The sequence below is a fragment of the Chitinophaga qingshengii genome, from assembly GCF_014529935.1.
Taxonomy (GTDB): domain Bacteria; phylum Bacteroidota; class Bacteroidia; order Chitinophagales; family Chitinophagaceae; genus Chitinophaga; species Chitinophaga qingshengii.
Window position 1 is genome coordinate 230,686 of the sequence record NZ_JACVFC010000001.1, and the last position, 57,671, is coordinate 288,356.

General features: G+C 49.3%; 50 protein-coding genes (2 of these 50 only partly in view). 18 read left to right on the forward strand and 32 right to left on the reverse strand.

Annotation, left to right across the window (positions count from 1 at the left end):
* Nucleotides 1–576 carry the 5' portion of a DUF5996 family protein gene (locus ICL07_RS00850; protein WP_188086059.1) on the reverse strand. 390 nt of this gene lie to the left of the window's left edge, so only the first 576 of its 966 coding nucleotides appear in the window; its start codon is at nt 574–576; the stop codon falls past the left edge of the window.
* Nucleotides 577–608: 32 nt separating this feature from the next.
* Complete coding sequence (locus ICL07_RS00855; RefSeq protein ID WP_188086060.1) at nt 609–1,790, reverse strand: acyltransferase family protein; 1,182 nt, start codon at nt 1,788–1,790, stop codon at nt 609–611.
* A gap of 131 nt (nt 1,791–1,921) precedes the next feature.
* Here ICL07_RS00855 and ICL07_RS00860 point away from each other — a divergent pair, with 131 nt between their 5' ends.
* A complete protein-coding gene (locus ICL07_RS00860; protein WP_223151716.1) occupies nt 1,922–2,800 on the forward strand; it encodes an alpha/beta fold hydrolase in 879 nt (292 codons plus the stop codon).
* Nucleotides 2,801–2,839: 39 nt separating this feature from the next.
* On the opposite strand, the gene ICL07_RS00865 is transcribed toward ICL07_RS00860, so the two are convergent.
* The 5 genes from ICL07_RS00865 to ICL07_RS00885 all read right to left on the reverse strand — a co-directional run bounded on the left by ICL07_RS00865 (nt 2,840) and on the right by ICL07_RS00885 (nt 6,600).
* Nucleotides 2,840–3,124, reverse strand: coding sequence for a hypothetical protein (locus ICL07_RS00865; RefSeq protein WP_188086061.1), 285 nt, complete (start codon nt 3,122–3,124; stop codon nt 2,840–2,842).
* Nucleotides 3,125–3,139: 15 nt separating this feature from the next.
* On the reverse strand, nt 3,140–4,141 hold the full coding sequence (locus ICL07_RS00870) for a phosphotransferase enzyme family protein (protein ID WP_188086062.1): 1,002 nt from the start codon (nt 4,139–4,141) through the stop codon (nt 3,140–3,142).
* Nucleotides 4,142–4,211: 70 nt separating this feature from the next.
* Nucleotides 4,212–4,718, reverse strand: coding sequence for a hypothetical protein (locus tag ICL07_RS00875; RefSeq protein ID WP_223151717.1), 507 nt, complete (start codon nt 4,716–4,718; stop codon nt 4,212–4,214).
* Between the two features lie 55 nt (nt 4,719–4,773).
* A complete protein-coding gene (locus tag ICL07_RS00880; protein WP_188086063.1) occupies nt 4,774–5,697 on the reverse strand; it encodes a helix-turn-helix domain-containing protein in 924 nt (307 codons plus the stop codon).
* Nucleotides 5,698–5,706: 9 nt separating this feature from the next.
* Complete coding sequence (locus ICL07_RS00885) at nt 5,707–6,600, reverse strand: NmrA family NAD(P)-binding protein (RefSeq protein WP_188086064.1); 894 nt, start codon at nt 6,598–6,600, stop codon at nt 5,707–5,709.
* Nucleotides 6,601–6,899: 299 nt separating this feature from the next.
* Here ICL07_RS00885 and ICL07_RS00890 point away from each other — a divergent pair, with 299 nt between their 5' ends.
* Genes ICL07_RS00890 through ICL07_RS00900 form a run of 3 tightly spaced genes read left to right on the forward strand, consistent with a single transcriptional unit; the run spans nt 6,900 to nt 10,478 of the window.
* The gene (locus tag ICL07_RS00890) at nt 6,900–8,306 is read left to right on the forward strand and encodes a TolC family protein (RefSeq protein ID WP_188086065.1); all 1,407 of its coding nucleotides are present in this window, start codon (nt 6,900–6,902) and stop codon (nt 8,304–8,306) included.
* Nucleotides 8,307–8,339: 33 nt separating this feature from the next.
* Nucleotides 8,340–9,296, forward strand: coding sequence for an HlyD family secretion protein (locus ICL07_RS00895; RefSeq protein WP_188086066.1), 957 nt, complete (start codon nt 8,340–8,342; stop codon nt 9,294–9,296).
* 6 nt (nt 9,297–9,302) lie between these two features.
* Entirely contained in the window at nt 9,303–10,478 is a 1,176-nt protein-coding gene (locus ICL07_RS00900; RefSeq protein WP_188086067.1) for an ABC transporter permease, read from the forward strand.
* A gap of 17 nt (nt 10,479–10,495) precedes the next feature.
* Here the strand turns inward: ICL07_RS00900 and ICL07_RS00905 are convergent, their stop codons facing one another.
* From ICL07_RS00905 to pdxR, 5 genes are all read right to left on the reverse strand, one after another.
* Nucleotides 10,496–11,029, reverse strand: coding sequence for a hypothetical protein (locus ICL07_RS00905; protein WP_188086068.1), 534 nt, complete (start codon nt 11,027–11,029; stop codon nt 10,496–10,498).
* A gap of 44 nt (nt 11,030–11,073) precedes the next feature.
* Nucleotides 11,074–11,778, reverse strand: a complete 705-nt coding sequence (locus ICL07_RS00910; RefSeq protein ID WP_188086069.1) for a peptidase associated/transthyretin-like domain-containing protein — start codon at nt 11,776–11,778, stop codon at nt 11,074–11,076.
* A gap of 87 nt (nt 11,779–11,865) precedes the next feature.
* The gene (locus ICL07_RS00915; RefSeq protein ID WP_188086070.1) at nt 11,866–12,567 is read right to left on the reverse strand and encodes a LytR/AlgR family response regulator transcription factor; all 702 of its coding nucleotides are present in this window, start codon (nt 12,565–12,567) and stop codon (nt 11,866–11,868) included.
* A 33-nt stretch (nt 12,568–12,600) separates the two neighbouring features.
* A complete protein-coding gene (locus ICL07_RS00920) occupies nt 12,601–13,659 on the reverse strand; it encodes a sensor histidine kinase (RefSeq protein WP_188086071.1) in 1,059 nt (352 codons plus the stop codon).
* 39 nt (nt 13,660–13,698) lie between these two features.
* Nucleotides 13,699–15,132: a MocR-like pyridoxine biosynthesis transcription factor PdxR gene (pdxR, locus tag ICL07_RS00925; RefSeq protein ID WP_188086072.1), complete on the reverse strand. Its 1,434-nt coding sequence runs from the start codon at nt 15,130–15,132 to the stop codon at nt 13,699–13,701.
* 89 nt (nt 15,133–15,221) lie between these two features.
* On the opposite strand from pdxR, the gene ICL07_RS00930 reads away from it, so the two are divergent.
* The 3 genes from ICL07_RS00930 (at nt 15,222) to ICL07_RS00940 (ending at nt 17,623) form a co-directional block, all read left to right on the forward strand.
* Nucleotides 15,222–16,061 carry a PfkB family carbohydrate kinase gene (locus ICL07_RS00930; RefSeq protein WP_188086073.1) on the forward strand — a complete coding sequence of 280 codons (840 nt, stop codon included), beginning with the start codon at nt 15,222–15,224 and terminating at the stop codon, nt 16,059–16,061.
* 114 nt (nt 16,062–16,175) lie between these two features.
* Nucleotides 16,176–16,676: a cupin domain-containing protein gene (locus ICL07_RS00935; RefSeq protein ID WP_188086074.1), complete on the forward strand. Its 501-nt coding sequence runs from the start codon at nt 16,176–16,178 to the stop codon at nt 16,674–16,676.
* 50 nt (nt 16,677–16,726) lie between these two features.
* Nucleotides 16,727–17,623, forward strand: a complete 897-nt coding sequence (locus tag ICL07_RS00940; protein ID WP_188086075.1) for a dihydrodipicolinate synthase family protein — start codon at nt 16,727–16,729, stop codon at nt 17,621–17,623.
* A 44-nt stretch (nt 17,624–17,667) separates the two neighbouring features.
* On the opposite strand, the gene ICL07_RS00945 is transcribed toward ICL07_RS00940, so the two are convergent.
* Nucleotides 17,668–18,018: a VOC family protein gene (locus tag ICL07_RS00945; protein WP_188086076.1), complete on the reverse strand. Its 351-nt coding sequence runs from the start codon at nt 18,016–18,018 to the stop codon at nt 17,668–17,670.
* Nucleotides 18,019–18,149: 131 nt separating this feature from the next.
* On the opposite strand from ICL07_RS00945, the gene ICL07_RS00950 reads away from it, so the two are divergent.
* Both ICL07_RS00950 and ICL07_RS00955 read left to right on the forward strand, forming a co-directional pair.
* The gene (locus ICL07_RS00950) at nt 18,150–19,397 is read left to right on the forward strand and encodes an MFS transporter (RefSeq protein ID WP_188086077.1); all 1,248 of its coding nucleotides are present in this window, start codon (nt 18,150–18,152) and stop codon (nt 19,395–19,397) included.
* Nucleotides 19,398–19,530: 133 nt separating this feature from the next.
* Nucleotides 19,531–20,253 (forward strand): DUF2625 domain-containing protein, encoded by a 723-nt coding sequence (locus tag ICL07_RS00955; RefSeq protein ID WP_188086078.1) that lies wholly within the window; start codon nt 19,531–19,533, stop codon nt 20,251–20,253.
* A gap of 117 nt (nt 20,254–20,370) precedes the next feature.
* Here ICL07_RS00955 and ICL07_RS00960 read toward each other — a convergent pair whose 3' ends face one another.
* From ICL07_RS00960 to ICL07_RS00995, 8 genes are all read right to left on the reverse strand, one after another.
* Entirely contained in the window at nt 20,371–21,873 is a 1,503-nt protein-coding gene (locus ICL07_RS00960) for a RagB/SusD family nutrient uptake outer membrane protein (RefSeq protein ID WP_188086079.1), read from the reverse strand.
* 27 nt (nt 21,874–21,900) lie between these two features.
* Complete coding sequence (locus ICL07_RS00965; protein WP_223151718.1) at nt 21,901–25,017, reverse strand: SusC/RagA family TonB-linked outer membrane protein; 3,117 nt, start codon at nt 25,015–25,017, stop codon at nt 21,901–21,903.
* Nucleotides 25,018–25,234: 217 nt separating this feature from the next.
* Nucleotides 25,235–28,423: a PVC-type heme-binding CxxCH protein gene (locus ICL07_RS00970; protein ID WP_188086080.1), complete on the reverse strand. Its 3,189-nt coding sequence runs from the start codon at nt 28,421–28,423 to the stop codon at nt 25,235–25,237.
* 43 nt (nt 28,424–28,466) lie between these two features.
* Nucleotides 28,467–29,327, reverse strand: a complete 861-nt coding sequence (locus ICL07_RS00975; protein WP_188086081.1) for a ThuA domain-containing protein — start codon at nt 29,325–29,327, stop codon at nt 28,467–28,469.
* A gap of 23 nt (nt 29,328–29,350) precedes the next feature.
* Nucleotides 29,351–30,301: a 2-hydroxyacid dehydrogenase gene (locus ICL07_RS00980; protein WP_188086082.1), complete on the reverse strand. Its 951-nt coding sequence runs from the start codon at nt 30,299–30,301 to the stop codon at nt 29,351–29,353.
* Nucleotides 30,298–30,789 (reverse strand): VOC family protein, encoded by a 492-nt coding sequence (locus tag ICL07_RS00985; protein WP_188086083.1) that lies wholly within the window; start codon nt 30,787–30,789, stop codon nt 30,298–30,300. The genes ICL07_RS00980 and ICL07_RS00985 overlap by 4 nt, the downstream gene beginning before the upstream one ends.
* A 3-nt stretch (nt 30,790–30,792) precedes the next feature.
* Nucleotides 30,793–31,959 (reverse strand): mandelate racemase/muconate lactonizing enzyme family protein, encoded by a 1,167-nt coding sequence (locus ICL07_RS00990; protein ID WP_188086084.1) that lies wholly within the window; start codon nt 31,957–31,959, stop codon nt 30,793–30,795.
* Between the two features lie 7 nt (nt 31,960–31,966).
* Nucleotides 31,967–32,851 carry a sugar phosphate isomerase/epimerase family protein gene (locus tag ICL07_RS00995; protein ID WP_188086085.1) on the reverse strand — a complete coding sequence of 295 codons (885 nt, stop codon included), beginning with the start codon at nt 32,849–32,851 and terminating at the stop codon, nt 31,967–31,969.
* A 226-nt stretch (nt 32,852–33,077) separates the two neighbouring features.
* On the opposite strand from ICL07_RS00995, the gene ICL07_RS01000 reads away from it, so the two are divergent.
* Genes ICL07_RS01000 through ICL07_RS01010 form a run of 3 tightly spaced genes read left to right on the forward strand, consistent with a single transcriptional unit; the run spans nt 33,078 to nt 35,095 of the window.
* Nucleotides 33,078–33,983 (forward strand): AraC family transcriptional regulator, encoded by a 906-nt coding sequence (locus ICL07_RS01000; protein WP_188086086.1) that lies wholly within the window; start codon nt 33,078–33,080, stop codon nt 33,981–33,983.
* A 41-nt stretch (nt 33,984–34,024) separates the two neighbouring features.
* The gene (locus tag ICL07_RS01005; RefSeq protein ID WP_188086087.1) at nt 34,025–34,246 is read left to right on the forward strand and encodes a hypothetical protein; all 222 of its coding nucleotides are present in this window, start codon (nt 34,025–34,027) and stop codon (nt 34,244–34,246) included.
* A 21-nt stretch (nt 34,247–34,267) separates the two neighbouring features.
* A complete protein-coding gene (locus tag ICL07_RS01010; RefSeq protein ID WP_188086088.1) occupies nt 34,268–35,095 on the forward strand; it encodes a helix-turn-helix domain-containing protein in 828 nt (275 codons plus the stop codon).
* Here ICL07_RS01010 and ICL07_RS01015 read toward each other — a convergent pair.
* Nucleotides 35,059–35,361, reverse strand: coding sequence for a putative quinol monooxygenase (locus ICL07_RS01015; RefSeq protein WP_188086089.1), 303 nt, complete (start codon nt 35,359–35,361; stop codon nt 35,059–35,061). The two genes, ICL07_RS01010 and ICL07_RS01015, sit on opposite strands and share 37 nt — an antisense overlap.
* A gap of 260 nt (nt 35,362–35,621) precedes the next feature.
* On the opposite strand from ICL07_RS01015, the gene ICL07_RS01020 reads away from it, so the two are divergent.
* Nucleotides 35,622–36,401, forward strand: a complete 780-nt coding sequence (locus ICL07_RS01020) for a DUF4846 domain-containing protein (protein WP_188086090.1) — start codon at nt 35,622–35,624, stop codon at nt 36,399–36,401.
* 12 nt (nt 36,402–36,413) lie between these two features.
* On the opposite strand, the gene ICL07_RS01025 is transcribed toward ICL07_RS01020, so the two are convergent.
* From ICL07_RS01025 to ICL07_RS01050, 6 genes are all read right to left on the reverse strand, one after another.
* The gene (locus tag ICL07_RS01025; RefSeq protein WP_188086091.1) at nt 36,414–38,570 is read right to left on the reverse strand and encodes an outer membrane protein assembly factor BamB family protein; all 2,157 of its coding nucleotides are present in this window, start codon (nt 38,568–38,570) and stop codon (nt 36,414–36,416) included.
* A 216-nt stretch (nt 38,571–38,786) separates the two neighbouring features.
* Nucleotides 38,787–39,950 carry an AraC family transcriptional regulator gene (locus tag ICL07_RS01030; protein WP_188086092.1) on the reverse strand — a complete coding sequence of 388 codons (1,164 nt, stop codon included), beginning with the start codon at nt 39,948–39,950 and terminating at the stop codon, nt 38,787–38,789.
* A 65-nt stretch (nt 39,951–40,015) separates the two neighbouring features.
* The gene (locus tag ICL07_RS01035) at nt 40,016–40,582 is read right to left on the reverse strand and encodes a hypothetical protein (RefSeq protein ID WP_188086093.1); all 567 of its coding nucleotides are present in this window, start codon (nt 40,580–40,582) and stop codon (nt 40,016–40,018) included.
* A gap of 8 nt (nt 40,583–40,590) precedes the next feature.
* Nucleotides 40,591–41,391: an alpha/beta hydrolase gene (locus ICL07_RS01040; protein WP_188086094.1), complete on the reverse strand. Its 801-nt coding sequence runs from the start codon at nt 41,389–41,391 to the stop codon at nt 40,591–40,593.
* A 202-nt stretch (nt 41,392–41,593) separates the two neighbouring features.
* Entirely contained in the window at nt 41,594–42,955 is a 1,362-nt protein-coding gene (locus ICL07_RS01045) for a DNA/RNA non-specific endonuclease (protein WP_188086095.1), read from the reverse strand.
* A 43-nt stretch (nt 42,956–42,998) separates the two neighbouring features.
* Nucleotides 42,999–43,400, reverse strand: a complete 402-nt coding sequence (locus ICL07_RS01050) for a nuclease A inhibitor family protein (protein ID WP_188086096.1) — start codon at nt 43,398–43,400, stop codon at nt 42,999–43,001.
* 189 nt (nt 43,401–43,589) lie between these two features.
* Here ICL07_RS01050 and ICL07_RS01055 point away from each other — a divergent pair, with 189 nt between their 5' ends.
* From ICL07_RS01055 to ICL07_RS01075, 5 genes are read left to right on the forward strand one after another with little or no spacing between them, the layout of a single operon-like run.
* Complete coding sequence (locus ICL07_RS01055) at nt 43,590–45,392, forward strand: type VI secretion system Vgr family protein (RefSeq protein ID WP_188086097.1); 1,803 nt, start codon at nt 43,590–43,592, stop codon at nt 45,390–45,392.
* Complete coding sequence (locus ICL07_RS01060) at nt 45,392–46,258, forward strand: hypothetical protein (protein WP_188086098.1); 867 nt, start codon at nt 45,392–45,394, stop codon at nt 46,256–46,258. The genes ICL07_RS01055 and ICL07_RS01060 overlap by 1 nt, the downstream gene beginning before the upstream one ends.
* 4 nt (nt 46,259–46,262) lie before the next feature.
* On the forward strand, nt 46,263–48,683 hold the full coding sequence (locus tag ICL07_RS01065; RefSeq protein WP_188086099.1) for a DUF4280 domain-containing protein: 2,421 nt from the start codon (nt 46,263–46,265) through the stop codon (nt 48,681–48,683).
* A gap of 7 nt (nt 48,684–48,690) precedes the next feature.
* Nucleotides 48,691–50,133 (forward strand): glycoside hydrolase family 19 protein, encoded by a 1,443-nt coding sequence (locus ICL07_RS01070; RefSeq protein ID WP_188086100.1) that lies wholly within the window; start codon nt 48,691–48,693, stop codon nt 50,131–50,133.
* Nucleotides 50,130–51,230, forward strand: coding sequence for a leucine-rich repeat domain-containing protein (locus ICL07_RS01075; protein WP_188086101.1), 1,101 nt, complete (start codon nt 50,130–50,132; stop codon nt 51,228–51,230). Before ICL07_RS01070 ends, ICL07_RS01075 begins: the two co-directional genes overlap by 4 nt.
* Before the next feature lie 56 nt (nt 51,231–51,286).
* On the opposite strand, the gene ICL07_RS01080 is transcribed toward ICL07_RS01075, so the two are convergent.
* The 4 genes in view from ICL07_RS01080 to ICL07_RS01095 are tightly spaced (at most 28 nt apart) and all read right to left on the reverse strand, a layout consistent with a single transcriptional unit that may run on beyond the window.
* On the reverse strand, nt 51,287–54,004 hold the full coding sequence (locus ICL07_RS01080; RefSeq protein WP_188086102.1) for a glycoside hydrolase family 2 TIM barrel-domain containing protein: 2,718 nt from the start codon (nt 54,002–54,004) through the stop codon (nt 51,287–51,289).
* A gap of 19 nt (nt 54,005–54,023) precedes the next feature.
* Entirely contained in the window at nt 54,024–55,610 is a 1,587-nt protein-coding gene (locus tag ICL07_RS01085) for a glycoside hydrolase (protein ID WP_188086103.1), read from the reverse strand.
* 22 nt (nt 55,611–55,632) lie between these two features.
* Nucleotides 55,633–57,195: a RagB/SusD family nutrient uptake outer membrane protein gene (locus ICL07_RS01090; RefSeq protein ID WP_188086104.1), complete on the reverse strand. Its 1,563-nt coding sequence runs from the start codon at nt 57,193–57,195 to the stop codon at nt 55,633–55,635.
* Nucleotides 57,196–57,223: 28 nt separating this feature from the next.
* Nucleotides 57,224–57,671, reverse strand: the 3' portion of a protein-coding gene (locus tag ICL07_RS01095; RefSeq protein ID WP_188086105.1) for a SusC/RagA family TonB-linked outer membrane protein. The gene runs 2,669 nt beyond the window's last position; the window shows 448 of its 3,117 coding nt (coding positions 2,670–3,117); its start codon lies beyond the right edge, outside the window — the gene reads right to left on this strand; its stop codon occupies nt 57,224–57,226.

Consider the following 57,671-nt stretch of genomic DNA (forward strand, 5'->3'; position numbering starts at 1 on the left):
GCCGGAGAAGCGGGTCACCGCCAGATCGAAGGCGCCCCAGAAAAAGTGTACAGGGCTGCATTTGCCGGTGAAACCGGCGCGGAAGCGGGTCATGACATTATGAATACGTACCAGGGCCTGCCAGAAATTCTCCATCTGGTGTTGGTCGTAGGATTGATGCAGATGATCTTTTGTAAACGGGATGGCATCCGGTAACTCGCTCGGAACAGGATAGATGGTGACATCGATTTGCAGGGATCGCAGTTTATCGAACAGGGAGGTATAAAAATCCGCCACGGTGCGGGGACGCAGGCCTAATGCCTCTTTTTCTCCACTGCTGGTAGTAATGACCAGCTGATGATGAATAAAGTCAAAATCAATCTGAAAGATACCGTGGCGATAAGGCATACTCCCTGTGCTGAGTCCATAAGGATTGACGTACAAGGTTACATGCCAGGAGTGGTTGAGCCAGGGCATCTGACGTAAGCGTATTTTACCGACGATCTGCGTCCACAGGTGAACGGTAGCGAGGGTGTCTTTCCAATCATCGTAGCGGATGACCGGCCATTGGCCGGAGGATAAAGTAGTCTGCTGCATACGGTTATAACAACAGAAACCGGCCAAGGGTTTTAGAGATATTTGCGGATGATATGATTTTTTCTGACGATGGCCGTCAAGCCCCAACTCAGCATCCAACTGACGATGAATGTAATGAGAAATTTGGGCCAGGCCGGCAAAGGCAGATCCAGCAAGGCATACTGGCACCACAATACAAAAACGTAATGTACCAGGTAAATGCCATAGGCGTTGGCGGAGAGCGACTGCCACCAGCTACCGGTATAGTTCAACAGCCTTTTAAACGTTGTCAGGAAGGCGATGCCGCTCAGGGTACAGGATAATACCCAGATGGAACGGTATATCAAATTAGCCTGTATATCGCTCAGTTCGTGTTTGGCCATCATGGCTACCAATGGCGCCTCGCTGCATTTCAGGGCGGCATAAACGCCCAGGGCGGCCAATAACCAGCACCACCAATATTGTACAAAAGCCGAAGTATCGGCAAACAGGCTGTTGCTCAGACCACGCACGCCTATCAGCATGCCCAGGAGAAAATAACCGAAGTATAACAACACCCGGCTAACCTGGAAGTCGAAAGGTCCGATGCCGGTCCATTTCCCGGCGTCGGTCATCAATACCATGGGGACGTATAATATCCAGGTAAACAGCCACCAGCAAAGCACCACCCCGCCCGGATGTTGCTGCTGACCGGTGAGCCAGCTATTGCCGCGTTCCATCATGGGACGTAGCAAAGGAAAAATACCGGCTGCTACCAGGTTAAACGCAAATAGTACCCAGATAAACCAGGGCGGTCCTACCGGCCATGCCTCTACGGTAAAAAAATCAGCCACATACGCGGGGATATCGTGCTTTCCATGCGCGATGTAATAAGCTGGGTAATAAGCAGCCAGCATCAGCACCGTCACCCCTATAGCAAAAGGAATAAACAGCCGGTAGAAACGATCGCGCACAAATTTACCGGCGCCTTTCTGTTGCAGGCTGCGAAATACAAAAATGCCGCTGATCAAAAACATCAGTGACATAAAAAACACGTCGTTAAAATCTTCAAAGATATCCAGTCCCCTGCTACGGGCAGTGTCCACTACCGGATGCGTGGAACGGATATACGCTACCTTATCAAACCAGGCAAAGGTGGTATAGGCAAGAGAAGAATGGTGTGCTACCACTAATACGGTAACGAATGAACGCAGATTATCTATCCAGCTGGTACGATTATCCATACTATTGTTCATGATCGGTTCACAATTTATATTTTTTTTGATGATTGTGCATTCACCCCCTTTTTTGTCGTGCTTACCCCTCTTCTCTTTCTTTTGGCCGATATAATTTTGTGGCTGTTACTTCACCTGAAAAACACACTAAAATGAACCATTTAACCAAAGTATTACTGACTGTACTGATTGTATGCATGGGCGTGATGCCGGCTATGGCTCAACAACCAGCTGCCAAGGGTTATGCTGCCGTAAACGGACTCAAAATTTATTATGAAACACAGGGCAACGGCGCTCCCATTCTTTTGTTGCACGGCGCCTACATGAGTATTGAAGGGCCTTTCCGGGAACTGATGAACACCCTCTCCCGCAACCGGAAAGTGATTATACTGGAATCACAGGGGCATGGCAGAACCGCCGATATTAACCGGCCCATCACCTGCGAAAACATGGCCGACGATGCTGCAGCGTTACTGAAATACCTGAAAATAGACAGTGCCGATGTATTTGGCTACAGCATGGGCGGTGGTACCGCTTTACAGTTGGCTATCCGTCACCCAAAGATGGTAAAAAAACTGATCGTTGCTTCGGCCTCCTTTAAACATTCCGGTATGCAACCAGAGCTGATACAGATGATGCCCGGCTTCAAAGCCGAATACCTGGAAGGTACGCCGATGAAAATGGTGTACGACAGCCTGGCCCCTAATCCAAAAAACTTCCCGGTACTGGTAGAGAAACTGAAACAACTGGATACCAACCCGCAGGACTGGCCGGCATCCGACATTAGCGGCATCCGCTCTCAAACGCTGCTGATATTTGGTGATGCAGACGCGATTACGCCTGAACACGCGGTAGAGATGTTCAGATTATTGGGCGGAGGTAAAATGGGTGATATGGCACCGCTGCCCAACAAACGGTTGGCTATTCTTCCCGGCACTTCGCACATGGGCGTTATGATGCAGCCGCAACGACTGGTTCCTACCCTGGAAACGTTCCTGACACAGGATAACATTCCGGTTGGATTTATGTAATCATATTGAGCAGACAGCCGCGTTTTCAATGCGGCTGTCTTATATCGCCCAGGTGCCAAAATCGTACTCCAACTGGCAGAGGATTTCGCCAAAATCCCCATCCCCCGGTTCATCAAACAGATGTTGCATCGCAGTTAACCGTTGACAGATAACCTCCTCTTTTTTGGCAAACTTTGTTTGGGCCAATGTTTTCAGTGCAGCTATCTCGGTTTGCCATACCTCTTCCCTTACGGTGGTACGATGTTGCCAATATAACTGTAGTTTATCAAGATGCGCGGCAGCCTGGAAGATAAAGGGTGTATCCGGATGATTCAGGTCTAACATAAGATCAAAATTAAATTAAAAACCTTCCTTCTGCCAATACGTATCCGCAATATGTTTCAGAAACCCGGTGATCACCTTTAAATGCGCAGTCTCGAGCTGGGCATAAAATTGATCATGGGTAGTATGAAAACCCATATAAAAAAGCCAGAACCCCAGGGCCAGATATGGCACGGCGGCCAGCTCATCAGCACTCAGGGAACGATGTTCCCGGTACCCTCCCAGCAACGTGGCAAAGGCTTCTTTCGCAGCTTTTTCATCCATACGGCGGGTGAACACTTCTATGGCCAAATGTTGCCAGAAAACAGCAAGATCGTTGACCACCCAACCGTAACCGGTAAAGTCAAAATCGAACAGGGTGACAGCATCACCATCGAAGTGGATATTTTTGGGCAGAAAATCAAAATGACAATATCCTGTGGGGCAGTTGGACGCATCCAATTGTGACAACCGGTGATTAGCCCGACGAGCCAACTCCTGCAGACAGGCATAACTTTCCGGATCACCGGAGAAGAAAGGCGCCAGCAGCTGCAGCGGCTTAAAGAGTGTGGTATCCGTATCGAAATGCCAACGGCTATTCCCCCACGCTATCGTAGCGGATACGTTGTGAAAACGCGCCATCTCCCGGCCCAGGCTCTTCAGCTGGTTGCCGTTCAATGGTTTAACGCTCCGGCCGGGGGCATAGCTGAACAGCACCATGCCTCTGATACCTTCTGCTGCGGGTAGTTGCTGGATCGTTTCACCCGCAGTATCTGTGATAGGGTAAGAAACGGCGACATTAGCGGCTTTCAGCGCCAGCAATAAAGTTACCTCCTCCTGTATCTGCGGAAGGCTTCGGTGCGAGGAACGATAAATACGGCAAACAAAGCGGTCACCGGATGTTTCTACCAGGTAGGTATCGCCCACCCCACGTAAAAGAAAGGTACAACGGACAGCCGTCAGGTGGTATTTTTCAGCGATCAGGGAAGCAAGAGCAAGGGGACAAAGCGTAGAGTAAGTCGTCGGGAAAACAGTTTTCATTCAATAAAGATATAAACAACCCATAAAAAAAGGTTGCAGGAAAATGCTGCAACCTTTTTTAAGCTCCTCTTCAATCATCATCGCCGTGATCATGATGGTGGCCATGGCCGTGGCCCCGCCAGTGACGATCCCCCTGGTCGTCATCATCGTCGTCGTGATCGCGGTGAGGGCGGTAGCGGTTATCATGACAGTCGCGGATCAGGTCCTGACGATCGTACCAGCCACGATACCTGCCATACCGGCTACGGTAATAACCTGCATTCAGGTAAGGCCTTGGGTCATTGATCACGACCTTATAACCCCGGTACAGGTCATAATGATAATAACGCGGTAAGGCGTTGGCAAATATCCAATCACCTTCATCACGATCGAAATAAATAAACTGACGGCGGGGAATGTAGTAGTAGGCATCAATATCAGGCAGGTAGTAATATTCAGCATAGTCGTAGCCGACAGGCCCCCAAAGCGGCTGGCTTCCTACGTTTAAGTTGACATTAACACGAACCTGGGCTTGTGTGGTGGATGCATAGCAAAGGCCTGCGGCCCACAGGAGGGCCATAGCGGCAAGCTTCTTCATAAAAAGTATGGTTTATACGGCTGTCATTGCTAATTTGATGCCAGATTATACCGGGCTAACAGACCGGCTTAAACGACTGCCGGAAGGCCTGCGGAGAAAGATGGGTTTTGGTTTTAAATAATTTACTGAATGACTGCGGATGCTCAAATCCCAGCTCATAGGCTATTTCACTTACCGACAACGTAGTGGTGGACAGCTTCTCCTTCGCTTTCGCCATGAGTTTATCGTGGATATGTTGCTGGGTACTTTTACCGGTCAGTACTTTTAGTAAGCCGCTGAGGTAATTGGGCGACATATTCAGCTGATCTGCAAAAGACTGTACGGTAGGCAATCCGTTTTTCACCAGTTCATCGCTATCGAAATATTTATCCAACAGGGATTCCAGGCGATCCAACACATGGTGGCCGCTAATTTTCCGGGTCAGAAACTGCCGATGATAAAACCTTTCTGAATAAGTCAGCAGCAACTCCAGCTGGGCAATCATCACGTCGTGGCTGAACTGGTCCATGTTGGCATGGTACTCCTGTTCGATGTTGTTCATGATGCCGGCGATAACGCCTTCTTCTTTGTCCGACAGATACAGGGCTTCATGTACCATATAACTGAAATATTCATATTGCCTGATTTTCCTGGCCAGTGGGGTATTCCAGAGGAAATCGGGATGGATCAGTAAGAGCCATCCCGTATGTTTGAATTCTCTATCTGTTTCAATGGAAAACACCTGGTTGGGTCCTACAAAAAAAAGGGTGCCTCCGTCGAAGTCATATTCCTGCTGGCCGTATTTCATTTTCCCTGCGAAGTTGCGTTTCAGCGCTACCGAATAAAACTCCTGTATCAGGTACTTCGGTTCGTCGGCATTCAGCCATTTGATGTCTTCAAAATTGATGACACTGATCAATGGGTGTTCCGGACCGGGCAGATGCCGGAGCTGATGCAGCGCGCTGATCGTCTTCATGTGATAAGGTTGTATGTCGGCCATGCTATTAAATTAGTTACTTTTTGCGAAAACGGCAGCGAACTCGCGCGCAAAAACTTCCATCTTTACTTTCCCCATGGAAGCCGGCGGGTGCTGACGATAGTCTTCCAGCAGTACCCCGGAATGAATGCTGTCGTATAGTTCCACCAGTGCCGCTGCTGTGACGGCCGGTACCCCCCTGGCGTCCAGCTGTTCCCGTACTGCCGTTGCCGGTATAACCTGCCATTGCAGGCCAGGCCGACCGATAGCTTTTCCCAGCACGGCGGCCACCTCGTTGCAGGTACGTTCATCGCTGGAGACATAACGTGTTTTCGGCGCTTCCCCGGTACGGACCAGCTCTTCGGCCACCGCCCCGGCGATATCCTGCGCAGATACCCAGGGCACCAGGTCGTCTCCCCCGTAGTTGAGCGCTATCTTGCCCGTATGACGGATCATGTCTGTAAAGTGATATAAATTAGTATAAAAGCTGCCGGGACGTATATGCGTCAACGTCAGTCCGGGTATGGCGTCCAGGATAGCTTCTCCATGGTGGGAGCCCAGGATAATGCCCGTACCGCTGGTGAGCGGCGCGCCGAAGCTGCTGAGATAAACCACCCGTTGTACGCCGGCATGGCGGATGGCCTGCGCGTAGGTATCGGCAATCCGGCTGTAGTATTGTACCGGTGTTTCCGCCGTGACATAATTGGGAGGTGTCATACAATACACCGCATCTGCGCCGGTGAATGTTTTTTCAATAAAAGCCGTATCTTCCAAAGAGCCAATGGCTGCAGTTGCGCCCAGGGCTTCCACATCGGATTGTTTTTCGGGATTGCTGCTAATGACGGTCACCTGGTGACCGGCACCTGTCAACTGCTGGGTCAGTGGCCTGCTGATGTTCCCCAGGGAACCTGTTACAATGATCTTCATATGGAGCATTTTTTAGTACATCAAAGGTCCGTTGCCCCGGAAATACCGTCGAAGCCTAATCTACTTTTGTTGTAGCCAAATCCTGTTATTTTCTCCCGGAAGATCTGTTTTTAACTAATTAATAAAAAAACAATATCAGTTTATCATCTCCTGCTCAATCATCCCCCGCAGGGGGAAAACCAACACAGTAAAAATATTATATATATAAAAGAAGAAATCAAACATTAGTTTATTTTATGTGTTAATTCAGAGTAATGAACTATGTTGCAACTATCTGTAGATTAAAAACGTGTTTATCAATGAAAAGTAAGCTGTCATTCCTGCTCCTGTCCCTTTTGTTTTACCACTATGCCGAGGCCCAAACAGCGCCCGGTTTCAAAGAGCTTCTTGACAGTGCCATGGTTCGGGATGCCGATCTCAGAGGCCAGCTTACCAAAAACAAACTGACGACGCTGGACCAGCACAAGCTGAAGGATGTATACCTCCCCACCCTGGAGGTAAGCGGCAAGGCGGGTTATCTGAATGCCACCGCCCGTATTATTTCCCCGGAGCTAAACCTGCAACCGTTTCTGACCATCCCCGAAGGCAAGTACAACAACAACATCAATGTATCCGGATTTTCAGGACTGGCCAAAGCTGAGGCCAAGATGCTGCTGTATTCCGGCGGTAAGGTGAAACAACTCAGCAAAGCACTGGAAGAAAAACGGCAATCGGAAACGGTGCTGCTGGAAAAAACATCCGACGAGGTGGCCGCTGTTGTTGCCAGAGCGTATGACCAGTTAGCACTGGTACACCAGTCGAAGAAAGTGCTGGATGAAGCCAAAAGAAGGCTGGATGCCAACCGCGTTACCGCCGATAAAGCGCTGGGTTATGGGTTGATCACACCCTATGACCATAAAAAAATAGAGCTGGCACAGGCCACCCTTAACTCCAAAGTGGCCGAGTATGAAGGCAAAAAAGAACTGCTGCTCACTCAACTGGAAGTGCTGACCGGCATTGGACAGGAAAGGCTACGGCTCATTGAACCTGTGCTGGTACCCGCCGTACTCGCCGCTCCGCAAAAAACAATTGAACAACGAGCCGAAATACGGGCGCTGGACCATGGTATCAGCGCTTCCGGCTACAAAATAAAAGCGGAACAAACCTGGTGGATCCCTAAAGTACAACTGATGGCTTCCGGTTATTATATTGGACTTTATGGCTCCCATGTGAAATCTTCCGAAAATATTATTCCGGCTATACCCGCCATCAACTACCCCGGCCACAAGCTGGACTGGCGGCCGACCAACTTCAATATTTTCCCTATGCTGAGTGCCGGCGTCGGATTTAAATGGGAGATCTTCGACGGCAGGGAGGGAAAACATGCCATCGAAACAGCGCGTATTGACCGGGAACTGTTACAAAACCAACGTTACGACGCCATGCGCAAATTAACGCTCAACCAGGCGAATAATCAATCCAATTATAATATCGCCAATTCCCAGATCGCGCTGAAGAAAAAAGAGAAAGAGATGGCCAACGATGCGCTGGTACAGGCGGAGAAAGAATTCCGGTATGGCATGTCCAAGTCCACCCAGCTGATAGAAGCCGAAAACGACCTGGAAGCCGCAGAACTGGAATACCAGAACGCTATCTTCAATCAACGCAGGGCAGCAATAGAACTGATGCGCTCCACGCAGGAACTGGACATCACCCGATTCTATTGATTGACCACTATTATCCAAACTAATTAGCATACGATGAAAATAACTACACCCATATTATTGATTGGCTCCCTGGTACTGGCAAGCTGCGGTTCCAAAAAACCAGTTACCAACCGTGTAGAGGGAAAAGCGAAAAAAGATGTGATCTCCTTTGCTCCCAAGGTGACCGGCAGAATATTGAATATTTATGTAAAGGAAGGACAGACCGTTAAAAGAGGCGATACCCTCGCCCTTCTGGACGTGCCTGAAGTATCCGCTAAAATAGCGCAGGCACAAGGCGCTGTCAATGCCGCCACCGCGCAGGAACAGATGGCACGCAACGGCGCTACCCCTGACCAGCTGAAACAGTTACAGGCCAAATACAAAGGCCTGAAAGAGCAGTATGAGTTTGCCCGCAAATCATACGAAAGAGCCACCAATATGTTCAACGACAGCCTCATGTCGCCCCAGGCCTACGACGAAATATACGCCAGGTTCCAGGGCGCCAAAGCCCAGTACGATGCCGTGATCGCAGAACTGGACGACGTTAAAAGAGGTACCCGCGTGGAGAAAGTCAATATGGCGGCAGGCCAGGCATCACAGGCCAAAGGCGCCCTGCAGGAAGCCAACGTAGCCTACTCCGAACGGTATGTGATTGCCACCAACGATATGGAGATAGAAACCATCAGCCTCAACCCCGGAGAACTGGCCACCGCCGGTTTTGCGCTGTTCAACGGCTACATCCCCGGCAGTACCTGGTTCCGCTTTACCGTACCGGAAAGTAAAATCTCGCAGTATAAGAAAGGTCAGGATGTGAAAATGCAGGTATTGTATAATAACGAAGAGCTGAATGGCACCATTGCCTATATCAAACAGCTGACCCGTTATGCAGACATTACCACTGCCTTCCCCGACTATCAGCCACAGGATGCGATTTATGAAATCAAAGTGCAGCCGGCTGATCCCGGCAAGAGCAAAGACCTACTGGTAAATGCAAGTGTTTTACTGAAATAATCAGGCATGAAAGAATTTTTCCGATTGTTGAAACGAGAGTTCAAGCTATTCCTGGGTAATGCTACCCTGCGCTCCGTGTTTTTCCTGGCGCCGGTGTTGTATGCCACCCTGATCGGCTTCGTATATAGAAGCGGGAAAGTGGAAAATATACCCGTGATCGTTATTGACAAAGACAATACTCCCCTTTCTAATCAGCTGATGGAGATGCTGAGTGATAACAAAAGCATTAAAACGCTGAAGTACCTGCAGGAACCCGGCAATGTAAACGATGAGGTGATCAGAAAAGAAGCGGCGGCGGTAGTGATGATTCCTGCCCGCTTTGAGGCTGATCTGCTGCAAAAGAAGTACCCAGAAGTAAATGTGTATGTGAACACCAGCAACGTGCTCACGGCCAATTTCGCCTCCAAGGCGTTACAGCTGACCATCGGTACCTTCTCCGCCGGCGTGTCTATCAAAGGCCTGCAAAAAATGGGGATGCCGGCAGTGCGTGCCGCTACACAGTATGAGCCTTTTAAGACCAACTATATCACGCTGTTCAATACAACCAGCAACTACCTGATATTTATGTGGCCAGCTATGCTGGCGGTGGTATTGCAACAGGTGATCCTGCTGGCGATGGCCATTAGTTTTGCAGCGGAATTTCAGCGGGGTTCATTTGTAACGGAATATGCCGGTATGCGTCGTTGGGCGTTTCCGATTATGCTGATCAAGGTGATACCGATCTGGGTGTTTTCTGTCCTGATCGTGTCTATCTATTATCTGATGCACATGTTCTTTAACGTGCCGCTGCCACAGGGCATTCTGAGCTTTATCTGGCTGACAGCCTTCTTTGTGGGTTCGGTTTCCTTTATGGGCGTGTTCGTGAGCATACTCATACCCGATGCGTTAAAAGCTACGCAGGTACTGATGGTGATTGCATCTCCTGCATTTATCATCAGTGGTTTTACCTGGCCTTTAAGTGCGATGCCCACGTTTGTGCAGGCGTTGGCGAACATTATTCCGCTCACACCTTTCCTGCAGGCCTTTAAAATACTGTTGATCCAAAAAGGATCGGTAGAGCTAACGGAGCCTTATATCAGGCATCTGGCGATTTTACTGGTCGTATATGCCGGCCTGGGATGGCTGGCATTGAAGCTAAAGTTATGGTATCTGTTCAGGATAGCAAAAGAGAGCAGGCCTTAAGCCTGCTCTCTTTCTTTTTATTGCACTTCCTGCAACTGTTCCAGCGGCTTATAGCTGGTGATGGACAGCTGCGGCTGCAGCGATACCATAAAGGTATCGTAGGTATCCGGTTGGCCTGTCTGTTCCGGAGATACCAGCAACAGCCGGTCACCGATGATATTCAACAACGTGAACGGCGGCGTCACGTAGATAACCGCTACCCGGTGTTGTTGCCGGTCTTCTATATGAGACTCGATCAACTCCAGATGATACAGTTCAAAAGGCAGTTCCTTGCTGCCAGGGCTATCGGTTACCCCTGGTATCCTGTTACCCAGTTCCCGTATGTATAGCCCTATTGCAAAGCCTACCTTATAATGCAGGGAATTCGATTTCGGGTTGTGGGCTTTTAGCTCACTAAAGGTTTTGCATTGTTTATCCGTATTGTAGGCCTGCGCCTGCATGAGGAATTCCACGTAGGAGTCTTCGAATATTTTTTTCTCCAGATCTCCGGTAGCGTTGGCATCTATGAGCTGTCTGTAGGACAGCGTGATCTGCGCTGACTGCATCTTCATAAAAAATCAGATCGACTGGTAAAAAATTGGTTGAAAGAGATTCATCAGATATTGATAACATGGGACAGGTTATATCCGCCGCCGGCAGCCGGTGTAACGGTAGCCAGTTCTGTCGCCAGTGAGTCGTAGATAATACCGTCGAGATAATTGGTGGTAGGGTTTTGTCCATGTGCCGCATATAACGGTGTCGTATATACTGCGGCGTTAACGTTGTCGGGGAAAGCGATTTGCGTGGTGAGATACAGGGTAGTGCCGATGAAGATTTGTGCATGCAGGTGGGTGCAGCGACCGGGGTACCATCCGGGATAGATAGACAGGAAGTGTACGGAGCCGGCAGCATTGGTATACTGTAACCCGCGACAGAAAACGCGCCCCGTGTTGTTTTGCACGCCCAGGTAACCGTTGTTGACATAACCGGAATAGTAGCCGTCTTTGTCGCACTGCCAGATATCCACCCTTGCATTGGTAACAGGCGCGCAACCTCTGGCAACGCTTTGTACTTTGATATCGATGTTCAGCGGCAAACCAGGTTTGCTGTCCCGGATATCGACGCGGTTGATGGCGGAACCACGGCTGCCGTATAACGGATAGGGACCATCCATATCAGGATCTGTACGTATGCAGGCAGCCTCCGGGTGGGCATTTGCTGCTACTGCCTCAGGGTTTGCATCCTTCTTACAGGCTTCCAGCAATACGGGGGCAGAGATGGCTGTAACAGCCAGTGATCTGAGAAAATTTTTCCTTTCCATAAGATAAAAAATTGTTTAGCTAAATTTCTGCTAACTCATTTTTTTTATCAAGCAGGTATCGGTAAAAGCGAGGGATGTACCGATATGTTATTTACAGCCCCATTCCCGGATATTGTCCGCATAGGTATTGCTGACAGGCAGCGTAGTGCCGGAATGCAGCAGTACCTTACGGTAAGCGATAGCACAGATGCTGCGCACGGCGATGATATAACTGCGGTGGATACGGCGAAAACGGTCCTGCGGCAGCTTCTCCAGTATTTTCTTCAATGGCATCAGCGTGAGTACCGGCCGGGCATTTACGCGATGGATACGGATGTAGTCTTCCAGGCTTTCGATGTATTCCACTTCATCGATCCATATGCGGACCTTTTTATACTCCGCATATACGAAAAAGGACTCCGGCTCGCAAGCCGGTATGGTCGTGTGTTTGAAGTGATACTGCGCCATGGTTTTCTGAATGGTCCTGGAAAAACGTTCCATGCTGATGGGTTTCAACAGGTAGTCCAGCGCTTCCAGTTCAAATCCTTCATGCGCAAAGCGTTTATGCGCCGTCGTGAAAATGACCATGGGTTTTTCTTCCAGTGAGCGGACCAGGTCTATGCCGGTAATATCGGGCATGTTGATATCGATGAACAGCAGATCTACCGGCCGGCAGCGCAGGAATTCAGCGCCCGAGAGCGCATCGTCGAAAGTTTGCAGCAGCTGCAACGCAGGAAACTGCGCGGTGTAGTTCCTGATCAGCTCCAGTGCCAGCGGTTCATCATCTATAGCTATGGCTTTAATCTTCATATAGGCAGATGAAGTAACGGGTTTTCGTACGGGTTAATTTACGGGCAATGTTAATCTAACGATATATAGGTTGTTATCTGTTGTTATGTCCAGCGAATGTTGTTGCGGGTATAACAGCGCCAGTCTTTGCCTGGTATTGGCAATGCCTACCCCGCTGCTGTCGCCCGGCGTTGCCGCTGCATAAATACGGTTGCAGCAGAAAAAATGAATCTGTTGATCTTTTACTTCCAGCCGGATGATGATCGGCGCCGGCAGATATTTGCTGACACCGTATTTAAAAACATTTTCCACGAACGTCATCAGCACCAGCGGGCAAATCAGCTGTTGCTCCGTAATACCGGAAACCTGGTAGTCCACCATCCCCGGCTGCAGGCGCAGTTCCTGTAATGCGATATAGTCGCGGATAAAAGTTTCCTCCTGTTGTAATGGCACGTAGTCGGCACTCACCTCATCTGTAATATACCGCATAATATTCGATAAGCGCAGAATACTGTCCGCAGTGTAATTATTTTTTGTCAGCGCCAGCGTATAAATATTGTTGAGTGTGTTATACAGAAAATGCGGATGCACCTGTGCTTTCAGGAATGACAACTCCGCCCGTATTTTTTCCCTTTCCGCCTTCAATGCCCGCTGTTCTGTCAGCTGCCAGCGGCGGGTAGTGGTGATAGCCGCTCCCAGCGCCATGATCATAAAAAAGATAAACAGGCTGGTGATATCCATCACCGGCGGATCGTACACCCATTCTGCCTTCGCCCACTTTTGGCGGAGCAGGCGGTCGAATGGTTGCAGGTAAAAGATACCAGCGCCCAGCAGTAACACCATAGCGATATAGCCGCCATACCGGCCCGGTATAAAGAAACCGGGCATCAGGTAGTAGCGGTTGAAGTAAAACAGGCTGATGTAACAGGTACAAAATAGCCAGTAGCTATAATGAGTAGCAGGTATGATCAGTTCAGTATATCCCTTCCCGTTAGACATAAACAACAACGGGAACATCATAAAAAGCAGACAACAGACGATGTGAATACAGATTTGAGGGGCTTTCCAGGATAACATATACAAATTAAGGGAAGCAACGGGGTTCTTTTTCATATGTATCGATGAAATAGGGGAATGTACCGATCTATGGTGTTATTTTCCGTCAGGCAGATATTTTGCCAGCGCTTTGATGCCTTCCGTCATGTCTTTTGCAGACAGGGAGCCGAAGCCCAAACGCAGGCCGCTGGCCGTATCCTGGTTGTTGCTGCAATAATTGGGCGGCAGGATTTTGATGCCCTTTGCCAGTAGTTTCGCTGCGATGCCGGTCCAGTTGACCTTTACTTTGGGCTCTATCCAGAAGGCCAGTCCGCCGTCCGGCAGCGTATAATCCACTTTGTTTTTCAGGTGCTTTTTCAGCAGGGCATCGACCACATCCCGCTGACTTTTGTAGTGAGCCGTCACCTTTCTGATATGCCTTTTGATGGTGCCGTCCTGGATGAGTTGCAATACCGCCTGCTCCATGATACCGTCGCCCTGAACATCGATGATCTTACGCAGCTCCCCTACTTTTACGATCAGGTCCCGGTCATTGCTGGCGAGGTAACCGATACGCAAAGCCGGAGCCACCACCTTGCTCATGGTGCCAATATAAACATAGTACCGCAGTTCCGGGAAGCTGGAAAGTGGGAGTAACGGACGGTAGCCGTAGTGAAATTCGTTATCGTAGTCATCTTCGATAATGGTAAAGCCGTGTTCATTGGACAGGCGGATCAGCTCCAGCCGGCGCTGGAGGCTCAGGGTAACCGTGGTGGGATACTGGTGATGCGGCGTCGTATAAATGGCTTTTATCTTCCGGTGTGTTTTCAGATAGGCCAGCACGTCTTCCACCATCAGTCCATCCTTATCCACCCTGACAGGCAACAGGGTGGCTCCGGCCAGCTCCAGCGCCTTCCAGGCCTGTTTGTATCCGGGGTTCTCCACCATAACATAATCACCTTTTTTAAACAGGCATTGGGAAAGCAGATACATGGCCATCTGGCTGCCCCGGGTAATGCAGATCTCCTGTTTATGTACCTGCATCCCACGCTGGTGGTTCAGCATCTGTATAATAGCATTGATAAATTCAGGATCACCAAACTGGTTGCCATAGCCCATCATCTGCCAACGGGCGTTACGGTGGAAGATTTGGCGGTATGCCCTGGCCAGTTCAGCTACCGGCGCAATTTTGGTATCCGGATAACCATCGTCAAAACTGATCCGGCACACGTTTTTCGGCATCTCCTCGCTGGTATGAACAGGATGCGCCAGCCGTTGTTTGGGAAAAGCGGGCAAGGTATCCGCCACAAATGTTCCCTTCCGTTCCCTGGATATAATCCACTCTTCGTTCAGCAATACATTCAGGGCTTCCACCACCGTGTTGCGGTTGATCTTCAGCATTTCGGCCAGGTTACGGCTTCCCGGCAGAGCATCTCCCCTTTTGAGCCTTCCTGATTGTATGTCGCCTATAATGGCGTCCGCTATTTGCAGATAGATGGCTTTTTCCGCCTTGTAGTCTAATCGTATCTCTAATTTCCAGGGCCTGAGCATTTGGACTATCAACTTTTACAAAAATGGATCATTTGAATAGTCCAAAGATATAGTACTTTTATGGAACCGTATTGAAAATTATTGACAGCATGCATCACACCAAAAGGAATATTATCACGGTGCAAAGCCAGGTAGCCAGTGGATACCTGGGTAATAACATCGCTTCACTGGCGATACAGCTTCATGGATTTGACCCTATACAAATACCGACCGTACTGCTTTCCAACAACGTAGAATATCCGGTGTGTTATGGTAAACCCATTGACACCGGGCTGATGGCAGATCTGCTGAAAGGCATCGAGGCCAATCATTTTATAGAAGAGAGTAACTTTCTGATCAGCGGGTTTTGTTATAATACCGGGGCTATCAGTACGTTGGCTGACTTTATCGGGGAGACAAAAAGCAACAGGGGTTACCAGTATATATACGATCCGGCGTTCGGGGACTTCCGGTCAGGCGGGCTATACGTAGACCAAACCGTGGCCGATCATTCTGTCGCTTCGTTACTGCCGCTTTGCGACCTTATTACTCCGAACCATTTTGAACTGGAATATATATTAGGCAGGAAAATAACAACCGCAGCTGCATTTGCAGATAGTTTATCCAGCCACAAGATACTTCGTTCCAAAACAGTCGTCGCTACCAGTATTCATTTTGCGCATACCCCTACAGATATCATCACAGTGGCGGTCTACCGGCAAGGCGAGGTTACCCTTTTCACCGCTCCCCTGGCTCCCATAGATATGGCTGGCAGCGGCGATCTCTTTACTGCCATCCTCGCAGCACAATTAAATTTATCAAATAGTATAGCCGTTGCCGTTAACAAAGCGATGGATTATATATACCAGGTGCTTAACATGGCCCACCGCCAGGGTGAGCAGCAATTCAACGCCACCCTGCTGATGCAGTACGCCCGCCTGTTGGCGTAAACCCTTTTTTTCTGGACTACCTGAATTTACCAAAACTGCACCATCTACCTAATCCAGACTAGCTATACTTTTGTGAGGCAATCATGCAATAATACCTTCAAAAAACTAGCAGCTATGTCTAAATTAGAACCAGCCAGCGCCGTACAAAAGTCTATTCACGCAGCACAAAAACAATTCAGCTCAAAAGACTTCCATCAAACCTTTGCGCGACCTGTATATGTGAAACCCTCACATGTCATCCATAAGCATGTGGAAAAAGCAGGGGAACATAACCAGTTTTCAAACGAGAGGAAACACCCTGTCTTTTTTGTAGACCTGCCGAGCAAAAATGTGAGTATGACCATCGGAGGTTTATTACCCAGCCAGAAAACGCACCGGCACCGTCATACCTACGAGACCATACTATATGTGCTGGAAGGCAAAGGCTGGACACTGGTAGAAGATGAGCGGGTGGAATGGGAAGCCGGCGATGCCGTATATATTCCGTCGTGGGCCTGGCATCAACATCAAAATCTGAGCGACACCGAACCCGCCAGATACATCGCCTGCGAAAACGCACCACAGCTGCAAAATCTGGGTGTAGCCCTCCGGGAAGAGGAAGGAAGAGATTTTTAATAACCTCATCGTGCCTCCCTGTAATGGGAGGCATCTCTAAAAAAAACAAGATGAATAAGATACCATTAAAAGGCGTGATCGCCTATCCTGTTACACCATTTGACCACCACGAGAACGTGGACATCCCACTGTTTAAAAAACAGGTGGAGCGCCTGGTACAGTCAGGCTCGCACGCCATCGCACCGCTGGGAAGCACGGGTGTACTGCCCTATCTGAACGACAGTGAAAAAGAAGCCTTAACCGAGGCCACCATTCAACAAGTAGCAGGCCGTGTACCAACATTGGTGGGCGTTTCCAATCTTACGACAGAGAGAACCATCTATCACGCACAGTTTGCAGAAAAGGCGGGAGCCACTGCGGTCATGATTATCCCGATGAGTTACTGGAAACTGACGGATGATGAAATTGTACAACATTACGATGCGGTAAGTTCCAAAATTTCTATTCCCATCATGGCCTATAACAATCCCGCTACCAGTGGTGTAGATATGTCTACTACTTTACTGAAGCGGCTATTGCAGATACCCAATGTCACCATGATCAAGGAAAGCACCGGCGATGTTCAGCGTATGCATCTTTTAAGAAAAGAGCTGGGAGAAGAGGTGGCATTTTATAATGGTTCCAATCCATTAGCCCTGGCTGCTTTCGCCGCAGGCGCCCATGGCTGGTGTACCGCTGCGCCCAACCTGATACCGGAGTTGAATATCGCGCTGTATAACGCCGTCATGGACAACAACCTGGAAAAGGCCCGGAAAATATTCTATAAACAGGCGGACCTGCTAAGGTTTATTGTGGCCAAGGGATTGCCCAGGTCTGTCAAGGCCGGTCTGGACCTGCTGGGTGTAGGCGGCGGAGCATTCAGGAGTCCGCTGAAGCCGCTTTCAGATGAAGAGATAACGGAGCTGGACAGTATTCTCAGCACCATCAAAGGCGGTGTAACGGTTTAATCAAAAAAGGTTGTAAGTCTTTTGACCTACAACCTTTTTTACTTTTATAAAGACCATACAGCCAGTTCATATCCATCGGGGTCGGTAAAATGAAAGCGACGGCCACCGGGGAAACTAAAGATGTCTTTAACGATCTTCCCTCCTGCGGCTTTCACTTTCTCCAGCGTTTCTTCCAGTTTATCGGAATACAGAATTACCAGTACCGTGCCTTTTACCGGTTTACCGATGGTAAAGCCTCCATCTACATAATCACCTTCAAACGCCGTGTATTCGGGACCGTAGTCGGTGAACTTCCAGCCGAAACTTTTTGCGTAGAATGATTTGACCTTATCGAGGTCTTTTGACAGGAATTCCAGGTACTGCACCTGTTCATGTTTGAGTTTGTTATTTGCCATGGCTCTTGCTTTCGGCAAAGATATGCCGGGAGTACTATCCGGGTTTGGAAAAAAACGACATTTTAACTATTCTACAAATCTATTGAATAGCCGGCTCTTTATTATCTTTGCGGGGAGATAAACAACATTTCATGGGCATCAAATTAGGGTTAAAGGAAAACTGGCGACAGTTCACTTTGCTGGTACTGGTAAATATGCTGGTAGGCGGTATGGTGGGATTGGAGCGGACGGTGGTGCCGTTGGTAGGTACCGAAGAATTTAAGATAGGGTCGGATATTGTGGTATTTTCCTTTATCATCGCCTTTGGTGTGGTGAAAGCCTTCACGAACCTCGTTTCCGGCGTACTAGCCGACAAATACACCCGTAAACGTATTCTTATTGCCGGTTGGCTGGTTGGCTTGCCGGTACCTTTCCTGCTGGCCTGGGGCCCTTCATGGAACTGGATCATCGTTGCCAATGTATTGCTGGGCATCAGCCAGGGGCTGGCCTGGTCTATGACGGTGAACATGAAAATAGACCTGGTAGGCCCTAAAAAAAGAGGGTTGGCAATGGGTCTGAATGAAGCTGCGGGATATGGCGCCGTAGGTTTCACCGCCTTGCTGACCGGCTACCTGGCCGCGCATTATGGCTTACGGCCGGCGCCTTTTTACATTGGCATTTTTTATACGATTGCCGGGTTGGTGTTATCGATATCAGTCATCAGGGACACCCGTCAGCATGCCCGGCTGGAATCGGCACAGGTAGCGCAACAGCAGCTACCGGGAGAGAAATTTCACAAGCCTGATTTGTTGTGGGTATTTAAGGAAACATCTTTGAAGAACCGGAACCTTTTTGCCGTTTCGCAGGCTGGTTTGATCAACAACCTGAACGACGGGATGTCCTGGGGTGTTTTTCCCCTGCTGTTCATCTCCGCTGGTGTAGGTCTTGAGGGCGTTGGCTGGATCAAAGCCGTATATCCGTTCGTGTGGGGTTTCGGGCAGGTGATCACCGGACCGCTGGCCGATAAAATTGGCAGGAAGCCGCTGATTGTCTGGGGTATGTTCGTACAGGCTTTGGGACACGTGGTCATCGGCCTGGAGTTATTTTCCCCGCTGACAGCGGGTTTGGCAGGATCGGTATTACTGGGCATCGGTACCGCCATGGTATATCCCGCGTTGCTGGCGGCTGTCAGCGATGCGGCGCATCCCTCCTGGCGGGCTTCTTCACTGGGCGTTTACCGGTTCTGGAGAGACATCGGTTATGCCGTAGGCGCACTGATGGCGGGTATTGTGGCCGGTTTCTTCGGATTGGTATGGGCCGTACATATCGCCGGTATCGTTACTTTTTTATCCGGTGTGATGGTATGGCTGCGCATGAAAGAAAACAAACCCCGGCTGTAAAATAAGCATGGCTGCGCGTTGCGGCAGCTATGAACCATTATTTATTTATCACGTAGCAGCTCCGGCTGTCCTTATTCGGGCACGCCCTGCAATGCTGAAAATTTTTCTACCTTGTAAGATATTTTATTCAACTATGCATGATCATCATTATAACCTGTTGGGTGTAACCCGGTTGTTTGTTACCAATTCCGTAGCAAAAAAGACAATGGAAGCATTGATTAACCTGGAAGAACCAGGATGGGAACTGGTAACATCCTGGCTGGAGAACGCCACCAATCAGGTTGTGGTACTTCCTGTCACCCAAAATAAAGCCCGAGAAACTTTATATGAAGTACAGGTAAGTACCCGTTCTCCGATGGGCGCCATTATCTTCAGTAGCGGCGGCATCCTCGTAGATCATGGATGGATCAGGATATTAGGGTCCGGTCATCCTTCCCTTGACAGAACACTGCACACCTGGAATCTGGAGAAAACGATTTTCCCGGAAGAACATACCGGCTTCCTGCTGATAGCAGACGATGCAGTTGGCGGGTATTTCGCCATTAACAGCGGCGGTCTTGGTGAGGATATGGGCAAGGTGTATTACTTTGACCCTACTACCCTGGAATGGGAGCCACTGGAGCTGACTTACACCGAATTTCTTTTATTCTGTTTTGAAGGAGATATAGCCGGTTTTTATAAGGACTTGCGTTGGGAAGATTGGCAAGCAGAAGTGTCTACGCTGAATGGTAATGAAGTTTTTGCGTTCTACCCGATGCTCTGGACAGTGCAAGGCAGTGATGTGAATACCAGTAGCCGGCGAAAGGTGCCGGTAGAAGAACATTATCGTTTTACAGCAGAGATGTCACATCAATAAACAAAAGAGCCACATGATAGATGTGGCTCTTTTTATGCCCTGCATCCAAGTCTATATAAATAGTAAACGGCCTTGCAGTCAACCACTGCAAGACCGTTTACATCCCACACCATCTCTCTAATACCCCTTCGTCGGTACCAGGTTCGGATTATTCCTCAACTCTGTACTGGGTATGGGAAACAACAATTCCCGCTCTGTTAATACCGGTCCATCGGGGAACTTATGCCCCACATAATTATCAAATCCTTTCGTTGTCATGTTAAAGGCTTTGCGGAGCCGCGCCATATCGAACCAGGTAACGTTCTCAAAACACAACTCATACCAACGTTCCCTCCAGATGGCTTCCCGTAGCTGGTCCTGACTTAACCCGGACAGCGCCGGCAGTTCGGCTCTTGTTCTGATGGCGTTGACAGCCTCATATATTTTTGCATTCGGACCACCCACTTCGTTCGCCGCTTCGGCGTATACCAGCAGGATATCGGCATAACGGATCAGTGACCAGTTCAGATCGCTGTTGGCGGTAGTGGTTTGTGCGGTCACGTCAAAGAGTTTATACAGGAAGAAGCCACCCAGCGCGACTTTCTTTCGCCTGTCATCCTGATCGGTGAACTCCGTAAAAAAGAATTGTCCTTCTTTCGCCCGTAAATCGGCAGGGTCGTAAGATTGTACAAATTCTTTCCGGGCGTAGATACCCCCTGTTTCCGCGGAATAGGCGGAGATATTTTTATTGTAAGGAATGATCAGCGATTGCCAGCTGCCGGGGATGACCTGCGTTTTATACTGGATCATGAAGATGTTTTCTTCTATATTTTTCTTTGCCGGATTATGCAGATCATTGTAAGACGTGAACAGTTTAAATTGTTTTGAATCCACTACTTCTTCCGCTTTTTTGGCGGCCAGGTCGTAGTACTCGCGCCCTTTCTGCAACGGGTAGCCGGCCATAGTAAGATATACCTTTGCCAGCAGGGATTTTACGGCGCCTAATGAAGCCCTGCCGGTGGGATCTATCCAGGGTAGACCAGCCTTCTCGGCGGTCAGCAGGTCTTCCACAATCAGTTTATAAACGTCTTCAGGATTGGCCTGTTTGGGTCTTAACTGCTCTGATTTCAGATCTACGGGCTCTGTCACCAGCGGGATATTACCAAACAGCTGTATCAACGTGAAATAATACCAGGCACGCATAAAGTGGGCTTCGCCCAACAAGGCAGTCTTTTCGGCATCATCCATTTTAATGCCCGGTATCCTGGCGAGAGAAAGGTTAGCATTGGTAATGCCTTTATAGTAATTCCGCCAGTAATTTTCTCCATAGCCATTATCGGCGGTATTGCGCAGGTCTTTGATATAATAGCTGTTCACGGCCTGACCCAGGTCGGTACCAGCCTGGCCGGTAGCGAATTCGGTCATTGTCCAGGGACCGCCGCCGAAATCGCCGGCCATCGGGTCGCGCAGACTGGCGTAGATAGCATTAACGGAAGCCCTGGCATGTTCCGGCTTGATGAAATAGTTTTCTTCCGTATAGTTACTGGGATCTGATTCATCCAGAAATTTCCGGCAACCGGTCAACCATAAGCTGCCTGTTGTCAATACCAGCAATCCGTATTTTATGATGGTTGTTTTCATAATTTTCCACTTAAAGATGATTAAATACTATAACCCAACATTCAGTCCCAGCATAAACACCCTGGGCTTTGGATAATCGTACAGGGTTAAGCCCTGATCGAAAGGAGCGCTGGAATTTGACACTTCCGGATCGTAGCCTTTAAATTTGGTGGACAGGAAGAAGTTCTGAACGGAAGCGTATACACGCAGACGGCTCAGTTTCATGGCAGTAACTGTTTTTGCAGGGAAGACATACGCCAGCAATAAGTTACGGCCACGGATAAACGATCCGTCCGTTACTTTGTGACTGTCATTGAAGGTATCGTACCCGGCGCCAATCGGGCGTAGCTGGGCGATATGTGTATTCTGGTTGGTTTCTGTCCAGGCATTCAGCACCGTTTTGTAACTATTGGCAATTCCTTGTCTGTCTTCCGCAGAGTGAATACTTCTATCCAGTACATCGTTGCCATACATAAACTGAAGATCTACCGTCAGCGACCATGCCTTGTACTGGAAAGTATTGAGGAAAGTGCCATATCCGTCAGGGATACCTTTTCCGATGATCACCCTGTCCAGGTCGTTTAACACACCATCGTTGTTGATATCCTGAAACTTCACGTCACCGGGCAGTTTACCGTATTTCGCAGCCTCCGCAGCTTCCTTGGTGCTCCAGGTCCCCAGATTCACGCGGCCGAAGAAAGAACCAACGGGTTCGCCTACACGAATAACACCATTACCAGAGTATATATCGCCATTCACCAAAGACAATACGTTGTTTTTATTGATGGATATATTAAACGTCGTGTTCCAGGTAAAATCATTGGTGGCGATATTGGTAGTACTGAGCCCCACCTCTATGCCTTTGTTTTCCATGCTGCCGATGTTGGAGAATATTTTATCACGACCGGTTGTATACGGCAAGGGAGCATCCAGCAGCATACCATCCACTTTTCTGCGGTAGAGGTCTACTTCCAGGTTTACCCGGTTGGCAAACAAGCCCAGTTCCATCCCGAAATCGATCTGTTTTGTTTTTTCCCAGCGTAAACCAGGGTTGGCAATACGGTCCACACCTACGCCGGAGTTGCGGGCGCCGTCAAAAATAACGCTGTAGTTACCCAGACCAGCCAACGCCCGGTAGGCAGGTATTTCGGAGTTCCCTGTTGCACCGTAGCTGGTACGGAGTTTCAGGTTGGAAATAACAGGAACGCTCTTCATAAAGTTCTCTTCTGTTACTCTCCAGGCAAGTGCCGCAGAAGGGAAAAATGCAAACTGGTTATCACGGCCGAATTTTGAAGATCCGTCCATACGGCCGGTGAAGGTTACCAGGTACCGGTTACGCAGTCCATAATTAACGCGGCCGAAGAAGGAGTTCAGTCCGTTGGCTGTAGCGATCGAAGAGGGTGGCTGGGGACTGGCGCCGGCGCCGAGGTTGTTGTATTTGTAGTAAGAATCTGCGAAACCTTCTGTATTCGCCTGGTTCTCGAAACGATCGATATGTTGCCAGGACACGCCCGCCATCGCATTTAAGGAATGTATATTGGCGAACTCCCGGTTATAGGTCAGATAGTTTTCAAACTGCCAGGAATTATACCGGTTGTTGTTGACAGCGGCATTGCCATTGTCTGAGATGTACTGCATGCCTTTAGCGGCAAAATAATCTTCCCGCTGGTTGATGATATTGGTACCGAGCGTAGACTTTAATTCCAGTCCGGGCGCCAGGTGAATATTAGCATAGAGATTGCCCAAAAAAGTTTGTGTGTGCAGGATAGAGATCCTGTCGGCCGCCACTCTCAGCGGGTTATCGCCGCCTTCCATACCGGGATAATCCCTGTTGCTGGCCCAGGAGCCATCATCATATTTTACCGGGATAATGGGCAGCGCTTCCAGTACCTGCCGCATCATAGTGATACCGCCGCCATCGAGCTGGTCCACCTGTTTCTCGCGCTGATCGGTATAACTCATGGTACCGCCTACTTTCAACCAGTCTTTTATTTTACTGTCGAACACAAAACGGCCGGCATACCGGTCCTGCCAGGAACCACGGGCCAACCCTTCCTGTGTGCGGTAGTTTAAAAAGGCGCCGATACTTCTTTTTTCATCACCATCTGTAAACCCGAGCTGGTGATTTTGAGTAAACGCTTTTCTGAATGTTTCATCCTGCCAATCGGTGTCGTACAGCGGATTTCCCTGTGCGTCGAATAATTTGGGGTTGGTGCGTTTGGTTTTAGGATCTACATATTTGGTACCCGTAGCCCATCCGGCGGGATCGTATTTCTGCGCATTGGCGTAGGCCTGGTCTTCTACGGCCAAAAACTCTTTCGCATTCAGCAGTCCCAGTTTCCGGGGCAGCACGCCTATACTGAAATCCGGATCATAGGTCAGTCTACCGCCACCGGAAGTGCCTCTTTTAGTGGTAACAAGGATAACGCCATTCGCTCCACGGGCGCCATAAATAGCCGTAGAAGAGGCATCTTTCAACACCTCAATCGACGCGATATCATTGGGGTTGATATAGTCGATGGGCGTACTGCCATTTCGCAGGTCCACCGGGTTCAGTATCACACCATCGATCACATACAACGGATTATTAGACACGCTCAGCGAGCTGGCGCCACGGATACGGATATTGGTTCTGCCGCCTGGTCTGCCGGAATTGGAAGATACGTTTACACCGGTAACGCGACCGGATAAACTCTGGTTCAAGGAAGATGCCGGACGTTCCTGCAGCGTTTCAGCTTTCACCGTACCTACTGCTCCGGTGAGGTCCGATTTTTTGGTGGTGCCGTACCCTACAACCACTATCTCGTCCATTTTTTTCACCTGGGGTACCAGCTGAATCACCATCTCAGCCGTGGCCTTCACTTCCTGGGTCGTATACCCGATATAGGAAACTATCAGGACGGCATCATCGGGGAGCCCTTTCAGCACGAATTTGCCATCCGGGTCTGTGGTGGTGGCTTTAGAAACACCTTTTACCTTGATGCTCACACCGGGTACCCCTACTCCATTTTCTTCCAGCACCTTACCCTTCACGTCTATGAGTACAGCCCGGGGAGCAGCAGCATGAAGCTGCGTTACCATCCCCATCAACAAAACAAAAGTGGCATAAATGATTTTCTGGCGCAACGCCATAATTTTAAAAGTTACCGTGGAAAACTGTTTCATAATTAAAATGTTAACAGGTTAAAATTGATCGATGGCTCTTGTTGTAATGTTTAAGCAAAGAAGATCCGTACCCATGGTTGAGCTGCAACCAGGATGTAGAAAAAAGATAGCCGTATCCGTTAGAAGCGGACGATAATTGAGAAGGCCTGCATGGGGCCTCTGTTACTGATTGATGGTATTTTTTTGGTTGATAATTACATATCCAAACTAATGGTGCTTACTTCTTTTCCATGGGATGCTCATTCAACAGCTCTGCGGCGGAATAGAAGTCCTTTTTATGCTCAATGGTTTTCCTTATCTGTTTTACTTTTTCCGGTGATATAGCCGTTCCCGTGTTACCGAAAGAGTTCCGGACATAGGTGAGTACGGCCGCTATTTCCTCATCTTTCAACAGTCCGCCGAAAGGCGTCATCGGTACCTGGCCGGGATAGGTTTTCCTGTTCACTTCTATTGGTCCCAGCATACCTTTCATTACCAGTTTAATAAGCCGTTCCTCGCTGCCTGTCACCCATTCAGAATTGGCCAGCGGCGGGAATCCTGAATCAGGAAGACCTTTCCCATCCGGCTGATGGCATGTTCTGCAATAGCCTTCTATGGAATAGATTTGTTTCCCCTGGTTAAACAACGCCAGCTCCGCGCCTTTCAGTTTTGCATCGCTGTACTCCTCTTTATCCTCTTTTACATTTACCCCGTTCAGGTGGGCTACCGCTGTTTCGTAGGCGTGGATCATCCATTCATCCAGCGGTTTTTTCTTCGCCTCCGCTAAAATGGGAAGCCCTTTTTCTTTACCGATCCACGAAGCTGCTACGATAGCCATCAGCCGTACACGGCTGTTTTCATCCTTTACCGCCTGCATTAGCAGGTCGGCCTGATCCTTTACCTGGTGGCCGGTATAACGCAGCACTTCTACTGCCGCCGCTCTGGCGTGATAATCTTTTGCTTTGAGCACCTGCTTTAAGAGGTCCTGGTCTACCTTATCCATTCCCCAGCTCACCCAGAGACCTTCCAGCAGATGATGATCATATTGAGGGTCGTTTTTATCGAGGTTAGTCACCCATGTTTTTAGCTTCGTCAGCACCTCTGAAACATTGCGTCCGCGCAGTTCGCGGCGGGTACGGTAACGGGTACGGTACTCCGGTAATTTGAGATTATCCAGCAGTGCTTCGATACTGGCCCCCGCGATGTTGGCCGGTTTTACCAGCGGCCTGGAAGGATAGGTAATGCGATAGATTCTGCCATGGGAGTGGTCTCGCAACGGGTCCCGCGCATTGTGCTGCATATGCCCGATAAGAATGTTGTGCCAGTCGATGACATACAGGGAGCCATCCGGCGCAAACTCCAGGTCCACCGGCCGGAAGTTGGGATCACCGCTCACGAGCAGGTCCTGGCGGTGATGGCTTTTATAACCGGTACCATCGTCTTCGAGAGTATGTTCTTTCGTTCCCAGGAAACCGATGGTATTGTTAATCAGGAAATCGCCCTGCACTTCATCGGGGAAATGCCGGCTGGAGATAAATTCCAGTCCGGAGGTGGGCCGTACTTTATGTTTATCTTCTACGAGTTGAATGGATTTATGGGTAGCCTGGCCGTATTTGGGCAATACAGTCCCCGGCAGCATCCAGCGTACATCCGGACTGGATGTTTCCGCAAAGAACGGCTGTCCCCATCCATCGAAGGTGATACCCCATGGGTTGGGGATTTCCAGTTGAGCGGTACGTTCCAGTTTCCTGCGGCGCGGGTCAAAGCGGTAAAAGCCGCCATTCGTGCCGCGTATGGTGCCGTAAGAAGTTTCGACGTTGGTATGCAGAAAAACGCCTTCACCCGAATAGATTGCCCCGGAGCCATCTGCGGTAAAAGCGTGACTGCTGTGGTGTGTATCGTGGTCATCAAATCCGCTGAGCAGGATTTCCTCTTTATCGGCTTTATCGTCTCCATCGGTATCGATGAGCAGTTTCAGATTGGTGCCCTGGGCCACATACACACCTTCCGGCGCTATCTCAAAACCGATCGGCAGGTGCAGGCCCTGTGCGAAAATGGTTTCCTTGTCTGCCTTGCCATCGTTGTCGGTATCTTCGAGGATAATGATTTTATCGTTTGGTTTGGCATCACCTGGTTTGTAGTGCGGATAACTCGGCATCACGGCTACCCATAAACGACCTTTGTTATCGAACGACATCTGCATGGGTTTAGCCAGACTGGGGAATTTCTCCTCCGATGCGAATAGCTCCACCTTGTAACCCGGTGGTACTTTGAGTTTGTGTACCGCTTCTTCACCGGTAAGGTAACGAAGGTTCCCGTTTTTAGCGGGATTATAATTGGTTTTAACGGTGGGCAGTATTTTTGTATGCTGATCCGCAGCGGCGATATCCATTTTGGTTCCTTTGGAAGCAGCCTGCCATACAGCCGTATCCCGGATGGCCGTCATCTGGCGGATTTTCTCTATCTCGGCGGGATAGTTGTCCGGTCCGTAAGGATCGTACCGGCGGCCAAATACATGCACGCCGTTGGGGATTTTGTAATCATTGAGCCACATCCAGTTTTTTTCCATCACCGCGTCGTGCACCAGCGTTCTGTTGGTTTCCGCCGGCGCAGCTACTTTTCCAAACAGCTGATCCACCAGCAAAGTACCCAATTTCTGATAGCCTGCTGCATTGAGTTGGGAACCGTCGATCGTTAAAGGCTCTTTTGTCTCCTTAAACCATTGTCGGGAAGGCGTAAAAGCATCCACAAAAAGCACCTGATTATCCGCAGCCACTTCCTTCATGGCCTGCGTGTAGAGGGACAGGTTTTCATTTTCTTTCTTACCATCCGGCAGATCATATTTATCAGAAAGATTTTCAAAGGCAATCGGTGAAACGATGGCTAGTTGCGGTGCAGCGGTGCCATTGTATTTTTGTTTCAGCGTCCATTTGATAAAGGCGTCCAGTTCAGCCTTGTAGTTAGCCAGCCCTTCCTTTCCTTCAAACGATTCACTGTAGCCGAAAAAGGCGACAACCACATCTGTTTTAAGGCGGGTAAGCCATTGGTCGGGTGTTTCAAAACGGCCCTGGCTGGGATTATCCATGGCGGCTATTTCTTTGGCCAGCTCCGGGCGGAATTTCTCCGCGCCGGGAAATGCCCAGTAGGTGTTTCTGCCGGAATGGGGACGGAAGCCCGGTGTTTCGCCTCCATCGCACATATTACGGATAAACAGGTTGTAGTCGGGATAGCGGACATACAACTCTGTTTCAAAATTATCATAGTTCACCATTCTAGATCCGAGGTTACCACCAATCAGGGAAATATGCGTACCCCTGGCGATCGTAAGCGGAGTGCGCTCCTTCGGCTTACAGGCATCCAGTATCATGATAGCCAATGCCAAAGGCATTAGCGATACATATGTACCGATTTTGAATAGTCTGGACATCTTGTATTAATTTTTTTAATGGTAATGGGTAAACGTGGTCTGCTTATTTTGCCTCGCGGTAAGGCACGTGGAAATCTATCGGGCCTTTCCACTGGCGTGGTACTTTGAGGCCCAGTTCATCATGAATCGCATTGATCAGCAAACGTTGAAAAGGTACTTGTGTGAAATCGTCCGGATGGCCCAGCGTAGTCATAAACACTTTACCGCCGAAGGAATTGGTGCCTGTCCAGGCAACCGGATTGTCGATAGCTTCTTTATCAGGATTCACCGCCTTGCCCATCAGCAGCCAGGTGGAACCTTTCACCGGATAGTCCGGTAAAACACGGTATAGCCAGGAACGTACATGGAAGTTCTTCGCCACGCCTGTCAGGATAGGATTACCTGCCTGCTCAGGGATTACGCTTACATCGGTGCTGCTTTCATGGCCATAGTGTGTATGTTTTGCCTCACCGCCCCAGCCCGGAGGCGCATTGAGGGCGAACTTACCGAAAGCGTTCCATTTCTCACTGGCATGCCCCTCCGGAAAATGGAACGCATGTGTAGTGGTACGGAAGCCCATCACCGGTTTACCGCTTTTCAGGTAAGCCTCAATATAGGCCAGTTGCGCAGGTGGCAACAGGCGCCAACGCAGGAAAAAAACCGCCAGGTCCGCTTGTTGCAAGGCTTCCAGACCGGGAATATTTTCTTCGCTGTTATGATCAGGATATGCTTTGAGCACGATCGTTTTGATGCCATAGTCCTTTTCCAGGGCGGCCGCCAGGACAGGCATCGTCTCTTCACTGCTATATTCATGGTCACCGGTAACAAAAACCACTACCGGTTTTTTACCGTTTTTGGACGATTGGGCAGTACAGGCAAAAGCGGTACTGATGATGAACAATAAACAAACATAGATTCTTTTCATTGTACAAAGTTTATTGGCTATCCTCATGAAAGCGCGTGACGATTATAAATACTATTGGGATCAGGGTTACCGCCGGTGAGCGCCGCCACTACATTGCCGACTGTCAACAGGCATATCTGCCGGTACGTGGATGCCGTGAGGCTACCGGAATGCGGCGTCACGATCACCCTTGGATGTTGTACTACCGGCAACGACTGTACGGGAGGTTCTTCCGGTAATACATCTGCTGCGTAGCCTCCTATCTGTTGCGCGTTTAATGCCTGTAGTAAAGCGACATGATCTACCAACGCGCCTCTCGCGGTATTGATCAGCAGTGCGCCCGGTTTCATCCAGCTCAACGCCTGCTCCCCGATGATACCGGCGGTTTCGTTGTTGAACGGAAGATGAAGACTCACGACATCTGATTGCCGAAGTACTGCTTCCATGGATTGATACGGATAAGGCAGATCATGGGAGGATTTACTCCAGTACAATACGTTCATACCAAAGGCCTCGCCTATTCTTGCCACCCGTTGCCCGATGTTACCCATGCCCAGTATACCCAGTGTTTTACCATGCAGTTCATCACCGGTATATTGATTACGCCAGTTCCAGTTGTTTTGTTTGACGGCGGCCACGGATTCGTACATATTACGCATCAGCATCAACATCAGGGCCAGCGTATGTTCTGCCATGGTAGCGGTATTACTGCCCGGCGCGTTGATGACTTTGATTTTCCTGGCCGTAGCTGCTGCCACATCCACATTATCCAATCCTACGCCACAACGGGCCACCACTTCCAGCTGCGGACAGGCATCCATCAGCGGTGGATGGATCAATCCCTTCCCTCTTGTAATGATGGCATGGATCGCTGTATCGCTCAATACCTGCTTCAGGCTATCGGCGTCATATCCCGTGTATACGTTCACGTGATCCTGCAGGACAGCCATCGCTTCCTCCGCAATTGTTTCCAGCAACAATACGTTTTTTCTCATTTGTCTTTGTGATATAAGGTGGCATCATCGGACCGGTATCCCCTGAAATCGTTTCTGTTGGAAACATACAGTCCTTCTTCATACAGTTCATCTGCAAATATCCGGGGATCGACGTCAGCACCCGGCACGGAAGAGATCTCCACCAGGTTGCCGGCAGGGTCGCGTACAAACATCTGCATAGCGCCATCCGGCAGCTTTCTCACTTTCCCCCAGGGATGTACATCAATTACATTCAGTTCCTTCATGCGGAAAAAAATGCTGTTAAAATCATCTACCTGTACGCAGATATGCCCACGGAAAGATGTTTTGTCCTCCCATTCGGAGATATGCAGTTGTTGTTCCTCATTAAATTTGAAGAACATAACAGGATAATCAAACCTAAAGGCAGCAAGCGGCTCCAAGCCCAATTCATGCTGATAAAATTCGCCCGCTTTTTCCAGGTTGTCTACAATCAGCGTTACGTGGTTAATTTTAACTGCTTTTGCCATACGCTATACTTTTTGTTTATACGCTTTTACAAAATCCCAATCTGGTGTTACTCCCAGTCCCGGAGCAGTAGGCGCCGGTACCAGGCCGTTTATAACGGTTATTTGTTCTTTGACCAGTTCATACATCATGGGGTTACCACCCGAAGAGAATTCAATGATAGTGGCCGCAGGTGATGCAAACGCCACATTCAGTCCCGCCATAAAGGAGAATGCCGATCCCCAGCAATGCGGCGCCAGCTCCAGCTGATGAACACTCGCCAGGTGCGCTACCCGTACCGCTTCTGAAATACCGCCGATAATGGCGGCATCCGGCTGTATCACATCAATAGCCCTGATGTCCAGCAGTTCCCTGATATCGAAACTGGTGTATTCACTTTCGCCGGCGGCGATGGGAATATGCGTAGATGCCCGTACTTCCGCCGTTCCGCGTTTGTTATCCGGACTGATAGGTTCTTCAAACCAATATACATCACAGTCCCGTACACCGCGGCAAAACTGTTTGGCTTCCGGTACGCTGAAGGTACCGTGTGCGTCCACCATCAGTTTAATATCCGGCCCGATGGCTGCCCGCGCGGCTTTTACCCGCTCCACACTGTTATGCACCGTTCTATCCATTACGCCTACACGCATTTTCACGCCGTTGAATCCTTTCGCAATATATCCATTTAATTGTTCGCCTATCTGATTGACGTCCGCCCATCCCCCGCTCGCGTAGGCCGGCATATGTTCTCTGCAGGCTCCGCCCAGCAAGTCCATCACCGGCACGTTCAGCATCTTGCCTTTCAGGTCCCACAAGGCAGTATCGATGCCGCTCATGGCAGATATGGTGAGCCCTCTTCTGCCCAGGACCGGGAATTTACGGCCTCTTGACAAGGCGTAATGATCCCGTGTGCCATTATACATTTCTTCCCAGAGCCGGGTGATATCCTTGACATTTTTGCCCAGCAATGCGGGTTTTAATTCATTTTCGATACAGTTGACAATAGAAGCACATACCCCTGAAGATCCCACCGCCGCCTTGGCTTCGCCAAATCCCTGAAGTCCTTCATCTGTAGTGATCACCACCAATGTCATATCAAAATCTGCCAGTAATCCATAGTCTGAAATATGTTGTTTTTCTTTTGGAACAGGACAACGCAGCCAAAATGCCTCTACATTCGCTATTTTCATCGCTATGTTAAATAAGTTTAGATAAAGTGTTAAATGAACGGGTGGTGAGCATGGTATAAAATGCTTCTGTAACAGAAGAGCTGCCATGATCTACCAGGAATTTCTCTTGTTCGGGAGAAAGGTTCTCCGGATTTACATCGATGGAATCCGGGTAAGGGTTAGCCGGCGTACGGTCCAGCGGAGAACAGAATTCCACCGAGAGTACATCGTTATAATTTATTTCCCGCAGCGTAGCCACGATTTTCTCCCAGTTGAGATGCCCCATTCCAGGCGCCATCCGGTTATTATCCGCCACATGAAAACCGGTCAGTCTGCCTTTTGCCTTCCGGATCGCTTCAAACATATCTTCTTCTTCGATATTCATGTGAAAAGTATCCAGGCAAACGCCGCAACGGGGGCCGACGGCTTCCGCCAGTGCCAGGGCCTGTTCCGCCCGGTTGATGAAATAAGTTTCAAAACGGTTGATGGGTTCTATACCGATCAGAATGCCGGCAGCCTCGCTGTAGTCGTAGATTTCCTTCAGAGAATCTACCGCCCAATTCCATTCTTCGTCCGGCCTGCCATCAGGGACTATTTTGCCAACGGTGCCCGGTACTACAGACACCATATGTCCTTCCAGTTCTTTCACCATCCTGATCACGTCTTTTACATACTGCACCGATTTGGCACGCCGGGCCTCGTCTTTAGCCAGCAGGTTACGTTCTCCCAGCATGAGTGTTACGGAACCCCAGCAGGATAACCCGTGGTCTTTCATCAGCGTCCTGATGCTTTTGGTATCATATTGTTCAGGGTTCCCGGCTATTTCGAGGCGGGTGTATCCTATGGCCGCCACCCGTTGAATGGTAGTGGCGATCGTTTCGGCCCGCATCCAGTTGTGTATCGCAAGTTCCATAACGTCAGGTTTATAGGTGTGATGTAGATTTAGCTTTCGGTTGTAGTCGCCTTTCCTACCGGGAAAGGTACATAACGGGAACTAGCTACCAATTTCATTGTCCTTACAAACATATTCAGACTATCCCTGAAATAAAAGTACTGGATTTGCCAAATATTGATACTATATTTACCATTATTCCAATTTTTGCTCCCGGATAAATAATAGTGTACTAAAATCCAACGTTATGAAAGTTTCTTACCGACACATATCCACGCCGGAAAATGCCAGTTTTGTGATCAAGGAATTCTGTCAGCCACGGTTTACGAACACGTTTCACTTTCACCATGGGCATGAATTGATACTGATTGTCAAAAGTGCCGGGAAAGTGTATGCAGGCAATAAGGTGGTTCATTTTGACGAGGGAGAGATTTATATGTTTGGTCCGGGCCTGGTGCATTGTTTCTGTAACGATAACGCACATACGGGAACGGGGGACGAAGTAGCACATGCCATCATTGTACAGTTCACAGAAGATTTTCTGGGCAAGGAATTTTTTGACAAACTTGAGTTAAAGAAGATAAAGGACCTGCTGCAATTATCAGAACATGGCATCAAGTTCAGGAAACTACCGCCAGCGCTGACCGCCTTGTTTTTCCAGTTCCAGGCCAACCAGCAAATGAAAAACCTGATCATCCTGCTGCAATTGCTCGATGAGTTATCGCATCAGCGCAGGGAGCATGTCATGTTGCTGACAGATGACCCGCGCAAAATCCATTACAAGGACGTGGATTCCAAAAAACTGTCATCTATCTTTAAATACGTATTGGAAAACTATCAGCACCAGGTGGACAGTAAATCGGCCGCCTCACTGGCATGTATGAACGAAGCTGCTTTTTGCCGTTATTTTAAGAGAAGGACCGGCAAAACATTTTCCCAGTTTGTGAATGAAACGAGGATCAGTCATGCTGCGCAGTTATTGATCGGAACAGACCAGGGAATCGCCGAAATATGCTATGCCTGTGGTTTTGATAATATCTCCTATTTTAACCGGCAGTTCAAAATCTACCAGGGGAAATCGCCACGGGAATACAGGAAAGCGCTGGAAGAAAGTAATGCCGCGGCGCCTGATTTGCGGCCTACGGGGAGTTAAAATTTATACTTAATTTGCCTCGTAATAAAAATTCTATGCCCATGAAATGTCGTTTTTTAATGTTGCCCGCATTAACCCTTACCTTTTTCCAGACCCAGGCCCAAACCCAGCCCCCACCTACCCTTCAGACAGTGACAGATAATGGGAGAGAATCAAAAAGGGATAATGAGCACATGCGTTTTAAGAACGTTAGCTCCAAGGCCGCCAATTACCTGAGATGGTATAACGAAGAAGGAACACCGCAACCCTACATTGGAAAATAAAATCCAGGCATTGAAACGTAAATGATAAAAAAAACGTCATACCTGCCGCCGTTGACGCTTCGTCCTTATATTGACCGTTTCTGGACCGGTGAAGGCACTACGGATACTTATCCGACCCTGGCTGCCGGCACCGGTGCAGAAATGATCTTTCAGCTACAGGCGCCTATGACGCTCGTTTCAAAAGACCATAGCGTTCATACACCGCCCATGCAGGCGCTCTATTGTATCCGTCATCAGCATTACAAGGCGATGATGAACCAGTCGCACTTCTTCATTGCCGTACGGTTCAAAGCCGGCGCCATCCGGCATTTCCTTCCCGGGCAGGTGGAGGATATCACGGAGACTTTTGCCGATATTTGTTTGTTGTATGGAGATGAAGGAAAAAGGTTGACAGAAAGGTTATCCAGCGGTAATAGTTTATCCTTACAATTGACGTGTATCGGAGATTTCCTGCTTGCGCAGCTACAGCGGCATTACCGTCCGCATGCGCTGGTAGATGAAGCGATCACACAATTATACTACAACCGTGAAATACCCGATCTGGTTTCCTTCAGCTCCAGCCTGGGTAGCAGTTACCGGCAGTTTGAGCGGCTCTTTGTGCATCATGTGGGCATCTCACCAAAATCCTTTCAACAAACAGCCCGGTTAAATAATACCCTGAAACATCTTTTATTCCACCAGATCAAAGATTATCTGCCGGTGGCATTCGATTACGGTTACTATGACCAATCCCATTTTATCCGGGCCTGCAGGCGATTTTTCGGCGATAAGCCCCGTGCCATCCTATCACCTGCAAGCCAGGACCAGCATTTCTATTTCAATGCATCCGGTTCAGCGGATAAAAAGTGAACTTCCGGGTCTTTGATTTTCCATGTGTCCATCTTTTTGATGAAATCCGCCAGGTAAGTCTGCCGGAAGTGGTGCTGTAAGCCCGCTTTATCGCGGTAGTGTTCTATCAGCATAAATACCCCGGCTTCCAATGGCTCCGCATACCAGGTATAGGAAATACAACCCGGCTCTTTCCTGGTAACGACGGCCAGTGCTTCCAATGCGTGATGGAAATCAGCCGTGGCGCTGGTTTTGATAAACAGTTTAGCGATAACAAATTTCTCCATGGTTTGATTCTTTTTGGCAGATGATTTTTGCGAAGGGATTGGACCGCTGAAAGCTGCTGTGGACAGTAATATCCAGACGAACAGCATTCCTAACATGTTGATACGATTCATCAGTAATTAGTGTTTTAAATGATGGGGCGAAACTAGGTGATGCAAAGAGAGGAAAATTGGATAAATCTGCCATGCTGTTATTATCTGATAAAATATTCCGCAAGTCTTATGGAATTTCATAACTCCTGCATCTCACAGAAAACCATTGTATGAAACCATGTCTTTTTCTTCTGCTCCTGATAACACCCGCCGTAACCACTTACGCGCAGCAGAAAGTCGCTGAGATACCACTGCCCCCGGGATATGAGCGCATTGCACAGGAACGGAATTCCTTTGGTGCATGGCTGCGGAACTGTACCCTTAAATCTGATAAAACAGTATATCTGTATAACGGCGCACCCAAAAAGAACCAGCAGGCGCAATATGCCGTACTCGATGTATCTGTAGGCAACAAGGACCTGCAACAATGTGCCGATGCGGTGATCCGTCTGCGTGCCGAATACCTTTACAGCAAAGGCCAGGCGGAGGCTATCAGCTTCAAGGCTACCGACGGTACCTCCATGGATTTCAGCGGCTGGCAGAATGGCTACCGCTTTGTACTGCAACAGGGGAAGTTAGTGCGGAAAAGGACAGCAGCACCGGCACAAGGAAGACCGCTATTTGACAAGTACCTGGAAACTGTGTTTTCCTATGCCGGTACGGTTTCTCTTAGCCGGGAGCTGAAAGCCGTCCAAGCAACGAAAAACGTAAAGCCGGGAGATGTCTTTATACAGGGAGGCTCTCCGGGCCACGCAGTAATAGTGATGGATGTGGCACAGAACCGCCAGGGCAAAAAAATATTCCTGCTGGCGCAAAGTTATATGCCGGCGCAGAACATCCACGTACTGAAAAACCCGGCGTCCAATACGCCCTGGTATGATACGGATTTCGGCAGCAGGCTGTTTACACCGGAATGGGTGTTTAATGAAGGTTCTTTAAAACAATGGTAATAAAACAGGTACTTATTTCACTCCTGGTAACGCAAATGCTACATAGGCATCACTCGACTTACCACCCCATTTCGATCCGCCACAGGCGATCACCACATATTGTTTCCCGTTCACTTCATAGGTGCAGGGCGTAGCGAAGCCAGGTGCGGGCAAATCCAGTTCCAGCAGGGTTTTCCCGTTCCTTTTATTGAATGCCCTGAATTTACCATCTGCTGTAGCTGCGATAAATATCAGGTTACCGGCGGTCACAACAGGACCGCCATAATTCTCCATCCCTGTTGCCGGAATACCTTTTTTCTTCAATTCCTCAAACTCACCGAGGGGAACGGTCCATTTGTATTCGCCGGTGTTCAGGTCCACCGCGTTTAAAGTGCCCCAGGGCGGACTGATAGCCGGATACCCTTCTTTTGTCAGGAATTTATTGTACCCTGTAGAAGCATAAGATATCTTGCCGGAGGATGTTGCTGCCAGTTTGCCTTTAAAGGGCTTCTGCTGCCCGGATTTGATATTCAGGATGAAAGTAGCCAGAGCATCCTTTTCTTCTTTGCTCAGCTGACTAAAACCAGGCATCATGCGTCTGCCGGAGGCGACCAGATCTGTAAACTGCTTATGGTTGTATTTTTTCTCTATCCCGATAATAGCGGGGTAATCGCCGCCGCCCAGTCTTTCAGGACCATGACAGGCCATACAATATTGATTGTACAGCAGCACACCGGCTTCCAGGTTGGTTTGCGCTTTCTGCGCAGCGGGCTTATTCTCCACCAGGTTTAATACCCAGGGCATCTCACTGGCATTGACATATAGTATCTGGGATTCCGGATCAAAAGCGGGTCCACCCCACTCACCGCCACCATCATATCCCGGCAGGATAATGGTGCCTTCTTTGGTGGGCGGTGTATAGATACCTTCTGAGCGATAGGATTTGAATCTGCGTTTAATATCCTGGTAAGAAGAATCCCCTCCCAGGGTATTGAGGTCGTTTTCTGTCAGCTTCTGGCGGGCAAAGGGTTTGGGCAATGTCGGGAAGGGTTGCGTGGCCCATAGTTTTTCGCCCTCCACGGCGCCGGAGGTAATCATCGGCCTTTCTTCAATGGGGAATAACGCCTTCCCTGTAGTGCGTTCCAACAGGAAGATCATGCCTGTTTTAGTGGTTTGCGCTACGGCTTCCACGGGTTTGCCATCGCGTTGCACCGTTACCAAAACCGGCGGCGTAGGCAGGTCCATATCCCAAACATCGTGGTGGACTGTCTGGAAGTGCCATTTCAGCTTACCTGTCAGCGCGTCTATGGCGAGTATGCTGTTGCCGTATAATCCATTGCCATGGCGATCCCCTCCATAAAAATCATTGGTCGGGTTGCCGGTGCCGGCAAATAAAATCCCGTTCTTTTCATCGAGACTAAAACCAGACCAGCTATTGGTAGACCCCATGTGTTTGTAGGCCGTGGAATCTTCCCAGGTTTCATACCCCGGTTCACCCGGATATGGAATGGTATGAAATATCCATTTTTGTTTTCCTGTTTTTATGTCGAAAGCCCTCAGGTGCCCGGGCGTTTCTTCCCCTACATATCCGCCGGCAAAAAATAAATCTTTAAAAACGATCAGCGGAGAAGTGGGTGCTATAAATGCTTTTTCCTTGTCCATCCCCAACCCTATCCTCAGATCAATGCCGCCATCCGTGCCGAAATCCGGCACGAGTTTACCGGTGAGGGCGTTTACTTCAAATACGATAGGACCCACGCTGTAGATAATTCGTTTATCTGTTCCATCTGTCCAGTAAGCCACGCCCCTGTTCATGTTCACGCTATTGCGGTGCCAGGTTTTGTTGGTGAGGGAGTCTGCCGGATCGAAGCTCCATAGGGGTTTACCGGTTCCCGCATGAATGGCGAAAAGTTTCAGTTTGGGAGAAACGGCATACAGCATACTGTCTATTACGATGGGATTGCACTGCATGGGGCCAAACCGGGAGGTATCGTCCTGCTCTGAATGGTATACCCAGGCCACCTGTAACTGACTGACGTTACTGGTGTCAATCTGATGCAGTGCTGAATATTTGATATTTCGTTTACTCCCCCCCGTTACCTCCCAGGTATTATTTTCCGTGGTGGTATCTTTACAGCTCCAAAGTAACGCCGATAGTAATAGTAATGGCAGAAGAAACCTGTTTTTCATGCAGTGAATATATCCTGAGTGTGAATGATATTTTTTTCCGGGAATACAAGCCGGACTTCAGCGGGGAGAAGCCGGGGGCACTAATCAACAATATTATGTAATATATCAAGGGCTTTCTAAAAGTAATAAAACTATCGTCTATTTCAAACAAAAATTTCCTCCGTTCACCAGCTCAATGAATATCGTTGAAAGGTATACAAGTTCCTTTCAGCCAGGTCAATCCTCTTCCTGTATACAGATATTCATCTCTTTCAGATAACTACTGGGAGATAGCCGGGTAATCTTTTTAAAATTCCGGTTAAAACTCGTTTTAGAGTTAAACCCACATTCAAATGCGAGCGACAACAAGGTATACCGCTGACTGACCGGCTGCAATAACAGCTGTTTAAAAGCTTCTACCCGAAGCACATTGATATAATCGTAAAAGCTTTTCCCTTCTTTTGAATTAATTACCTGAGAAAGGATGGCAGGATGTATATCCAGTGTTTTGGCCAGATCCCCCAGCGTAAGCCCGGCATCTTTATAACATTGCCGTTCCTGCATCAGCGTTGTAAGTGAAGTATGAATCCTGTTGGCCTCAGTATCTGTGAGCCCACTTTTTTCATATTTCACTTTTTCCGGGGAGACAACAACCGTCTCCAACGCCGGCGCCGTCTCAACAGGCTGCACTACCGCAGGTAGATAGACTTCATGCGCTGGAGGTGGATTGGAGAAAATTCCCACCTGACGAATACCGAAGTAGCCGATAAAAAAAATAAACAACGTTACCACCACATACAACGAGGATGCGGATGGTAAAAATATGACCACTATCCAGATAGCGCCCATTCCTCCAATGAGGTAGCGTAACCAGTTGAGCGTAATTTTATCGGTATTGGAAAACTGGAGCGCTACATTTAGCCGGTGCCGGTAAAGCAGCACCAGGGATAATATCACATATACCAGGCCTGAAACAATAATTCCCCTGACCATCCATTCAAACAATGGCGCATACGCCGACGGCGAAGCACCCAGTTTCTCCTGCACAGACATAGAGGGCAGCACCGGCGCCAGTATAATGGCGGACAGCAACGCCGGCAGGAAATGGAGTATATCATGCGATTCGCGGCGTTGCTGTCCGGTGAGAAATAAGATATACAGATATAAAAAAGGCCCGTGTAAAAATGGGAACGGCAGCTCCCAGCCAATCAGCACCGGCATATCGCTCATTCCATTAAATGCATACCAGCCGATCAGCAACTGGTGAATCACCGCAAAAAAGAACCAGGCAGTAAGTATTTTATCTGCCGTACTTTTCTGCCGTTTACTAATCAGGATGATAAACAGGAAAAGCGAAATAAAGACACCACCCGTATATACAATGCGCCAGTCCAGTAACATATCAGTTTAATAAATCCCAAATATAGGGAGTTCCGGCTTGTATTGCGATGGCGCTACCTCACCGCTTACTTTTTTAACCGGATACCCAGCCCCATTTCTATACTGATTTGCTGGAAAGTACTGAGTGGGTAACCTTCCAAAGGATAGAAAGGAAGATAGACTCTCGTGTTAAATGTGTGGCGTTTTCTTCCCAGCGACCAGTCCACCAATAGCCCTGCATCCGGCATGGTGGTACTGCTTTGAGTCGTAACCTTTTCCAGTCCGGGATAGTTCAGCGTTTCCTTAAAAGCAACCTGCCGCACGCCACCCATGGCCAGCAAAGTAAGCCGGATAAACTTTTTAGGGCCGGTCATCGTATAGCCGATACCGAACTTCTGAGAAAACTGCCAGCTATAATTCGTTTCCACGTTGTAGGTGTTTTTTGCCACCACACTGGCCGCCATGGTATGGGAACCGAGCACCCAGTTTCCTTTTAACCTATATTCCACAGAAAGCGAGGTAAGCCCTTTCACCGGAAGGCCCCAGGGTAATACGCCGATGGCTGGTTTGAGCGTAAAACGGGAAAACGAAGCGTCTTGTCCATATACGCTGACTGTCAGTAATACCAGGCAAATAAAAATACTGTTTCGCATAGGTTGGGTTAGTTGTTGTCAAAGAAAAAGGTGAGCGCCCGTTTAATGTTCGTTTTTTTTGAATCCAGGTGGCCTTTGCCGGGTGTTATATAATCCTGGAGAACATAGCCGGGATAGTGCAGCTGCAAGGTGCTGCGAAAACCGACAAAGGGCGGGCGCATTTTTTCTTCCAGCTCCCCCAGCCCCAGGAAAAAGAGGCCTTTCCCGTTTTTGTTTTGCTCCCGATAAACCAGTTCGTCCCGGAGTACAATGGCGTCATCATACCAAAAGGAAGGGCTTAGACACAGGTAATTACCAAATATGGCATTGTGATTGGTAAAGCTATGCCCTACCAGCAACCCTCCGGCAGAATGCCCCAATATGGCCCTGGCAGCACGGGATGGATCGGCGTGGAATTCCGACTCCATGCGGGGGATTAGTTCTGTCTCAATAAACCGGATAAACTGGTCAGCCCCTCCGCTGCCGATGTTGGTGGGTGTTGGCGTATAGTCGTCCATCCGGTCATGCCCGTAACCGATGCCGACAACCAGAATACCAGCCTGCTGATGCCTTCTGGCCTGATTGGCTGCCTCTAAAGCAGTGAAGTCAAAATCCGGTTTTGCATCCAACACATAAAGTGTCCGGTATCGCCCTGAAGCGGTGTAATTTTCCGGCAGGGCTACTTTGATGTCATAATGGCCTCCGTTGACTGTTGAAGTAAGGGTAAATTCCTGTAGACGGCTTTTGTCAACTGTTTCTTTCCTGCAAGCTGAAAAAATCAGGGTCAGGGACAAACATCCGGCGAGGCGCCAGGTACTACACCATGTCATCTATTCGTGATTTTAGGATAAAAGATGCGGTCGTAGGCACGACCATTTCGTAGGGCAAAACTATCAAAGAGATGTCGGCCAAACGGGTCATCAGATAAGGTGGCACCTGTACTGGCAAAGATTTTCGGCTGAATGGGGCGGTATATACCTAAAAAAGCCCCCACCATGTGGAGGCTTCTCTTTTCTTTATATAGATAAGATATCAGGGGTCTATCCTCGTCTCCAGGCTATCCTGTAAGGACGGGCGCAGGCTCGACAATAAATTATACCCGGTAGCGCTCTCGATGTCACGCACCGTAGTTTTATACTGTGTCCAGTCGGTATTGATATCATTGCGGTTGGGGGTATTGATGGCAATTACCCGGGTATTGCCATTGATCCGGTTCAGGTCATTGCTGCCGTCGGGAATTACCACCACTACTTTCCAGATATTGGAAGGTACGGTCACGTGGCCGTTATCGATGGTGGTTGTTGTGCCACCCAGTGAACCGGAGCCGCCCTGGCCATAGGAACCGCAGATAACGTATACTTCGTTGCCGGCGTTGACCAGGCTGCGGGTATAGTTCTCCAGGTTAGCCCAGGTTTTCTGGTTGTTATTGGGCGCTTGCGGCATCATATTGGTCATGAGGAACGTAGCTGAATTGGCCGTAGTCGTGGCAGTTCTGTCGGCCGACGGACAGTTATGTCCGCGATCGAAGCCGGAGCCGGTGTAGCTGCTGTTCTGTACCTGGTACCAGCCTGCAGGGAGATCGGTATCGGCGCGAAAGTCGTTGCTCCTGGAAGCGGTGCCCAGGTCTGACGACTGAATATGCCAGCTTACCCAGTTGGGGGTACCACGGCCACGGCTATAGGACAAAGTGTAGTAAGGTTTTACCATCAGGTAGTTGTTTTCTGAAGAGATGTCTGCCAGGGCGTTGCTGGGGTTTCCGAGCAGCAGGTTACTGTCATCGGTACCTGTACCGGGACCGGGGCCACCGCCACCGGAGCCGGCTGTAACAGAAATATCGTCGATATTGATCCGGTTGGTGCCGCCGGAAGTTTTGCGGATGGAGATACGCAGACTACTGGTAGCAGCGAAGGAGAAAGTAGCGGTTTGCAGGGTGCCGGAGGTGGTAATAGTGTTACCCTGCTGCGTCCACGTACTGCCGTTGTCGCCCGAGGTCCAGAGTTGCCAGTTGCTGTTGCCGTCGGAACCGTAGGTACCGTGTTTAACGCTGACGGTTACCGTACCGGTGGCGCCGTTGGTGCTGAAGTCGGTGGTAATACTACCGGTGTTTCTGATTCGAACGGATTTGGCACCGTTTTTCAGATCGCCCGCGAGGTTACCGATCAGGGCATCGTCGAATGTCCAGGAGCCGCTGCTCAGCGTTACGCTGCCGATAGCGTAGGCGGTTTTAGTACCAGATTCAAAGTCTTCATTGAGGAGCACTACAGATTCTGTAGCGGCGATGCGGGGAGAATTATTGTCCTGGGGCCGGGGCTGGATATCCGCCTCTTTTTTACAGGCAGAGAATAACAGGCCCGCCAGGCAAATGACAAAGCAATGCCTGATGAATTGTGTCATAATTCACGTTTTTTAAGGGTTTCTGTAATATGTGGATTTGAGTTTAAGACTCTATCGCTGTGGTAATCAGTGCCACGCAGGTTCCATCTGGTTGATGACAAACAATATATACCGGAATACTGGTACCTTCTTCCACCCGGATTACCTGTATGTCCGTAAAGTGCTCGTCCAGGAATTGATGCAGGGCTTTAAACTTTTGTGCGTTGGCTACGATGGGTGCGTCGTTTGGGTCTAATATCCGTTCTACTTCGTTGAAGAAATTGGCCGTGTTGGCGGTCTTAACAATGCCTGGGTCAACCTGGTGCCGGGTAGCGATTTCAGCAACTGCTGCCGGTGCAGGAAGCTCGCCCCATTGCTCTATTTCCAGTGGGTACTCTGATTCACTATAATATAAAATACCAGCGGTTTTACTTGTCAGATTTTCCAATAAAGTGTTCTGTTGCATGAAATGAAATTAATCATTCTCTTTCAGATTCTTGTCACAAGAAAAGATTGGTAACAATACTTTAATCTGTTTTTAAGGAACAAATAAACCTAAAAAAATTCCCGGATAAGCCCGGAATTCCTTAAATTGAAGATGTATTTTAACCATACCGTTTAGTTACCCGGAACACATTATATAAAACCATCAACTATGTCTTTATACACCCGAACCTCCTTTTCCATTGGGGAACATCAGTTCACGTCTTTTCACTCATTACAATTATCACAAACCATACAGGGGCACCATCATTTCCGCATCCTGATCGGATACGACTGGCTGGAGAAACTGGGGCAAGGCATGTTCAGCGCCGCCCGCAATTTCCTCGGCAAAGAGATCAGCATGACGATTAAACCGATGGATACCTTCGGGGTATATAAAGCAGTTACATTCAACGGGTTGGTAACCGGTGTACATACCGGCAAGGAAAGCGACGGTACCCATGGTTTCTGCGTGATAACCGGTAGCAGTCCTACTATATTACTGGAAAACGATCCCCATATCGCCACGTTTGAACAGCAGTCCTTACAGAACATCGTCATGAGCGCCCTCAAAGGCACCAACCCTTATGCACAAACGGAGGTCAAGCCGGCACATGAAGATAACCTGAAATACATCGTACAGTATAAGGAAACCGCGCAGCAATTTATTACCCGGCTGGCGGCCCGGTACGGGGAATGGTATTTCTATGACGGGCAGAAAATAGTTTTTGGAAAATATACGCCGCAAAAAGTGGCGCTCACCCACCAGCAGGACCTGATGGATTTTGACATTACACTGGAAGTAAAACCCAATAATATCCGGTTCAGCGGGTATGAATACCGGCAGAATACCGTGGTGGAGAATGATACCCAGTCGCAGCCCGGCGCTTCCATGAACAACTATGTGTCCCATCTGAAAGAAGTGAGTGAAAAATTATACCGTAAACCTTCCCTGTATAAACCCAATTATAATTTCAGTGGTGATGCCAAAGCGCAGCTGGATGATTTTACCGCCCTGCAACAACGGGGACGGCTGTCTGAAATGGTGGTATTGAGTGGTACCAGCAGCAATACTTCCCTGAAAATAGGCGATATCGTTTCCATCAGCGAAAGCGGTAATATCCATCACGGAGAGTTTGTGGTGACAGGCCTCGAACATCATTGCACCGAAAACGGGCATTATCATAATACCTTCACCGCCATCCCGGCAGATACCGCCATGCCCCGGGTAGACCTCACCCCGGTGAGCGGCTGTGAACCGCAAAGCGCTACGGTAACGGATAATGCAGACCCTAAAGGCCTGGGCCGTATACGGGTGCGCTTCCGCTGGCAGCAGCAAGGCTCCACGCCCTGGATAAGGATTGTGGCGCCGCATGGTGGCGGTAATAAAGGATTTTATTTCATACCGGAACTGCAGGAAGAAGTATGGGTAGCCTTCGAAGACGGTAACCCTGAAGCGCCTTACGTACTCGGCACCACCTATAACGGTGACGCCAAAACGGAGTTTGGGGACGATCAGAACAATATCAAGGCGATCCGTACCCGCAGCGGACATACCATCAGGCTGGATGACACCAGCAATGAAGAAAGCATTACCATTACAGATAAAAACGGGAATATCATCACCCTGGATACCAGCGGTAAACATATTCACATCACCGCTCCGGAAAACCTGAACCTCACGGCCAAAAACATCCATATCACAGCCAAAGAAAATATCACTATGGATGCCGGTAAAAATGTGGTGGCCGATGCAGCAGACAATATCCGGGTGACCGCCGGCGAAGAATATGCCCTGAAAGCCACCAATATCAGCGGAGTAGCCGGTGACGGCATTTCTTTCTTCGCACAGGAAGACTATAAACAGACCTCCGGTACCATGCAACTGCTGTCATTACTGGGTGATATGAAGATCATCGGCAGCGGTACAACCGTGTTACAAGGCAATAAAAAAGTCAAAATCAGCAAAGGATAATGCAGCGCCTGACCTCCATACCACGGGACCTGCAAATCACCGGTACCGGACAACAGTTGTTTCAACTCCACACGTCTACGTATACCCGTATCCGTGAATCAGCCGCTGAAAACAGCTTCCAGCGCCGCCTGCAGGTAACCTGGGAAGATATGGACGATGGCAGACAACTGATCAGCTGCCAGGTGGTGCAGGAGAAAATGGAGCTAGACTCCTCCTGTACTCACCTCGAATACATTATAAAAGCCATCAGCGCGGTAACCCATTATGTTGAGTTCTATGTAGATGGAAAACAACAGGTCACCGGTATCGCTAATATGCCCGATATAAAGGAAATCTGGATGGATACCAAAGCCCGGCTCTGGGCCGACTACAAAGGCATGGAGATCCAACAGCTGACCCAGGGCTATGACAACCGCTTCGGAAAAGAAAAAGCACTGCTGGACGATCTGTTACAGTACAACCTGTATGGATTGTTCCTCAACCGGATCAACACCTCCTACCCTTTCTCCGGCGAAAAACAACTTGAAAAACAATACAATGCTATTTTTAACCACGCCCCCCTACCGGTGACAGAAACACGGCGCATCGTGGAAGGTAAGTCGCTCACCGACCCGCTCCGGGTACAGATAAGCGGCAGCCTGAACGAAACGCAGCTGGACACCGCCGCGCTGGGGCAATATCTTTTCGAAACACTGGAAATACCCGCCAGCGAAGAAGCAGAGCTGTTACTGGAACAGTACCAGGGTGACTACCTCCTGCATCACAGCAGTTACATACCGCTTAAAGCAGACCTCAAATACCGGCTCACTATCGGAAACGCCTATGTGAGAAAAGCTGCTTTCCGGATTGATTTACTTGAATCCTGATCATATGGGAAAACAACAGAAAACGACCAAACCCAACACGGAAAAGAAAAAAGAGGAAAAGCCCGCCCCGGCAGGCAGTAAATATGTGTGCGACCAGGCGCTGCTCAAATGCAGCTGCGGCAGCACTCCCGGACAACTCAAAGTATCGTCCAACCTGTTTGTATTCCTGCAGGATAACCTCAAAGCCACTTCCAAAGACAAAACCATCGCTCCTACCTTTGGCAACTGTTCGGCCCAGCGCAACAACCCCTGCAGCCCCGCACTGATGGAATGGCAACAGGTAGCAGAAGATGTAAGTCTGGGTGAAGGGACCTATTTCCTGCTGGAAAAATCTACCAATCAATGTTCCGCCGGAGGCGGTAAAATCACCATCACCGATGGTAAACAAAAGGCCACCGTCAAAGATATTAAGATTCCTACCGCAGATCTGCCGCTGGCTACCCCGATGGCAGTGGAGAACAAGGAAGTGGTATGGTACCTCAGCAACGAAGTATACAATCCCGTTCCGGCTTCTGACCGTTGGTATAAGGTAGATGAAACCAAAAAGACTTTCGTACAGGAAAAGGCTGGCAGCAAAGTGCTGACAGAACTGGTGCCCCACGCCACCAATCCTTCCCTCGCAACTCATACAGACGCCAAAGGGAAGCAGACCACCTATAAAAAAGGCGTAGACACTCCCTACGACTATGGCAATAAAAAAGCATCTTTCAAGGATAAACTGGAATCCATTTACCCGATTTATGTGCGCGGCGGCGTATATACCAACGCCTACCCTACCTATAAAATGTTTATCTATAAGGGAGAAAATGCCGGCGACGCCAAAAAGAAACTGGAGCAGGACATTGGCAGCGGCTCCCATGGCAACGCCGCACTCCTCATGGAGCTGGCCCGTCATACCCGCGATAACAACACTACCTACTATAAAACCGGCGGACCGGTGCCACCCACCAGCCTGAACGGGCAACCGGAATATTATGCGATGAACTATGTGATCACCGAGACCGCCCGCTACCGGGTGGTACTGGATAAAACGGATACCAATATGAAAACGATACTGGCATCTCCCTACCGGGGAGGGGTATCCGTAGATCCGTTCGTATCCGGTGACCTGGAAGGATGCCTGGGCATTAGAAATGGTACCGGCGGCTACTTCCAGCCCATCGCCAATATTAATAAAGCAACGTATTTTAACAGCCTGAATGATAAATTGGTAGACCTCATGCCCGAGTTAAAGAATATATACCGTACCCAAAAAGGGAAAGGTAAAATGGCTGTGGACTTTGATGAAAAGAAAGAAGCGTTGTTTTATGTGAAGGTAGACCCGCTGCCGGAAATAGCGCCGGACACCTGTTACAAACCCTGGCTGGACGCGGTAAAAGCCAAACAGGAAGCCTGGAAAAAAGCACAACAACCAGCGGCAGCTACTCCATCATTCCCACCCGCACAAAACAGTTCCGGGGGCGTGTTAAAATCTATCTTTGGAAAACTGTTTATGCTGGCCTGTTTGAGTATAGCGGTTGCGTCCTGCGCCAATGGCTCGCAACCGGCGCATACCAGTACTGATACGGCATCCGTCAGCAAAGTGGATACGCAGCCATGGACAGATGCCTTGCGGAATGCTGATACCAACCGACTGGCCCAACTGCTGGGACAACATTTTGACCCTAACACCGTACTCGGCGCCGATACTACGGTTTCCTTCGGGGACATCGGTCAGCTGCCGCTGCATATTCATCAGTATACATCGCTCTTTTACGTGTACGACTATAGTAAACTGGTAGGCAGCGGGCTATCCAAAAGTGTGGCTACTCCTGCCGCCATGCAGCAAATACAACAAGAACTCTCCCTCTGGTTAATCCGCCACGGCGCCAGTGTGAGCGCGGATGCGGTGAAGATGTGGCTGCTGGTAAAATCCCCCTTGTCTTTTCTGCGACAGGCAGCACCAGCCAGCGTATTAGCGCAGCACAGCCAGGATGGCCTGATGGCCGCTGCATTAAGGGGAGATAACGGCAGCGATGTGATCAACTACCTGCTGGAGAATAAAGTATCGCTACAGGGCGTAACGGATGCCATCCGGAAACAATACAGCCGGGATTATACCGTTTCGCCGGAAATATTGTCCCTGTTGGTCCGCCATGGCTACAAAACCGAAGATGCCGGATTTAGCCTGCTACAATACGCCGTATTTATGCTCGATGAAAAAACAGTCGCCGCCGAATTACAAAAAGGCGCTTCTGCCACCACCCCTTCTTCCTGGTTCTTTACCCAGGACGATATGATAGACGGCGGCAGCGAAGAAAATAAATTATCTGCCCGCCAGATTGCCGCCAGGACCCTCGCCTTTTATAAAGAGCGGGGCATGACCGGTGACGCCGCCTATAAGAAGGCGCAGAGAATATCATCCTTGTTGCAAAAATCCAAATGAAGCCGTTATGGTAAAAGTAACCTCCCAACCGCCGCCAGCCAATGTACCCGTTCCGGAAGACCGTCCTTTGCCACCGGGTCCGGATGAAGGCATAGATGTTGATTTCCATGGTCCCCAGGGCGAGGCACAGCCTGCCAATAGCCAGGATAAAAGCCCGGAATACAATGGTGTGGCCAGTAATGAAAAAGATGAAAAGGAAGAAGAATATAAATGCCCGGAATGTGAGAAAGAGATCACGGCGGAACAAGTGAAATTTATCATCGAACAAAAAGACAAAAAAGGAAATGTGATTGCCCTATCGGCGGATGATGAAAAACATCTGACCGATATATTGACCTATCTGAATAAATACCGTAAAGATTATAAGCTGGATACCTGTTTGCGGAAGGCGCATTTTATTGCCCAGGCAGCGGCGGAATGCGGGCGGTTCAGTACTTTCGAAGAAGGGCTGAACTATGGGCATAAAGGGTTGAGGGGGAATTTCAGTAAGTACTTTGTTTCATCTTTTAAAATCAATGACTACTTCAACCCCAAACATGAGCGCTACAACTGTTTTACCAAAGCAGAAATCATAGATCTGCTGGCAGTGGAATATAAAAAGAAAGACGAAAAAGATAAGAAAGATATTCAAACGCTGCTGGAGGGCGATTATAAAGAGCTGACAGTTGATGAAACCCTGCTTTATGGCCGGGTAGATGAGAAAAATGGTGTATTAATTAAAGATGACGCAACGCTGAAAATCTCCGTCAAAAAACACGATGCTTTCAAAATTAAATGGCCTTCCCGCGTTTACGGCGACAGGATGAGCAACGGAAAGGAAACAGGACATGATGGCTATCGTTTCCGTGGCAGAGGCATCATACAGCTGACAGGTAAAGAGAACTATACAAAATTCGGGAACCATAGAAAGGAGCATCCCTTTCCGGATGATACGACCGGCTACATCGATTTCACCGCCAATGATTCCGAAGGGGCGTTAAAAGGCAATTACGACAAAATATCTGATACTGGTAATCTTATGTACGCAGTACAGTCCGCAGTGGTATTCTGGGCTATTACCACCTCATCGTTGCCTGGCCTTGCCGATGAAGATGATATTAAACAGACTACCTACAGAGTGAACGGCGGCTACAAACACCTGGGAGAAAGAAATGATTTCATCAAAAGGGCGCGGCTGGACGACGGGTTGAAAGTATTTACCCATTATCGTAACTTACATACTAATGGTAACAAGTCTCAAAAAGATACCGTCATCAAAAACCTGAAGCTGTTGTCTGAAAGCAGGACCAAAAAAGATGAGGCAACTGATAAGATGATAGAATTAAAAGATCCCGAAGGGGAAAAATTAAAAAATGAACTGGCGCCCGAAACAACTAAACCCCAAGCGGGCGATCAGCCGGGTGCTAAAAAAGAAGGGGCGCCAGCAGTAGCTCCGCCTAAAAAGAAATGATGAAGACAAACATTATAGCCAGCCTCCTGGTATTATTTAGCCTCCTGAGCACCGCACAGGACAGCCTTCGGAGCATCTACCAGCGAGCAGGCTTCGACCTGTCCAAAGTAGTAGCCGCGGAGGAGCTAACACTGGAAAACGGCACTTATTTCTTTACAGCCATGGGGCAGCATACGCCACTGTCTGAAATACTGCATATCGACTCCCTCGATATCAATAATCAAGATATAAATATTATATTCCGTCAGCTGAAGTACACCCTTCACCTGAAATACCTGAACATCAGTGGTTCCAACCTTAAATACGGTGGTCAGATCAAAAACCTCCACCCCCTGCGGAACCTGCGGGAACTGACCTATCTCAATATCAGTTATAACGAAGTAACGGACCTCACCCCTCTTCGCGGCCTCACACAGCTTCGTTATCTCGATGTCCGGTACAATAGCCCATCCAGCCTGGCCGGCCTTGAAAACATGCGGCATCTTGAGGTACTGCTGCTCGGCACCGGCGGTGATCGCCTGCCTATAAAAGACCTCAGCCCATTAAAAGACAAACCGGCACTGCGTGTATTAAAATTGCCCTATAGCAGTATCGTAAATATAACTCCCATTCTAAACTCTAAAAAACTACAACAGCTGGACCTTAATAACAACAAGATCCTGGGAACTATCACCTTCTCCGGATTCACGGAATTAGAAGAACTGAACCTCTCTGATAACCAAATCACCGAACTGAAGATTTCATCTATGCCCCGGCTAAGAAATCTCTACATAAGCAGCAATCATTTAGCGACACTTCCTCCGTTATTCGTATTTCCTGCGCTGGAACAGCTTTCTGCCAGATTTAACCGCTTGACTCAGCTTACCTGTACCACACCGCTTAACAGCCTTACCGAAGTCGATCTTCTGGGAAATCAACTACAAGAAATCAATTTCGTCCGCTGCATGCCGGCCTTACAAACAGCAGATCTTACCAATAATAAAATAAAAGACATGCGTCCATTACTCTCCCTTCCTCAAGTAAAGATCACCTGCCCTGGAAACCCGGTGGATAGCTCCTTATTAAACCCCACAGAAAAAACACGGCTACTCAAATAAATAAAACAGCCACCCAGGTCCCCCCGGATGGCTGCACGTCCATCAAAAAAGTAAATCTACTTAAACAAACTCCTCAACTGCATTTCCGTTAACGCCAGCGAAGGTTTAAACTGTACTCCCGATGCGTACCGCATCAGGCTTTGTTTCAGTTGTGCCGCCACAGGACGGCGTTCCAGGTCATGATGCAGGTCCATGGAGCAGATCAGTACCTTTCCTTTGCCCACCTGGTATTCCACTACATCGGCCATATTCCGGTTTTTGAAGAAATTGTCCACCACCCGTACAATGGGTTTAGGTGTGACCGGTATGCTATCCAGTATCATGGTTTTAGAGAAGGTCACCAGGTCCCACCATTGCCAGTCTGTATGGAACGCCGTAGGGAAGCCTTTCAACGCAGGATGTGTGGTATCGCAGAGCAATCCCATGGTGCCGGGTTGGTTGGGGAAATGTACCGGGCTCCAAAACACCTGTGCGAATCTGCCTTCTACGCCTTTAATAAGCGCAGTATCAGGGTTGAGTACAACGGCTTTCCCCTGCTGGGCGGCAGCCACCGCTTCGTCCACCGAAGTGGTAAACAGGGCAGTAAACTGCTCCTGTGGCTGTTTGGCAGGATACACCCAGATACGCCATTCGTTTTCATAACCGGGCTGCAGACGCAGGCGCAGTGTCAGCTGCCGCGCCACCGGGAACGCATGCAGGTCTATGGAGATATTGCCTAACGTGTTACCATTACCCTGCGACAGGTTTTGTGAAGGCAATTTCCCGCTCAGCCACACTTTCCCGCTTTCATCGCGCAGGTCCCATACCGGTGTTACGGACAAGGATTTGCCGCTATAATTGGCCACCGACGCCGTGGCGGTAAATGTTTCCGCATTGGTGTATACCGCCTTTTCAAAACGCAGCAACGGCGTTACCGGACCGCAGAACTGCCGGAAGGCCGCCGGGGCTACAATGCCTTTACTTTCCCAGAAAGCATTCAGCAAGCCTACCAGCGCGGTACCCTGACCAGGAAAATCGTGCAGGTCCAGCAGCTGAAAGCCGCTCACCCCGCTGGTTTTTAAGGCCCGCTCCATTTCTTCTTTGTAGAGTAGCAGGGCCAATTGTCCGCTTGCTTTCAGGAAATCCGGCGCCAGCGGCAGCAGGTGTTTTTTACGCAGATCGTTGCGTACCGCCTTAAAATTAAGCGGGTCCAGCACACCGGTGTAGCGGCTGATCTCCTGCATATCGGGATATACGGCATACTGCCCTACTTCATGGATAAGCAGCGGTACCGGTACTCCGTTGACGGCCTGCCTGTAATCGGTTTTGAAATCAGGCGATTGTGTGTTAAAGCTGCCTTGTCCCCTTACCCAGCCGTTTTTCGTGTATTGGGTTACGTAGAAATCATCTGGTTGCTCCGGCCAGCGGCCGCGCCCCTGCTGGAAACTGAAGGAGGTAGTGGTATACAAACGGCGCGGGTCCTGTTGTTTGAGCTTCCGCACCATGCCTTGCAGCCAGTCGAAATCTCCTTCCAGTTCATTGCCCATACTCCAGAAACAGAAGGACGGATGATTGCCATAGGCGCTGATGATCCGTTGTGCTTCCGCTTCCAGGAAACGCAGTGTGGCGGTATCTTTCCCGACAGTCAGGCTCCAGAGCGGCAATTCTATCTGCAGGTAAAAACCCAGGGAATCGGCTACGCGGAAGGCCGCCGCCGGTGGGCACCAGGAGTGAAAACGCAGGTGGTTCAGGCCATAGGATTTAGCGGCGAGGAATACCTTTTTCCAGCCTGCATCTTCCATAGGCGGATGACCTGTCAGCGGGAAGATATCGCATTCCAGGGTACCCCGCAGGAAAATCGGATCTCCGTTTAGCCGTAGCTGTGACTGCGCCGATTGCAGTTCCCGGAAACCGAAAGTACTTTCCCGCTGATCGAGTATTTTCCCCATGGCGTCGGTCAGGATGGCTTTAAACGTATATACATGCGGGTTAAATTCATCCCATGTTTTAATATTTTTCAGGTAGATATCTGCTGCTATCGTATCCGCTGTGGTAACCGCTTTTGACTGACGTGACACTACCTGGTTGCCATCCATCACAACGGTTTGCAGTTGCATGGATGAAGGTATATTACCTGCCGGCCGCAACGACAGTGACGCCTGTATCTTTTTAGCTTCCCTATCCGGGTACAATTGCATATCCGCGATAGCTATGGCTGACCGGCCGCTGAGACTGATATCACCAATAACGCCGTTCCAGATGATTTGGGTAGCATCCGTATAGGCGTGAGCGAAATTATTGTAGCTGATATCATGCTGAAGGCTGTTGTCTATACGCAGTACAATACGGTGTTTCCCGGGTTTTAAAGTTCCCAATTCAAATACATGCGGCGCTATCAGGCTTTCCTGTGAACCGGTGTATTGTCCATCGATCCAGCAATCGGAGCGCCAGATCACCCTTTCCAGGAAAAGCTGCGCATGCTCCATGTTTTTGGACAAGGTGATTTCTTTTTCATACCAGGCCACGCCGATATAACGGTGTTTGCGGCTAAGGCCAGCCATCACCTCCTTGTTCATCACACTGGTATCTACCGTAGGTCTATAACCGATACCGGCATCATCCAGGGTACCCGGCAGTTTTATCGTCTGTTGGAAAGACTGTAAAAACCATTGTTCGTCTCTACCTTTGTTAAGTGAATCGAGCCGTAGTCGCCATTCTCCGGCCAGGGACAGGCTTTGCGCGGGTGCATGTGTAAAACAGAAGAGCCAGCCTATTAACCAAAGATATCCTTTCATTGCATTGTAGATTTTAATGTCAGCGTAGTTGCGCTACCAAAGTGGTAACAGATTTTGGACCTACGGTAAACCGCTCCGCCTGCACGATGGAATGTTGCAGGTTCTTTGTTCCGCTGGTCGTATAAGCGTGCAGTTTACCACCTTTCAGCGGCGTGTTCAGCTGCAGCTGTTTTTCGGCAGTATTTGTATTAATCACCACCAGCACCAGTTTGCGGGCAGCCTTATCTTTATAGGCGGATACCAGCAAGCCCGATGCCGCTGCGGCTACGGGATCGGTCATACCATCCGCATTTGCGTTTACCCGCACCATACCAGGGCGCACAAAACGGGCGTAGTTACCCAGGCACCACAGCTGTTTGGAATCCGTTACGATACCATCCTGCTTCATCGCTTCCATATCAAAGCCGCCGTTGTTATCATTAATATATACCAGTCCGTCGCTGTAGTCATACGTATTCACCGCCAGCCACCAATGCCAGGCACTCACCTGCCCTACTGCCAGGTCGTGGTGAATGACGCGGGCAACGTACAGTCCATAGTTGATATCGGTATGTTTAGGGGCGCCGCTGTACTGTTTGCAGATATCCCCTAATACGCCAAATTCCGTTTGCCATAGCGCCAGTCCGGGTGCTACTGTATTCCGTTTATCCACCGCTGATTGTCGTATATGGATCATCGTGGTATCCGGACAGGTAGTGAAATAACTATGGGTAGACAACATCTTCAACAGCGTAGGTACGTTACCGATATAATCCGGAGAATCCGGGTTAAAAAACGCGTTGATCTGATCGCCCCGTCCATCCTGATTGCTGCCGTAGAGGGCATTCCAATGCCCCGCCTCCCCGAAAGCGATTTTCGATGGCGTACCTGCCTCCTGCAATTTACGGCCAAGCAAACGGATCACCGCAGCCATTTCCGCATTGGTGGCGCCGGTACCTTCCTGCGATGGATGTTCGCCCCAGTTCCATTGTGGTTCATTAAAGGGACTGATATAATCGAACGGCGTTTTGCCGGCTTTAAAATGCCGGGCCACCTTTACCAGGAAATCGGCAAAGGCGGCTTGTTTATCCGGTTGCAGGTTCAGCGTTTTATTAGCCAGGCCGTAAGCCTTATGATCCTGCGTATAGTATACCGGCGGCGAGATAGAGAACCCCAGGAATTGCCGGACACCCCGCTGCCTGGCCGCTTCCAGGAACCACTGTTGCCCGGCTTGTTTGCTCCAGTCGTAGGAACCGTCTGCCTGCAGGAAACACTCTTCCCGCCGTGATTCGCTGGGGATACCGCTTTCCGCGCCCTGTTCCAGGCTGCCGGCGCCGATGTTGAAGCGCCAAAGGGAAAGCCCTATTCCTTTGGGGTTTCCTTTCGCATCTGTTTTCATACTGAAAAGATAATCGGCCACCTGTTGTTTCTTCGCCTCATTCCGCCACTCACCGACGTATTTGGTGGTCCAGCAGTCGGAAGCGCCAAAGCTGTGAATGACCTGCCTTTCGGCGTCTAAATCCACCTGTATGGTGGTAACAGCCGTCTTTTGCTGCGCCCTTGCCGGAAAGGATATAGCCGTCAACGTTAGCGCCCATCCTATCTGCCTATACGAAAGATGCTTCATGTGCTGAATTTATATAAGTTTCCTAATTGTATCCTGGATTTTGTTTGATCCTTCCTTCTGAAGCGATGATTTCCTTGGTAGGAATCGGCCAGAGATTATGTGTCCCGGCTCTGAATTTCGCGCCTTTGTCCTGCGGTTCATTCAGGTTGGTGGTTTCATAAGGATCTTTACTCACCTGGGTGTTGTACTTCACAAAGCTGCCATTGGGGCCGAAGATACTATTGATCACCGGTTGACCGCCTTCATCTTTCCATCTCCGGATATCATAGAGGCGATCGCCTTCCAGCGCCAGTTCCAGGCGTCGTTCGTTGCGCACGGCGCGGATCAGCGCCCAGCCAGTCAATGTATGATCCGTAGGCAGGTTTACCCGGCTGCGCACTTTCTCCAGCGAAGCCAGGGCTGGCCCGGATTGTTGCAACATCGCCGAAGCTTCCGCATGCATCAGGTATACGTCTGCCAGTCGCAGGTAGATATGATCTTTGGAATACCGGTTGTTGGGCGTACGCTCGCCACGGGGAATGTATATTTTCCGGTTAAAGCGGGCCGATTTACTCTGGGCCGGGTTCGCATTAAAGGATGGATTAGCCGGATCTCCCACCACCGGGAAATTATGGCGCATAATGGTCCAGTTCAACCGGATACTATCGCCCTGGTCCCTATAGGCATTTTCCAGGTCGCTGGTAGGCGTAAAATATCCCCAGCCACCTTCCGTACCGGCCATAGAGGCCACGGGGAAGATGTTGCCCAGGTTAGGGTATTGCGTGAGATACTGGTATTGTATTTCAAAGATGGATTCTTTCCCGTTAAAATTCGATCCTTTCCAGATATCGCCGAAAGCCGTTTCCAGCGTATAGTCACCACCGTTAATGACCTGCGCGGCCACTGTTTGCGCCTCGGCCCAGTTCTCGGTATACAGGTCTACTTTCGCCAGCAAGGCCTGTGCCGCCCCTTTGGACACCCTGAACTTATCGGTGCTGCTGTACTGCGCTTTGTTGGGTAATACGCCGATGGCGCTGTTTAAATCCTGGCGGACAAAATCATACACCTCTTTCGCTGACGCCCGCTCATAGGTATTGTCTTTGGGTCCCAGCGTTTTGGTGATCAGCGGCACTCCGCCCCAGTTACGAACGAGGTCGAAGTAAGAAAATGCCCTCAGGAATTTCAGTTCACCCAGCAGCTGTTGTTTGGCCGTTTCATCGATAGGCGCTTTCTGTACCCCTTCTATGGTTGCATTAAACTGATAGATGCTTTTGTATATCATGATCCACTGCGCTTCCAGCCGGTCGTTTTCCGGATTCAGGGTGTAATGGGTGGCCTGAACTGCGGTGGGCTGGCCGCCGTTTAATCCCATCCATTCATTATCGGAAGCGGCTTCCCCGCTCACCTGCCGCCACCATTGCGTTTGCCACCAATCATTATAATCGATATAGGCATAAGTGGCCAGGGTAGCGCTGCGGGCTTCGTCCAGGGTACTATAGTAAGTACTGGATTGTATGGTGCCGCCATAAGGGTCCTGGTCCAGGAATGATTTTTTACAACTGCCCAAAGCAACGGCCAGGAGTAAGATATATGCTGAACGTTTCATAACAGGTCGTTTTAATTTCCTCAAAGGATTAAAAATTCGCGTTAAAACCGAAGGCATAATATTTCGGGATTGGGTTCTGCCCGTTATCAATACCATACCGGAGAATACCACCAAAAGGCACCTCAGGGTTCAGTCCGGGGTATTTGGTGATGGTGAACAGGTTCTGCGCAGATACATAAAAACGAATAGGTCCTACACCTTTCAACCACTTATCGGGCAACGTATAGCCTACCTGCATCAGCTTATTGCGAACATAGGAACCATCCTTGATGAAGAAGGTAGAATTGCTGGTGAAGTTGCCGTTAGGATCACTAAGACTCAATACCGGATGAGTATTGGTACTGCCCGGTCCATTCCAGAACTTGTCGGTACTGCCGGAGATGAAGTTGTAACCGTAGATCGGGTTCATGCGCACCAGGTAATCATCTGCCACTTTATTACCGAAGCTGCCGTAAAATTCCATGCGTATATCAAAC

Bases quoted from the DNA above. Each gene is read 5' to 3' on its own strand.
- ICL07_RS00855 (WP_188086060.1), bottom strand. From the start codon at position 1,790: ATGAACAATAGTATGGATAATCGTACCAGCTGGATAGATAATCTGCGT.
- ICL07_RS00860 (WP_223151716.1), top strand. From the start codon at position 1,922: ATGAACCATTTAACCAAAGTATTACTGACTGTACTGATTGTATGCATG.
- ICL07_RS00865 (WP_188086061.1), bottom strand. From the start codon at position 3,124: ATGTTAGACCTGAATCATCCGGATACACCCTTTATCTTCCAGGCTGCC.
- ICL07_RS00870 (WP_188086062.1), bottom strand. From the start codon at position 4,141: ATGAAAACTGTTTTCCCGACGACTTACTCTACGCTTTGTCCCCTTGCT.
- ICL07_RS00875 (WP_223151717.1), bottom strand. From the start codon at position 4,718: ATGAAGAAGCTTGCCGCTATGGCCCTCCTGTGGGCCGCAGGCCTTTGC.
- ICL07_RS00880 (WP_188086063.1), bottom strand. From the start codon at position 5,697: ATGGCCGACATACAACCTTATCACATGAAGACGATCAGCGCGCTGCAT.
- ICL07_RS00885 (WP_188086064.1), bottom strand. From the start codon at position 6,600: ATGAAGATCATTGTAACAGGTTCCCTGGGGAACATCAGCAGGCCACTG.
- ICL07_RS00890 (WP_188086065.1), top strand. From the start codon at position 6,900: ATGAAAAGTAAGCTGTCATTCCTGCTCCTGTCCCTTTTGTTTTACCAC.
- ICL07_RS00895 (WP_188086066.1), top strand. From the start codon at position 8,340: ATGAAAATAACTACACCCATATTATTGATTGGCTCCCTGGTACTGGCA.
- ICL07_RS00900 (WP_188086067.1), top strand. From the start codon at position 9,303: ATGAAAGAATTTTTCCGATTGTTGAAACGAGAGTTCAAGCTATTCCTG.
- ICL07_RS00905 (WP_188086068.1), bottom strand. From the start codon at position 11,029: ATGAAGATGCAGTCAGCGCAGATCACGCTGTCCTACAGACAGCTCATA.
- ICL07_RS00910 (WP_188086069.1), bottom strand. From the start codon at position 11,778: ATGGAAAGGAAAAATTTTCTCAGATCACTGGCTGTTACAGCCATCTCT.
- ICL07_RS00915 (WP_188086070.1), bottom strand. From the start codon at position 12,567: ATGAAGATTAAAGCCATAGCTATAGATGATGAACCGCTGGCACTGGAG.
- ICL07_RS00920 (WP_188086071.1), bottom strand. From the start codon at position 13,659: ATGAAAAAGAACCCCGTTGCTTCCCTTAATTTGTATATGTTATCCTGG.
- pdxR (WP_188086072.1), bottom strand. From the start codon at position 15,132: ATGCTCAGGCCCTGGAAATTAGAGATACGATTAGACTACAAGGCGGAA.
- ICL07_RS00930 (WP_188086073.1), top strand. From the start codon at position 15,222: ATGCATCACACCAAAAGGAATATTATCACGGTGCAAAGCCAGGTAGCC.
- ICL07_RS00935 (WP_188086074.1), top strand. From the start codon at position 16,176: ATGTCTAAATTAGAACCAGCCAGCGCCGTACAAAAGTCTATTCACGCA.
- ICL07_RS00940 (WP_188086075.1), top strand. From the start codon at position 16,727: ATGAATAAGATACCATTAAAAGGCGTGATCGCCTATCCTGTTACACCA.
- ICL07_RS00945 (WP_188086076.1), bottom strand. From the start codon at position 18,018: ATGGCAAATAACAAACTCAAACATGAACAGGTGCAGTACCTGGAATTC.
- ICL07_RS00950 (WP_188086077.1), top strand. From the start codon at position 18,150: ATGGGCATCAAATTAGGGTTAAAGGAAAACTGGCGACAGTTCACTTTG.
- ICL07_RS00955 (WP_188086078.1), top strand. From the start codon at position 19,531: ATGCATGATCATCATTATAACCTGTTGGGTGTAACCCGGTTGTTTGTT.
- ICL07_RS00960 (WP_188086079.1), bottom strand. From the start codon at position 21,873: ATGAAAACAACCATCATAAAATACGGATTGCTGGTATTGACAACAGGC.
- ICL07_RS00965 (WP_223151718.1), bottom strand. From the start codon at position 25,017: ATGAAACAGTTTTCCACGGTAACTTTTAAAATTATGGCGTTGCGCCAG.
- ICL07_RS00970 (WP_188086080.1), bottom strand. From the start codon at position 28,423: ATGTCCAGACTATTCAAAATCGGTACATATGTATCGCTAATGCCTTTG.
- ICL07_RS00975 (WP_188086081.1), bottom strand. From the start codon at position 29,327: ATGAAAAGAATCTATGTTTGTTTATTGTTCATCATCAGTACCGCTTTT.
- ICL07_RS00980 (WP_188086082.1), bottom strand. From the start codon at position 30,301: ATGAGAAAAAACGTATTGTTGCTGGAAACAATTGCGGAGGAAGCGATG.
- ICL07_RS00985 (WP_188086083.1), bottom strand. From the start codon at position 30,789: ATGGCAAAAGCAGTTAAAATTAACCACGTAACGCTGATTGTAGACAAC.
- ICL07_RS00990 (WP_188086084.1), bottom strand. From the start codon at position 31,959: ATGAAAATAGCGAATGTAGAGGCATTTTGGCTGCGTTGTCCTGTTCCA.
- ICL07_RS00995 (WP_188086085.1), bottom strand. From the start codon at position 32,851: ATGGAACTTGCGATACACAACTGGATGCGGGCCGAAACGATCGCCACT.
- ICL07_RS01000 (WP_188086086.1), top strand. From the start codon at position 33,078: ATGAAAGTTTCTTACCGACACATATCCACGCCGGAAAATGCCAGTTTT.
- ICL07_RS01005 (WP_188086087.1), top strand. From the start codon at position 34,025: ATGAAATGTCGTTTTTTAATGTTGCCCGCATTAACCCTTACCTTTTTC.
- ICL07_RS01010 (WP_188086088.1), top strand. From the start codon at position 34,268: ATGATAAAAAAAACGTCATACCTGCCGCCGTTGACGCTTCGTCCTTAT.
- ICL07_RS01015 (WP_188086089.1), bottom strand. From the start codon at position 35,361: ATGGAGAAATTTGTTATCGCTAAACTGTTTATCAAAACCAGCGCCACG.
- ICL07_RS01020 (WP_188086090.1), top strand. From the start codon at position 35,622: ATGAAACCATGTCTTTTTCTTCTGCTCCTGATAACACCCGCCGTAACC.
- ICL07_RS01025 (WP_188086091.1), bottom strand. From the start codon at position 38,570: ATGAAAAACAGGTTTCTTCTGCCATTACTATTACTATCGGCGTTACTT.
- ICL07_RS01030 (WP_188086092.1), bottom strand. From the start codon at position 39,950: ATGTTACTGGACTGGCGCATTGTATATACGGGTGGTGTCTTTATTTCG.
- ICL07_RS01035 (WP_188086093.1), bottom strand. From the start codon at position 40,582: ATGCGAAACAGTATTTTTATTTGCCTGGTATTACTGACAGTCAGCGTA.
- ICL07_RS01040 (WP_188086094.1), bottom strand. From the start codon at position 41,391: ATGACATGGTGTAGTACCTGGCGCCTCGCCGGATGTTTGTCCCTGACC.
- ICL07_RS01045 (WP_188086095.1), bottom strand. From the start codon at position 42,955: ATGACACAATTCATCAGGCATTGCTTTGTCATTTGCCTGGCGGGCCTG.
- ICL07_RS01050 (WP_188086096.1), bottom strand. From the start codon at position 43,400: ATGCAACAGAACACTTTATTGGAAAATCTGACAAGTAAAACCGCTGGT.
- ICL07_RS01055 (WP_188086097.1), top strand. From the start codon at position 43,590: ATGTCTTTATACACCCGAACCTCCTTTTCCATTGGGGAACATCAGTTC.
- ICL07_RS01060 (WP_188086098.1), top strand. From the start codon at position 45,392: ATGCAGCGCCTGACCTCCATACCACGGGACCTGCAAATCACCGGTACC.
- ICL07_RS01065 (WP_188086099.1), top strand. From the start codon at position 46,263: ATGGGAAAACAACAGAAAACGACCAAACCCAACACGGAAAAGAAAAAA.
- ICL07_RS01070 (WP_188086100.1), top strand. From the start codon at position 48,691: ATGGTAAAAGTAACCTCCCAACCGCCGCCAGCCAATGTACCCGTTCCG.
- ICL07_RS01075 (WP_188086101.1), top strand. From the start codon at position 50,130: ATGATGAAGACAAACATTATAGCCAGCCTCCTGGTATTATTTAGCCTC.
- ICL07_RS01080 (WP_188086102.1), bottom strand. From the start codon at position 54,004: ATGAAAGGATATCTTTGGTTAATAGGCTGGCTCTTCTGTTTTACACAT.
- ICL07_RS01085 (WP_188086103.1), bottom strand. From the start codon at position 55,610: ATGAAGCATCTTTCGTATAGGCAGATAGGATGGGCGCTAACGTTGACG.
- ICL07_RS01090 (WP_188086104.1), bottom strand. From the start codon at position 57,195: ATGAAACGTTCAGCATATATCTTACTCCTGGCCGTTGCTTTGGGCAGT.